Source organism: Desulfotomaculum copahuensis (genome assembly GCF_001655685.1).
Taxonomy (GTDB): Bacteria; Bacillota; Desulfotomaculia; order Desulfotomaculales; family Desulfovirgulaceae; genus Desulfotomaculum_G; species Desulfotomaculum_G copahuensis.
Genome location: NZ_LYVF01000054.1, coordinates 1 through 57671 on the forward strand (window position 1 = coordinate 1; position 57671 = coordinate 57671).

Annotated in this window: 55 protein-coding genes, 1 tRNA gene and 1 pseudogene (1 of these 57 running past the window's edge); 52 read left to right on the plus strand and 5 right to left on the minus strand. The window is 58.1% G+C overall.

What is annotated here, in order from left to right; translation table 11 throughout:
- The 30 genes from A6M21_RS04510 to A6M21_RS04655 all read left to right on the plus strand — a co-directional run.
- The coding region (locus tag A6M21_RS04510) for a Ger(x)C family spore germination protein (RefSeq protein WP_066666699.1) at positions 1–1095 on the plus strand (1095 nt) is incomplete at its 5' end.
- Between the two features lie 300 nt (positions 1096–1395).
- Positions 1396–1626 carry a hypothetical protein gene (locus tag A6M21_RS04515; RefSeq protein ID WP_066666700.1) on the plus strand — a complete coding sequence of 77 codons (231 nt, stop codon included), beginning with the start codon at positions 1396–1398 and terminating at the stop codon, positions 1624–1626.
- 253 nt (positions 1627–1879) lie between these two features.
- On the plus strand, positions 1880–2149 hold the full coding sequence (locus tag A6M21_RS04520) for a DUF4321 domain-containing protein (protein ID WP_242868766.1): 270 nt from the start codon (positions 1880–1882) through the stop codon (positions 2147–2149).
- A 29-nt stretch (positions 2150–2178) separates the two neighbouring features.
- Positions 2179–2808, plus strand: coding sequence for a Maf family protein (locus tag A6M21_RS04525; RefSeq protein WP_066666701.1), 630 nt, complete (start codon positions 2179–2181; stop codon positions 2806–2808).
- Positions 2809–2846: 38 nt separating this feature from the next.
- A complete protein-coding gene (gene radC, locus A6M21_RS04530; RefSeq protein WP_066666749.1) occupies positions 2847–3506 on the plus strand; it encodes a RadC family protein in 660 nt (219 codons plus the stop codon).
- Between the two features lie 24 nt (positions 3507–3530).
- Complete coding sequence (locus tag A6M21_RS04535; RefSeq protein ID WP_066666702.1) at positions 3531–4562, plus strand: rod shape-determining protein; 1032 nt, start codon at positions 3531–3533, stop codon at positions 4560–4562.
- A 139-nt stretch (positions 4563–4701) separates the two neighbouring features.
- The gene (gene mreC / locus A6M21_RS04540) at positions 4702–5667 is read left to right on the plus strand and encodes a rod shape-determining protein MreC (protein ID WP_242868767.1); all 966 of its coding nucleotides are present in this window, start codon (positions 4702–4704) and stop codon (positions 5665–5667) included.
- A gap of 180 nt (positions 5668–5847) precedes the next feature.
- Positions 5848–6345: a rod shape-determining protein MreD gene (gene mreD / locus A6M21_RS04545; RefSeq protein WP_066666751.1), complete on the plus strand. Its 498-nt coding sequence runs from the start codon at positions 5848–5850 to the stop codon at positions 6343–6345.
- Positions 6346–6653: 308 nt separating this feature from the next.
- The gene (gene minC / locus A6M21_RS04550) at positions 6654–7040 is read left to right on the plus strand and encodes a septum site-determining protein MinC (protein ID WP_066666752.1); all 387 of its coding nucleotides are present in this window, start codon (positions 6654–6656) and stop codon (positions 7038–7040) included.
- 52 nt (positions 7041–7092) lie between these two features.
- Positions 7093–7884 carry a septum site-determining protein MinD gene (minD, locus tag A6M21_RS04555; protein WP_066666703.1) on the plus strand — a complete coding sequence of 264 codons (792 nt, stop codon included), beginning with the start codon at positions 7093–7095 and terminating at the stop codon, positions 7882–7884.
- A gap of 21 nt (positions 7885–7905) precedes the next feature.
- A complete protein-coding gene (gene minE / locus A6M21_RS04560) occupies positions 7906–8193 on the plus strand; it encodes a cell division topological specificity factor MinE (RefSeq protein WP_066666753.1) in 288 nt (95 codons plus the stop codon).
- Positions 8194–8392: 199 nt separating this feature from the next.
- Complete coding sequence (gene rodA, locus A6M21_RS04565; RefSeq protein ID WP_066666754.1) at positions 8393–9721, plus strand: rod shape-determining protein RodA; 1329 nt, start codon at positions 8393–8395, stop codon at positions 9719–9721.
- A 69-nt stretch (positions 9722–9790) separates the two neighbouring features.
- Positions 9791–10477 carry a carboxypeptidase-like regulatory domain-containing protein gene (locus tag A6M21_RS04570; RefSeq protein ID WP_161486003.1) on the plus strand — a complete coding sequence of 229 codons (687 nt, stop codon included), beginning with the start codon at positions 9791–9793 and terminating at the stop codon, positions 10475–10477.
- A 302-nt stretch (positions 10478–10779) separates the two neighbouring features.
- Positions 10780–11556 (plus strand): murein hydrolase activator EnvC family protein, encoded by a 777-nt coding sequence (locus tag A6M21_RS04575; RefSeq protein WP_066666705.1) that lies wholly within the window; start codon positions 10780–10782, stop codon positions 11554–11556.
- 11 nt (positions 11557–11567) lie between these two features.
- The gene (locus A6M21_RS04580; protein WP_066666706.1) at positions 11568–12449 is read left to right on the plus strand and encodes a M50 family metallopeptidase; all 882 of its coding nucleotides are present in this window, start codon (positions 11568–11570) and stop codon (positions 12447–12449) included.
- 198 nt (positions 12450–12647) lie between these two features.
- Positions 12648–14522, plus strand: coding sequence for a TIGR03960 family B12-binding radical SAM protein (locus A6M21_RS04585; RefSeq protein ID WP_066666707.1), 1875 nt, complete (start codon positions 12648–12650; stop codon positions 14520–14522).
- Positions 14494–15177 carry a TIGR03936 family radical SAM-associated protein gene (locus A6M21_RS04590; protein WP_066666708.1) on the plus strand — a complete coding sequence of 228 codons (684 nt, stop codon included), beginning with the start codon at positions 14494–14496 and terminating at the stop codon, positions 15175–15177. The genes A6M21_RS04585 and A6M21_RS04590 overlap by 29 nt, the downstream gene beginning before the upstream one ends.
- Before the next feature lie 132 nt (positions 15178–15309).
- Positions 15310–16998, plus strand: coding sequence for an Rne/Rng family ribonuclease (locus A6M21_RS04595; RefSeq protein WP_066666709.1), 1689 nt, complete (start codon positions 15310–15312; stop codon positions 16996–16998).
- Positions 16999–17328: 330 nt separating this feature from the next.
- Positions 17329–17727, plus strand: coding sequence for a hydrogenase maturation nickel metallochaperone HypA (gene hypA, locus A6M21_RS04600; RefSeq protein WP_066666710.1), 399 nt, complete (start codon positions 17329–17331; stop codon positions 17725–17727).
- Entirely contained in the window at positions 17687–18370 is a 684-nt protein-coding gene (gene hypB / locus A6M21_RS04605) for a hydrogenase nickel incorporation protein HypB (protein ID WP_066666711.1), read from the plus strand. Before hypA ends, hypB begins: the two co-directional genes overlap by 41 nt.
- Positions 18370–18636 carry a HypC/HybG/HupF family hydrogenase formation chaperone gene (locus tag A6M21_RS04610; protein WP_066666712.1) on the plus strand — a complete coding sequence of 89 codons (267 nt, stop codon included), beginning with the start codon at positions 18370–18372 and terminating at the stop codon, positions 18634–18636. The genes hypB and A6M21_RS04610 overlap by 1 nt, the downstream gene beginning before the upstream one ends.
- A 2-nt stretch (positions 18637–18638) precedes the next feature.
- Entirely contained in the window at positions 18639–19751 is a 1113-nt protein-coding gene (gene hypD, locus A6M21_RS04615) for a hydrogenase formation protein HypD (protein WP_066666713.1), read from the plus strand.
- An 18-nt stretch (positions 19752–19769) separates the two neighbouring features.
- Positions 19770–20789: a hydrogenase expression/formation protein HypE gene (gene hypE / locus A6M21_RS04620; protein WP_066666714.1), complete on the plus strand. Its 1020-nt coding sequence runs from the start codon at positions 19770–19772 to the stop codon at positions 20787–20789.
- A 16-nt stretch (positions 20790–20805) separates the two neighbouring features.
- Entirely contained in the window at positions 20806–23154 is a 2349-nt protein-coding gene (gene hypF, locus A6M21_RS04625) for a carbamoyltransferase HypF (RefSeq protein WP_066666715.1), read from the plus strand.
- 295 nt (positions 23155–23449) lie between these two features.
- Positions 23450–23761, plus strand: a complete 312-nt coding sequence (rplU, locus tag A6M21_RS04630; RefSeq protein WP_066666755.1) for a 50S ribosomal protein L21 — start codon at positions 23450–23452, stop codon at positions 23759–23761.
- Positions 23762–23774: 13 nt separating this feature from the next.
- Positions 23775–24041 carry a 50S ribosomal protein L27 gene (gene rpmA / locus A6M21_RS04635; RefSeq protein WP_066666716.1) on the plus strand — a complete coding sequence of 89 codons (267 nt, stop codon included), beginning with the start codon at positions 23775–23777 and terminating at the stop codon, positions 24039–24041.
- A gap of 153 nt (positions 24042–24194) precedes the next feature.
- Entirely contained in the window at positions 24195–24779 is a 585-nt protein-coding gene (locus A6M21_RS04640) for a Spo0B domain-containing protein (protein ID WP_066666717.1), read from the plus strand.
- 21 nt (positions 24780–24800) lie between these two features.
- On the plus strand, positions 24801–26075 hold the full coding sequence (obgE, locus tag A6M21_RS04645) for a GTPase ObgE (RefSeq protein WP_066666756.1): 1275 nt from the start codon (positions 24801–24803) through the stop codon (positions 26073–26075).
- 68 nt (positions 26076–26143) lie between these two features.
- Positions 26144–27268, plus strand: coding sequence for a glutamate 5-kinase (gene proB / locus A6M21_RS04650; RefSeq protein WP_066666718.1), 1125 nt, complete (start codon positions 26144–26146; stop codon positions 27266–27268).
- A gap of 75 nt (positions 27269–27343) precedes the next feature.
- Positions 27344–28597, plus strand: a complete 1254-nt coding sequence (locus A6M21_RS04655) for a glutamate-5-semialdehyde dehydrogenase (protein WP_066666757.1) — start codon at positions 27344–27346, stop codon at positions 28595–28597.
- Between the two features lie 202 nt (positions 28598–28799).
- On the opposite strand, the gene A6M21_RS04660 is transcribed toward A6M21_RS04655, so the two are convergent.
- Complete coding sequence (locus A6M21_RS04660; RefSeq protein WP_066666719.1) at positions 28800–29354, minus strand: DUF1847 domain-containing protein; 555 nt, start codon at positions 29352–29354, stop codon at positions 28800–28802.
- Positions 29355–29418: 64 nt separating this feature from the next.
- A complete protein-coding gene (locus tag A6M21_RS04665) occupies positions 29419–30327 on the minus strand; it encodes a selenium metabolism-associated LysR family transcriptional regulator (RefSeq protein ID WP_078060394.1) in 909 nt (302 codons plus the stop codon).
- A 257-nt stretch (positions 30328–30584) separates the two neighbouring features.
- Here A6M21_RS04665 and nadD point away from each other — a divergent pair, with 257 nt between their 5' ends.
- Positions 30585–31187: a nicotinate-nucleotide adenylyltransferase gene (nadD, locus tag A6M21_RS04670; protein WP_078060395.1), complete on the plus strand. Its 603-nt coding sequence runs from the start codon at positions 30585–30587 to the stop codon at positions 31185–31187.
- Positions 31188–31393: 206 nt separating this feature from the next.
- On the opposite strand, the gene A6M21_RS04680 is transcribed toward nadD, so the two are convergent.
- The 3 genes from A6M21_RS04680 to A6M21_RS04690 are packed head-to-tail and all read right to left on the minus strand — an operon-like array spanning position 31394 to position 34634.
- Positions 31394–32137: a fumarate reductase iron-sulfur subunit gene (locus A6M21_RS04680; RefSeq protein ID WP_066666722.1), complete on the minus strand. Its 744-nt coding sequence runs from the start codon at positions 32135–32137 to the stop codon at positions 31394–31396.
- Entirely contained in the window at positions 32137–33999 is a 1863-nt protein-coding gene (locus A6M21_RS04685; protein ID WP_066666723.1) for a fumarate reductase flavoprotein subunit, read from the minus strand. The genes A6M21_RS04680 and A6M21_RS04685 overlap by 1 nt, the downstream gene beginning before the upstream one ends.
- On the minus strand, positions 33996–34634 hold the full coding sequence (locus A6M21_RS04690; protein WP_066666724.1) for a succinate dehydrogenase/fumarate reductase transmembrane subunit: 639 nt from the start codon (positions 34632–34634) through the stop codon (positions 33996–33998). Before A6M21_RS04690 ends, A6M21_RS04685 begins: the two co-directional genes overlap by 4 nt.
- 194 nt (positions 34635–34828) lie before the next feature.
- On the opposite strand from A6M21_RS04690, the gene A6M21_RS04695 reads away from it, so the two are divergent.
- The 21 genes and pseudogenes from A6M21_RS04695 to A6M21_RS04795 all read left to right on the plus strand — a co-directional run.
- A complete protein-coding gene (locus A6M21_RS04695; protein WP_066666725.1) occupies positions 34829–35086 on the plus strand; it encodes a hypothetical protein in 258 nt (85 codons plus the stop codon).
- A gap of 40 nt (positions 35087–35126) precedes the next feature.
- Positions 35127–35390, plus strand: coding sequence for an RNA recognition motif domain-containing protein (locus tag A6M21_RS04700; RefSeq protein WP_427854602.1), 264 nt, complete (start codon positions 35127–35129; stop codon positions 35388–35390).
- Between the two features lie 206 nt (positions 35391–35596).
- Entirely contained in the window at positions 35597–35953 is a 357-nt protein-coding gene (gene rsfS / locus A6M21_RS04705) for a ribosome silencing factor (protein WP_066666726.1), read from the plus strand.
- Between the two features lie 272 nt (positions 35954–36225).
- A tRNA-Ala gene (locus tag A6M21_RS04710) sits at positions 36226–36300 on the plus strand.
- 186 nt (positions 36301–36486) lie between these two features.
- Entirely contained in the window at positions 36487–38145 is a 1659-nt protein-coding gene (locus A6M21_RS04715) for an AMP-binding protein (RefSeq protein WP_066666727.1), read from the plus strand.
- Between the two features lie 369 nt (positions 38146–38514).
- Positions 38515–40998 (plus strand): leucine--tRNA ligase, encoded by a 2484-nt coding sequence (leuS, locus tag A6M21_RS04720; protein ID WP_066666728.1) that lies wholly within the window; start codon positions 38515–38517, stop codon positions 40996–40998.
- 278 nt (positions 40999–41276) lie between these two features.
- Complete coding sequence (locus A6M21_RS04725) at positions 41277–43004, plus strand: sigma-54 interaction domain-containing protein (RefSeq protein WP_066666729.1); 1728 nt, start codon at positions 41277–41279, stop codon at positions 43002–43004.
- A 454-nt stretch (positions 43005–43458) separates the two neighbouring features.
- Positions 43459–45045, plus strand: coding sequence for an acyl CoA:acetate/3-ketoacid CoA transferase (locus A6M21_RS04730; protein ID WP_066666730.1), 1587 nt, complete (start codon positions 43459–43461; stop codon positions 45043–45045).
- Between the two features lie 112 nt (positions 45046–45157).
- Complete coding sequence (locus A6M21_RS04735; protein ID WP_066666731.1) at positions 45158–46525, plus strand: GntP family permease; 1368 nt, start codon at positions 45158–45160, stop codon at positions 46523–46525.
- Positions 46526–46676: 151 nt separating this feature from the next.
- Positions 46677–47417 (plus strand): 3-oxoacyl-ACP reductase FabG, encoded by a 741-nt coding sequence (gene fabG, locus A6M21_RS04740; protein WP_066666732.1) that lies wholly within the window; start codon positions 46677–46679, stop codon positions 47415–47417.
- Between the two features lie 273 nt (positions 47418–47690).
- Positions 47691–49376 (plus strand): sigma 54-interacting transcriptional regulator, encoded by a 1686-nt coding sequence (locus A6M21_RS04745; protein ID WP_078060396.1) that lies wholly within the window; start codon positions 47691–47693, stop codon positions 49374–49376.
- A gap of 308 nt (positions 49377–49684) precedes the next feature.
- Positions 49685–50464, plus strand: coding sequence for a 3-hydroxybutyrate dehydrogenase (locus A6M21_RS04750; protein WP_201721832.1), 780 nt, complete (start codon positions 49685–49687; stop codon positions 50462–50464).
- Positions 50465–50776: 312 nt separating this feature from the next.
- Entirely contained in the window at positions 50777–51238 is a 462-nt protein-coding gene (locus A6M21_RS04755; RefSeq protein WP_066666734.1) for a hypothetical protein, read from the plus strand.
- A gap of 138 nt (positions 51239–51376) precedes the next feature.
- Positions 51377–52876 (plus strand): sodium:solute symporter family protein, encoded by a 1500-nt coding sequence (locus A6M21_RS04760; protein ID WP_066666735.1) that lies wholly within the window; start codon positions 51377–51379, stop codon positions 52874–52876.
- A gap of 341 nt (positions 52877–53217) precedes the next feature.
- Positions 53218–54030, plus strand: coding sequence for an alpha/beta fold hydrolase (locus A6M21_RS04765; RefSeq protein ID WP_066666736.1), 813 nt, complete (start codon positions 53218–53220; stop codon positions 54028–54030).
- Positions 54031–54082: 52 nt separating this feature from the next.
- Positions 54083–54754, plus strand: coding sequence for an AMP-binding protein (locus A6M21_RS04770; RefSeq protein ID WP_161486004.1), 672 nt, complete (start codon positions 54083–54085; stop codon positions 54752–54754).
- Between the two features lie 65 nt (positions 54755–54819).
- Positions 54820–55428: a TetR/AcrR family transcriptional regulator gene (locus tag A6M21_RS04775; protein WP_151191802.1), complete on the plus strand. Its 609-nt coding sequence runs from the start codon at positions 54820–54822 to the stop codon at positions 55426–55428.
- Between the two features lie 20 nt (positions 55429–55448).
- Positions 55449–55715, plus strand: a pseudogene (locus tag A6M21_RS19440) (AMP-binding protein); the annotation flags it as partial.
- Positions 55716–55770: 55 nt separating this feature from the next.
- Positions 55771–56091, plus strand: a complete 321-nt coding sequence (locus tag A6M21_RS19240) for an AMP-binding protein (protein ID WP_066666740.1) — start codon at positions 55771–55773, stop codon at positions 56089–56091.
- A gap of 314 nt (positions 56092–56405) precedes the next feature.
- Positions 56406–57146, plus strand: coding sequence for a 3-oxoacyl-ACP reductase FabG (fabG, locus tag A6M21_RS04790; RefSeq protein ID WP_066666761.1), 741 nt, complete (start codon positions 56406–56408; stop codon positions 57144–57146).
- 208 nt (positions 57147–57354) lie between these two features.
- Positions 57355–57671, plus strand: partial view of an NAD(P)/FAD-dependent oxidoreductase gene (locus tag A6M21_RS04795; RefSeq protein ID WP_066666741.1) — the 5' portion only. 781 nt of this gene lie beyond the right edge of the window; only the first 317 of its 1098 coding nucleotides appear in the window; its start codon is at positions 57355–57357; its stop codon lies off the right edge, out of view.

Consider the following 57671-nt stretch of genomic DNA (forward strand, 5'->3'; position numbering starts at 1 on the left):
GGCGGTGGGGGCGGCGTCGGGGGAACGGGCGGCCGCGGCGGCGGCGGGCGCAAGTCCTACCGCAACCTGGCCGTAGTGGAGAAAACTGTTTTTGATGCCATTCGCCAGCTTTCCATGCTCACGCCGCGGCGGCTCTATTTTGCCCACAATCAGGTGATTGTGCTCTCGGAACAGTTGGTCCGCCACCGGGGAGTCAATGAGATCCTGGACTTTTTCGACCGCAATCCCCAGATCCGGCGGGACAACTGGGTGCTGGTGGCCCGGGGAAAGGTGGGCGATATCATGGATGCACCGCCGGGCATCGAAACGACACCGGCCCAGCGCATTACCGGGGAGATCAACAACCGGGAACAGTCCTCCTTTTTTTCGCCCACCCGGCTGGGCGACTTCATCCAGATGCTGGAGGAGCCGGCCACCGAACCCTATACGGCCATGGTGGGCCTGCTTCCCAACCCCGCTGTCAGCAAGGTGGCCTTTGATCCCGGCGGACCGGGGCCGGAACCGGCACACGATGTGAAACTGGTCGGTACGGCGGTCTTCCGGCGCGACCGGTTGGCCGGCTGGCTGGATGAGCGGGAAACCCGCGGGTTGCTGTGGGTGCGCGGACAGGTGCAGGGTGGTCCGGTCAAGTTTCCCAGCCCGCATGATCCGCATAAAGATGTTGCGGTGGACATTCTGCGCGCCGGCCGGGGCGGTAGTAAGCTGGAGCCGGTACTGCAGGACGGGCGTCCGGGCATGCGCATCAAGATCAAAACCCGGGTCAACCTGGTGGAAACCCAGGATTTACACTTGGATTTGGACAAGCCGGAGGTGATTGAAGAACTGCAAAAGCAACTGGAAAAAACCATCCGCGAGGAGGTGATGGCCGCAGTGACCAGACTGCAGGAGGACTACCACGCCGACTGCTTCGGCTTCGGCAGCGCCTTTCACCGCAAGTATCCGGCCTTCTGGCGGCAGGCTTATTTGCAGTGGCAGGATGTTTTTCCGGCCATTCCGGTGGAGGTGGAGGTGAATGCCGTCATCCGGCGCACCGGTCTGGTCACCCGGCCCATGCGTCCGGGGTCGGGGGAGAAACTGCAGCTGCCGGGGGGTTAGCCTGGCCGGAGAGGGGAACGGAAAAGTAAAAGCCGGCCGGGGGGTAACGCCCGCCGGAAGAAAGCTGTCACAAACAAGAACGGGCTTTATTTGAAAATCTTGGTACTTATTGATGTAGTTTTGCCTGCAGGCAAGACGGGTGTTGGTATGGCTATCCGGTATATTTGGACACGGTTTATATGGCGATGGATTCAAGGCGAAGCCCCGCTCATTCTATGCCCCGGGGCCGCAGCTGCTAAAGGGCTGGTTTCGCTATAACCGGACGCCCGGCGTTCCGGCGTCCCGGACGGGGGGAAAGTGATGGATATTATTTTACTGATCATTGTTTTTGGTCTGATCATCGCCGCCCAGGCGCCGCCGCTGATTAAAAAGAAAATGTGGCGGGAACTGGCCGCCTTCTCTGTTTTGATGCTCATCGGCATGTTTTACAGTTTCGGATTGGCCCTGAACCTGCCACTGCCCAATCCGGCCAAGGCGGTGGAAGCAGTTTTCGCCCCGCTGACCAGGCTGATCCAGAAGGCCTTTATTTGACTGGAATCTTAAACCAGCTGCTCATGCCCGAAGCACCGGTGCAATTGTAGCACGGTCCCGGACAGCATCTCCGGGGTCACTGTTTTTCAGCGTTCGGGCGTGCCTGCCGCCGGCCTGCTGTTCACGCTCCGGGCGCATTTTCGAGCAAAAATTCCATCCGGTGAAATTAATGTAACAGCTTGTCAGGGCATGCACAAAATGATAAACTGTTTAAGGGTATTGCTCTTATCCCCGTGCGGAGAGAATATTTTGGATGGTGAATGCTATGGCCGGCGGGTACAGGCAGTATCAAAGCACATGGGTGCTGGTATTGCTTTTGTTGGTGGGTGCTTTGGTGGGCAACGCCCTGGCCGCCATGCTGGCGCCGGTGGTGCCCTTTCTCAAGGCCAGTTATACGATCGGCCTGCAACCGGCCACCCTGGATTTACAATTGTTCCGGGTGACCTTCGGCTTTAATCTTACCCTGGGGCCGCTGACCGCCCTCGGTCTAATTTTCGGCTACCTGCTTTACCGCAAGCTGTAAACCGTTGTCCGATGGAGGGACGTGGCAAGTTGACACCCATTTTTCTGGCTTCCTCCTCACCCCGCCGCCGGGCGCTGCTGGAGCAGGCGGGCATCCCTTTTACCCTGCTCACCCCGCGGGTGAGTGAGGAGGTAGACGGGGAACCGCCCCCGCCCCACCAACTGGTGGAAAGGCTGGCCCGGCGCAAGGCCGCGGCCGGGGCACGGCTGGTCGACCGCGGATTGATCATCGGTGCGGACACGATTGTAGTGTTCCGGGGACGGGTGCTGGGTAAACCGGCTGATTCCGCCGCCGCGGAAGAAATGCTGCACCTGCTGCAGGGGGCCAGCCATGACGTATTCACCGGCCTGGCTGTGATTGAGCAGCCGGGGGGCAGGACAATGACGGCCTGGGAACGCACCCGGGTAACCTTCCGGACGTTGACGGACGAAGAAATCCGTCTTTATGCAGCCACCGGGGAGCCGGCGGATAAAGCGGGTGCTTACGCCGCGCAGGGACTGGGGGCAATTTTTATTACTTCCATCGAGGGTTGCTATTTCAATGTGGTCGGCCTGCCCCTGGCCCGCCTGGCCGTCATGCTGGCCGGATTCGGCGTGCATGTGCTCGCGCTGGCCGCCGGACGGCCGGCCTTCATCAATAAGGGGCGCCTGGAGGAGTGAGCGTGGATTCCACCGGTTACCATGTAACCATCAAGGACATGCCCGTCGATCTGCGTCCCCGGGAGCGCCTGCTCCAGGAGGGGGCCGGTGTGCTCACCGATATAGAATTGTTGGCCATCATATTACGTACCGGTATCCAAACGGCCAGCGCCGTTCAACTGGCGGCGGCCGTGCTGGGACGTTTTGGCGGCCTGCGCATGCTGGTGCAGGCCAGTGTGGAGGAATTGAGCAGCATGCCCGGCATCGGCCCGGCCAAGGCGGCACAGATCAAGGCGGCGTTGGAAGCCGGGCGGCGGGTGGCCGTCAGTAGCGACTCCTTCCGGCCGGTAATTAAAAGTCCGGAGGATGTAGCCGGCCTGGTCATGGAGGAAATGCGCCACCTGGACCGGGAGCATTTCCGTGCCCTGCTTTTAAATACCCGCCATCAGGTCATTGTCCGGGAAACCATCTCCATCGGCACATTGAATTCTTCCACGGTCCATCCCCGGGAACTTTTCAGAAACGCCATCAAGCGCGGCGCGGCGGCGTTGATTCTGGTGCACAACCACCCCAGCGGGGATCCGTCCCCGAGCAGTGAGGACCTGGATGTCACCAGACGCCTGCAGGAGGCCGGGCGGATAATCGGCATTGACGTGCTGGATCATGTGATCATCGGGGATAACAGGTTTGTCAGTTTGAAGGCGCAAGGACAGATTTGAAAACAATGGAAAGGGGAGGGGAACATGCGCATCGGGCTGTTCTCCAAAGATATGGGTATAGATTTGGGTACGGCCAATTCCCTGGTTTATGTCAAAGCCAAGGGAATTGTGTTGCGTGAACCGTCTGTGGTGGCCATTCAGCGGGATAACGGCCAGGTCCTGGCGGTGGGCGAGGAAGCCAAGCAAATGATCGGCCGCACGCCGGGTAATATTGTGGCCATCAGGCCGATGAAGGACGGTGTGATTGCCGATTTTGACGTCACCCAGAGCATGATCAAGTATTTTATCAATAAATCGCTGCGCAGCCGCACCTTCCTGGTTCGTCCGCGGGTGGTCGTTTCCGTCCCCTCCGGGGTGACGGCGGTGGAAGAGCGTGCCGTGCGCGAAGCGGCACTGCAGGCCGGCGCCCGGGAGGCCTATCTGATTGAGGAACCGATGGCGGCTGCCATCGGCGCCGGTTTGCCCGTACATGAACCCACCGGCAACCTGATTGTGGATATCGGCGGCGGCACCACGGAAGTGGCGGTAATCTCCCTGGGCGGCATTGTGACCAGCCGGTCCATCCGGATTGCCGGTGATGAAATGGACGATGCCATCATTCAGCACGTGAAAAAAGCATATAACCTGGCCATCGGGGAGCGTACCGCCGAGGAGATCAAGATTGAAACCGGTACCGCCTACCCGCAGGAAGATATGGAAACTTATGATGTGCGCGGGCGTGATCTGGTTACCGGTCTGCCCAAAACAGTGCGTATCACTTCGGGTGAAATTTACAAGGCGCTCTCCGAACCGGTGTCGGCCATACTGGAGGCGATCAAGGCCACTCTGGAACAGACGCCGCCGGAACTGGCCGCGGACATCATGGACCGGGGCATAGTCATGGCCGGGGGCGGTTCCCTGCTGCGGGGACTGGACCGGTTGGTCAGCGAGGAAACGGGCATGCCCGTGCATCTGGCGGACGAACCGCTGCTCGCTGTGGCCTACGGCACCGGCCGGGTGCTGGAAAATATCGACGTCCTGCGGCGGGTGCTTATTCAGCCCAAAAAATTGGCCTGAAACAGGCCGCGGGCGGTGTCATCTGCCGTCACCGCCCGCGCATGGATTCGCATTGTATCCCGCCGGCGGGGCGGCTGCATGTATGTGGTTGTATCCCGGGCGGGCGTGCAAGCCGTAAAATCCACGGGCGGCCGCCCGGATGGGCGCAGTTGCCCGGGATTTGACGGGGGTGCGTGCGGCCGGAATTTATGTTTGCAGCATGGCGGAAGGTGTATGTGAGGTGGCTAATTTTTCCGGTAAAAAGATCATCCTGGCGGCCATATTGCTGGTGGCCGTCTTTATGCTTATGCGTGCCACCGCCTTCGGGCGGGTCGGGGTGACACCCCTGGAGGGCGCGCTCAGGGATGCCCTTTCCCCGGTGCAGCAGGTAACCACCAGAGTGGGGCAGGGAATGAGAAACTTTTTTACCGCCCCGTTTTCCCTGGTCGAAGCCGCCCGGCAGGAAAAGCGGCTGTCCCGGGAGATAAAGGATTTACAGGGGCAATTGCGGCAGGCCGGTGAATACCGGCTGGAGAGCCAGCGGCTGCAGAAGTTGCTCGATTTCAAAGAAAACACCGCCGGCAGCGCCGGCTTTCAGACCACGGCGGCAGCGGTGGTGGGACGGGATCCGGGAAACTGGTTTTCCACCATCACTTTGAACAAGGGCACCGCCGACGGGTTGAAGGCCGACATGACCGTGCTGGCGCCGGAGGGCCTGGTGGGCCGGATCATCGCCGTGAGTCCCCATACCGCCCAGGTGCTTTTGCTCACCGACCCGCGTAGCGCTGTGAGCAGCCTGCTCCAGGATACCCGTGCGCCCGGCCTGGTGGAAGGAACCGGCGGCGCCACCGGCGGCCTGCGCATGAAAAACATCCCCACCGATACCCCGGTACATGCCGGTCAGGTGGTGGTCAGTTCCGGCACGGGCAGCCTGTTTCCGAAGGGGGTTCCCATCGGGCAGGTTACCGGCAGCAACCGGGATCCGACCGGTCTTTTTTATGACGCCACGGTGCGCCCCTTTGTCGATTTCAACCGGCTGGAAGAAGTGCTGGTGGTTACCAGTGTACAGCAGCCGGCCAATACGGGGCAAAAAATTTCTGGAAACTGGAGTCAATTTGGCCGCTAGCCGGCCGGACAGCCGGCCCGGCCGGGGGAAGCCCGGGGTTGCCGCCGAAGGGGGCGGCAGCATGAATGAAGCCGGCCGGGCAAACCGGAAGGAACGGCTTTTCGCGGCCGGCGCCCGGCCGGGCGCGGCTTGGAGGCGGGGCGGGTGCCGGGAACCGCGGTTTCGACAGGGGGGGGTTTCTTGCGCGGGTTGGTTCTGCTGGGGCTTCTGGCCCTGGCTTTACTGTTGCAGGGTACAGTGCTGGGAATGCTGCGCATTGGTGGCGTGATGCCCGATCTGGTTCTGATGCTGGTGGTTTTTGTGGCATTTTTAAGCGGTAAAACGGAAGGCGCCTTTTGGGGCTTTGTGGCCGGCCTGATCAAGGATGCGGCCGCCGGCAGTTATTTCGGCCTGAACGCCCTTTCCCTGATGACGGCCGGTTACCTGGTCGGTCTGGCCGAACGCCGGCTGTACAAGGACAGTATTCCGGTGGCCATGTTCGTCACCTGGCTGGCCGCCGTGGTCAGTCAACTGGCTCATTACCTGTTATTGCTCTATTGGGGGATGGATATACCGCCCGGAACGGCGATGCGGGTGATCTTCGGCGTTGCCTTTTATACTGCGGTCCTGGTGCCTTTATTTTACCGTCGCTTCTACCGCTCGCAACTGCATGGCTGGTTGCGGAACCGGCAGTATTAGCCGGACGGAAATGCGAAGACGGTACTTTTTTGCGGCCTTTAATTCCCGCAGATATCCGGAATTGCACCGGTGGCGGCGGCCGGTACGGCGGCCAGGTCATGCCGGCCTTCACCGCACAGGCCGCTAAAAATAGCGGGAAGAGCATCATAATGTCTAAAATATATAGAAAAACAGGGCTGAAAGCCCCGTTTTTTTTTGCGTGTTTTAGCAGGATTTGGTTACAGGCTGTAGAATTTAACATCAGTCGTGTAATAAGGGGAGAGCCTTTGCTCATGGAGATAAAGAAAGCAGCCCCGGGTAAAGGGACAATGGCCTTTTCCCCGGGGGACACCGGGGACTTGATTGACGATAATACTATCCTGGTGCAGCGGACACTTCGTTCCGGTCAAAAAGTGCACTTTGACGGCAATATCGTGGTGCTGGGTGATATAAACCCGGGGGCGGAGGTGGTGGCCACGGGAAATGTAATCGTCATGGGCTCCATCCGTGGGGTGGTGCATGCCGGCGCCGCCGGTGATGAAGAGGCCGTGGTGATGGCTTTCCGTCTGAAACCGACCCAGTTGCGCATTGCCACCCATATTACCCGGCCGCCCGATGAACAGGCCGGTGATCCGGAGCAGCCCGAAGTGGCCCGGATAAAAAACGGGGTGGTCACCATAGAAGCCCTGCTGACCGATCGCCAGGGTGTAATTTGAGGAACACGGAAATGACCGGATGGAAACTGCGAGCAAAGAGGGGGAACTGGCATTGAGCGAGGTAATTGTAGTTACTTCCGGCAAGGGGGGGGTGGGTAAAACCACCACTACGGCCAACCTGGGGGTGGGCCTGGCCAGTCAGGGGCATAAGGTGGCCCTGGTTGACGCGGATATCGGGTTGCGCAACCTGGATGTGGTGCTGGGACTGGAAAACCGGATTGTCTATGACATTACCGATGTTACCGGGGGGCATTGCCGTTTGCGGCAGGCCTTGATTAAGGATAAACGTTTTGAGGGCCTGTTCCTGTTGCCCGCCGCACAGACCAAAGATAAAACCGCGGTCAGTCCGGAGGAGATGAAAGAGCTGTGCGGTGAACTGCGGCAGGAATTTGAATTTGTGATTATCGACTGTCCGGCCGGCATCGAGCAGGGTTTCCGCAACGCCATCGCGGGGGCGGACCGGGCTGTTGTGGTTACTACGCCGGAAGTGTCGGCAGTGCGGGATGCCGACCGGATTATCGGCCTGCTGGAAGCCGCCGAACTGCGGGATCCAAAACTGATTGTCAACCGCCTGCGTTCGCGGATGGTGCGTCAGGGGGATATGATGAGCATTGAAGATATCATCGACATTCTTGCCATTGACCTGTTGGGAGTGGTGCCCGAGGACGACATGGTGGTGATCAGCACAAACCGGGGCGAGGCGGTGGTTCAAGATGACCGTTCCCGATCAGGCCAGGCCTACCGGAACATTGTCCAGCGCATCAAGGGGGAAGCCGTGCCGATGATGAACCTGGATGAGGGCGGCCTGATGTACAGGCTGCGCCGCATGATCGGTTTGAAATAAGCCTGGAAGGGGGGAATGGCCTTGCTTGATTTTTTAAGCCGGATGTTCGGACGGGAAGCCAACGGCAGTAAAAACATCGCCAAGGAAAGGTTGCGTCTGGTGCTGGTGCACGACCGGGCCAGCGTTTCGCCCCAGTTGTTGCAGACCTTGAAAGTGGAGTTGATTCAGGTAATCTCCCATTATATGGACATTGACGAGGAAGCTTTGGAAGTCACGCTGGACAGCAACGAAAATCAGGTCGCCCTGGTGGCCAGCATCCCGGTCAAAGGGATGAAGCGGACAACCAGGAGTCTGGCCGGCAGTATTTAGGAAAGAGTCTCCCGCGGAAAATTGCCAGTACCGCGGGACTTTTTTTATCCGGGCAGGTGTTATATAATTAATATCGTTAAAAAACACCCCGGCACCCGGGCGGTGATCCCGTCCGGTTATTGCTTTGAACCGGGACACGTACCGGGTTTTCGTCGCCCGTGTTCCGGCGGCACAGTCCGGGTTAAGGCGGTGGCAGCAGTTGATTTACCGGCGGTTGTACAGGAGCCTGGATCACACCCTTTTGCTGGCGGCGGCGGCCGTCATTGTGTTCGGCCTGATTGTCATCGGCAGCGCCAAGGTGTCTTTTTCCGACCAGTCTTTCATTCAATTGACCAGACTTGGTTTCTTCATGCGCCTGCTGCATCTGGATTACGGCTATGTGGGCCGGCAGTTTCTCTGGGTGGTGCTGGGCGTTGCCGCCATGGCCGTGACGATGTATATCCCCTATGAAGATATCTGCAAACATTCCCGGGCGTTGTATGTGCTCAACCTGATTATGCTGGCGGCGGTGCTTTTTGCGGGGCACTCGGCAATGGGCGCCCAGCGCTGGATCGGTTTCGGCCCGGTTAAGTTTCAGCCTTCGGAATTTTCCAAGCTGTTGATGATCATCACCCTGGCTAATTTTCTGGCTCTCCGGGAGGGCCGGCTCAACCGTTTGCGGGATTTGCTCCCGGCCTTTGTTTTCGTAGGCGTGCCCATGCTGCTGGTGTTAAAACAACCGGACCTGGGTACTTCCATGGTTTTTGTGGCCATCTTGTTCGGCATGCTGTTTTTCGCCGGCGCCAGGCCGGGGTTGCTGCTGGGCCTGCTTGGAATCGGTACGGTTTTGATCATCGGGTTGTTTATGGTTCACGGCTATCTTTATAATACGGACGCAAATCTCGAAAAACAGCTTATGACCCTGGAACAGCAAAAAAAGGCCGCCACCACGGTAGCAGCCAGGCAGCAGCTGGAAAAACAATATGATCAAACAGCCGGGCAGTACCGGGTGGCGCATCACCGGCTGGATTTATTTTACAAGTATACTCTCAAGGAATATCAGATCAAGCGTCTGACCATTTTCCGCGATCCCCAAACCGATTTGATGGGCGACGGTTATAATATCTGGCAATCGCTGATTGCCGTCGGCTCAGGCGGCATGCTGGGCAAGGGGCTGTTGGAAGGTACCCAGAGTCACCTCACCTTCCTGCCCGAACGGCATACCGACTTTATTTTTTCGGTGGTCGGTGAAGAATTCGGCTTCTTGGGCGCGCTGTTTCTTTTGGTTCTGTTCTTGATTATTCTTTACCGGGGGGTGCAAATTGCCGCGTCGGCCAGGGATTCCCTTGGGCTTTTGCTTGCCACCGGAATCATTTCCATGTTTGCCTTCCATGTTTTTGTCAATGTCGGAATGACCACCGGGATTATGCCGGTGACCGGGATTCCTTTGCCCCTGTTCAGCTACGGCGGCAGCAACATGATTATGAATCTGGCCGCGTTGGGGTTGCTCATGAACGTATACATTCACCGCAAACAAATTCTGTTTTAAACTGATGTATCCCCGGCGGAAAAATGGTGCAAAGTATTAATGTACGTAATTTGCCGGGAGGACGAAACTTTGACGGACAGCGGCGCAGTGCGTCAAAAGGCGCTGAAGGAAATCAACTGGTACGGTTCGGTGACGGCCGGTCTTCCGGTCACCTCCGGGCTGCAGGTATACGCCCGGGTGGAATCGCTGGCCCACCGCTTGCTTGAAAACGGTGTATTACAGGTTAACGCCGTGATTAAACTTTTTGCCGTGCCCGGCTCCGGCAAAAAAAACGGCTGTTTCGGGCAAAACGGGCAGCCGGCCGTGTGCTTTACCGGCCGGGTCGACACCTCCACTTTTATCAAGTTGCGCCCGGTGAAGGGACCGCAGGACATTCTTTCCATCCGGCACCGGATCAAGGTGGAAAAGACCACCGCCCGGCCGGGCCGGATCAGTGTGATCGGCAGTCTGAAAATAGAAGTGGAATACCTTTCACCGGTCAGTTTGAACGGCCGGGTGACGGTGTTTGCCACCGGCCAGCCGCTCAAAGACGCCGCCATCAAGGTGCTGGATATGAATGAAGAGCGCGTGTTGCATGAAACAGCCACCGGAGCCGACGGCACCTACATTTTCGAGGGCATTGAAACCGGTACCTTTCTGGTGCATGCTGAAGCGGAAGGTTTTGAACCTCAGGAGCAAATAGCCGTGATTATGCTTCAGGATACGGTAAATTTCGTTTTGCACCGGCGTGCGTCAGAGCAAAAGGACGCGGTCTGAAAGTGGAGTTTGATCGTCTGGCCGCAGTCTTGCGTTCCGGAACCGATCCGGCGGTTTTGCCTGCGCCTGCGGTTTCAACTTGCCGGAACCCTTGTGCCGCCGGGTGTCCGCTGCCGCGCCGGATTATGCGTATGATTGGCGGTTGCTTTACAGACACGATTTAAATGCGGTTTTCAAACAGGCAAGCCCCGGCCCGGCCGGGGCTTGTCATATTTGTCCCCCTCAATCATATAATAACTTACCAGATGGTTGATCAGGCTGCGGGTAAGGCCGGCAGGCCGGTTTTAAAGGGGGAATGAGTGATGCGCTGGGGCAGGCCGAAAAAGTATTATTCCTTTACGCCCGGCGGGGACAGGGTAAAGGAGACGGACCGGGATCCGTACGGACAGTATTCCCGCCGGCGTCAAGAGGGGGCGGGTCGTCCGGGGGGCGGGTTTATCAACCGGCTGATGGTGGCCGTATTAATACTGGCCTTGTTGCTGATTATCCGCCAGGCGCCGTTTCCGGCCGGTCAACAGGTGCGGGACAACCTGCGTTATATTTTAACCACCGAGTGGAATTTTCAGCCCGTAGTGCAAAAAGTGGTCCAATTGGGATTGCAAATGGTCAACGTGGATCACAACTTTAACGGTGATCTCATTCCCCGCACCAGTCCGGCCATCAGCCCGTCCGCCGGGGGCGGGGAATGGCAGTTGCCGGTGTCGGGCAAGGTGGTGCGCGGATACGGCTGGTCGGTGGACCCCCTGGACAACCTGGAGCGTTTTCATCCCGGCATTGATATTGCCGCCCCGGCCGGGTCGCCTGTCAAGGCCGTGCGGGATGGAAAGGTGAGCAAGGAGGGGAAAGACGCCTCACTGGGCCGTTATGTGCTGCTGGATCACGGCGACGGCTATTATACATTGTATGCCGGGCTGCTGGCGGTCAAGGTGACCACCGGTCAGAAGGTGGATGCCGGGCAGGAACTGGGTACAGCCGGCGGTCCGGGGGATGTGGCCGGCGGGGGGGTGCACTTTGAGTTGCGGGAAAAGGGCCGGTTGGTGGATCCTTTGAGCAAGCTGCCCGTTCCCCGCGCACAATAGGAGGGCGATTGATGCGTGCCGGACGGGTTATGGGCGTGGATCTGTATGTGAATAACTTTTTTTTACTCTTGCTGGCTCTCTTTTTTATTGCCGGCGTACTGGGAAAAGGGTTGATTGCCTTCAGCGTGGTGCTGATCCACGAGTTTGCCCATGTGGCGGCCGCCCGCCGGCTGGGGGTGCCGGTGTCGGATGTGGAACTGCTGCCCTTTGGCGGAGTGACCCGTATGGGCGGCGACCTGGTTATGGATCCGGTGAAAGAAGTATACGTGGCTGCCGCCGGCCCGGCCAGCAACCTGATCATGGCCGCCCTGGGAGTGGCCATGAAAAATTACGGCTTGTGGCACAATGAACTGGGGCCGTTTTTTTTGCAATGCAATTTGTTGATTGCCGCCTTCAACCTGCTGCCGGCATTGCCCCTGGACGGGGGACGGGTCTACCGCGCCCACCTGGCCCGGCAGTCGGGCATCCGGGAGGCTACCTGCCGGGCGGCCGGCCTGGGCCAGTGGTGGGCGGCGGCCATTGCCGTTCTTGGTGCGGCCGGGCTGGTGACGGGCTACAGCGGCCTGGACATTCTGATTACCGGGTTGTTTTTGTTTTATGCCGCCACCCGGGAGCGCAGCATGGCTCCTTACCTGTTCATGGGCCAGCTGGCGCAGAAAAAAAGTGAACTGTTCCGGGCCGGGGTGCTGCCTGCAGAAATAATGGTTTCCCTGGAAGATGTTCTTTTAAAAGAGATCATCAAGCCCTTTTTGCCCCGCAAGTTTCACCTGGTGCTGGTGTTGAACCGGCAGTGGCAGTACCGGGGGATGGTCACGGAAGCGCAGATCATCGACGGCCTGCTGGCCCACGGCCTGGACCTGCCGGTGGGCAAACTGCCGCCGGTGGCGGAGTAATCCGGAATATTGCATTGCAGCCTGAAGGCTGCTTTTTTTGTTTTTTGTCGCCGTCTTCCACGGGCGGGGCGCAGTGCTTTTTGTTTGGCGGTTGCAGGTTTCCATCAAACGGGGTAAAATAATATTATTTGTGAGGAGGAATATTTTACCGCCCGGAGATGGCAATAATAGTGATAGAACTGGAGGATTTTTCGCGGTATGATTAATCTGGAAAAAATCCTGCCCCGGGTGCAAAAGCCGGCCCGCTACGTGGGCGGCGAGTGGAACATGGTGCGCAAGGACTGGGACAAGACGCCGGTAAAAATGGCTTTCGCCTTTCCTGATGTTTACGAGGTGGGTATGTCCCACCTGGGGCTGCAGATCCTTTACCATGTGGTGAACAGCCGTCCGGATACCCTCATGGAGCGTGCTTTCGCCCCCTGGGTGGATATGGAGGCGGAAATGCGTAAAGCCGGCCTGCCCCTGTTTACTTTGGAGTCCCGGCGTCCGGTGAAGGATTTTGATTTGATCGGCTTTACACTGCAGTATGAAATGAGTTTTTCCAATGTCCTGAACATGCTGGATCTGGCCGGCATTCCCCTGCGAGCGGCGGACCGGGGAAACGGTGGTCCCCTGATTTGTGCCGGCGGTCCCTGTGCCTTCAACCCCGAGCCGCTGGCTGATTTTATTGATTTCTTCGTGCTGGGCGAAGGCGAGGAAGTGCTCCATGACCTGCTGGATCTTTACCGGGACTGCGGCGGCCGCACCGCCGGACGGGCGGAATTCCTGCGGCGGGCGGTGCGCATCCCGGGCATTTATGTGCCGTCATTTTACCGGGTCACCTACCGGGAGGACGGGGGGATCGGTTCCATCCACCCGCTGACGGCGGACGTGCCGGAACTGGTCACCAAACGGGTGGTACGCGGGTTTGACCGGGCGCCTTTTCCCACCCGCCCGCTGGTGCCCTCCCTGGGTGTGGTGCATGACCGGGCGATGCTGGAGGTGCAGCGCGGCTGCACCCGGGGTTGCCGCTTCTGCCAGGCCGGCGTGATTTACCGGCCGGTGCGGGAAAAAAGTCCGGCCACCCTGCGGGCACAGGCGGCGGATCTGGTGCGTCAAACCGGTTTTGACGAGATTTCCCTGGTTTCCCTGAGCACGGCGGATTATTCCCGGGTGGACGAACTGGTGCACACCCTGCTGGATCAATTTGCCGGGCTGGGAGTGAGTGTTTCACTGCCCTCATTGCGGGTGGACGCCTTTTCCGTGGCGCTGGCCCGGGAGATACAGCGGGTGCGCCGCTCCAGCCTCACTTTCGCCCCCGAAGCGGGAACACAACGCTTGCGGGACGTGATCAACAAAGGGGTAACTGAAGAAGACCTGATGGCGGCCGTGTCCACCGCTTTTGGCGCCGGCTGGCCGGCAATCAAACTGTATTTTATGATCGGCCTGCCCACGGAAACAGATGACGACCTGGCCGGTATCGCCCGCCTGGCCCGCCGGGTGCTGGCGGAGGGCCGGTGCCAAAAGGTGCCCCGGGGCCGTTTAAAGGTGACGGTGAGCGCCTCTTCCTTCGTGCCCAAGCCGCACACTGCTTTTCAGTGGGAGCCCCAGGACCGCCTGGCGGAACTGCGCGGGAAGCAGGCTTACCTGCGGGATGCGTTGAAGGAAAAAGGGCTGGTGTTTCACTGGCATGAGCCGGAAGTGAGCTTTCTTGAAGCGGCGCTCTCCCGCGGCGACCGCCGCCTGGGCATGGTACTCGAGGAAGCGCAGCGTCTGGGCTGCCGGTTTGACGGCTGGTCCGAATGTTTTAGTTTTGACCGCTGGCGGGAGGCCTTTCGTCGCACCGGCCTGGAGCCGGCCCGGTATGCCTACCGGCGTTATAATTATGACGATATACTGCCCTGGGATCACATCGGCGCCGGCGTGAGCAAGGCCTATTTGATCAAGGAGCACCGGCGCGCCATGTCCGGGCGCCCCACGCCCGATTGCCGTGCCGGTAAATGCCCGGGTTGCGGATTGTGTCCCACGCTGGAAATCAAGCCGGAAATAGACGGGAGGGAAATAAATGCCCCGCTACCGGATCAAGTTCAGTAAACAGGGGGCGGCACGCTTCATTTCCCACCTGGACCTGGTGCGCACCTTCGAGCGGGCTATGCGCCGGGCCGGGCTGCCCCTGGTCTTTTCGCAGGGGTTCAATCCGCATCCGCGGTTCAGTTTTGCCGCCCCCCTGCCGGTGGGGGTGGCCGGGGAGCAGGAATACCTGGATCTGGAACTGGTTGAAGCCTGGCCGGCGGATGCCGTTGCCCGCCGGTTGGCCGCCTGCCTGCCGGAAGGACTGACTGTCGCCGGCGCCTGTCCGGTGCCCGGTCATGCCCCGGCACTGATGGCCTCCGTACAGCGGGCCGATTACCGGGTGCACGTGCAGCTGAAGGAAGCATTGACGCCTGAACAACTGGATGAATGTTTGCACTGCCTTTTGTCCCTGCCGGAAGTGACCGTTATCCGGAAAACCAGGGAGGGAAAAGAAAAATTTTATGACATCCGGCCCGGGATTTTTAACTTGACCGGGCGGATTGACGGGCCGGAAGTTTTGTTGGCAATGACATTGCAGGCCGGCAGCGGCGGCAACGTGCGCCCGGAAGAGGTGATCGCCGCGCTGGCCGGAAAATGCGGCCTGCCGGTGCTCCCCGGTGCGCTGGAGATTGTCCGCACCGGCCTTTTGCTGGCCGGTGACGAAACTATTGCGTAATCCGGTGTCCGGCGCGGATTGAAGGCGGTTTTTGATTTTCCTGAAATTTCTCCCGGTGCCCGGAGGAATGAGTTCATTTCTTTGGTGGCCGCAGGAAAAAGTTTCACTTGTTTGGTTTGAGGGGAAGAAAAAATGTTTAAAGAAATTGTCATTAATGCCGGAGATGAGGAAACCAGGGCGGCCGTACTGGAGGACCGGGTGCTGGTGGAAATGTACATTGAACGTTCCGCCAACCAGCGGCTGGTGGGCAATATTTTCCACGGCCGGGTGGAAAATGTACTGCCCGGCATGCAGGCGGCCTTTGTGGACATCGGCCTGGAGAAAAACGCCTTTTTATATGTTGAGGACGCCCTGCCGCCCCGTTCTCCGGACAACCATCATCACGGCGGCGCTCTGGGCGGGAATATCGGCGACATTTTAAAACGCGGCCAGGAAGTGATTGTGCAGATTGTCAAGGAGCCGATCGGGACCAAGGGCCCCCGGGTGACCACCCATATCACCCTGCCAGGGCGTTATGTGGTGCTCATGCCGACCATGGATTACATCGGCATATCGCGGCGCATCGATTCGGAAAAGGAGCGCGACCGGTTGAAGGAACTGGCCGGCCGGTTCAAACCGCACGGTATGGGCATGATTGTGCGCACTGTGGCGGAAGGGGTGGATGACGAGGAACTGCGCCAGGATATCCAGTTGCTGAGCAAGTTGTGGCGCAAAATCCTGCAGCGGGGCAGCCACGGTCCGGTACCTAACCTGATCCACCGCGACCTGGAATTGATCCAGCGCATATTGCGGGACGTGTTTACCGAAGACGTGGACCGGTTGACGGTGGATTCCCGTTATGAATACGAAAAAATCATGGAATTGCTGGATATCACCGGTCCCCGGCTGAAGTTCAAAGTTTTTCTGGAGGAAAGGGATAACATCTTTCAGGATTACGGTATCGAGCAGGAGCTGGAAAAGGCGCTCAAGCGCAAGGTCTGGCTGAAGTGCGGCGGCTATATGATCATCGATCAGGCCGAGGCGCTGACGGCGGTGGATGTCAATACGGGCAAGTTTGTGGGCAGCACCAACCTGGAGGACACGGTACTGCGCACCAACCTGGACGCGGCGGTGGAAATCGCCCGCCAGCTGCGCCTGCGCAATATCGGCGGCATCATTGTCGTCGACTTTATCGACATGCAGAAGGAGGAGAACCGCCGGCAGGTGCTGCACGTTTTGGAGGAGGAAATTAAAAAGGACAAGACCAAGGCCAACATTCTGGGCATCACCGGCCTCGGGCTGGTGGAGATGACCAGGAAGAAGGTGCGCCCCAGCCTGTCGGAGGTGCTGCAGCGTCCCTGCCCGTATTGCGAGGGGCGTGGCAAGGTGCTGTCCGAAGAGACGGTGGGCATCCACTTTAAAAATCACATTATCGAACTGGCCCGGCGCACCAGTGCCGACACCATCCTGGTCGAGGCCAACCCTCTGGTGGCCGCCCGTTTAATCGGCAGCGGCGGCTCCAATTTGCGTGAACTGGAGCAAAAAACGGGAAAGAATGTCTATATCCGCGGTTCCCAGGGCCAGCACATTGAATCGGTAAATGTCCGTCCGCTGCATGACAGTGAGGAAATCCGCGCCCATACCCTGCCCGTCAAACCCGGGCAGGTGCTGGAGGTCCGGGTGGAGGAGCCGCATGTCTCCAATACCAATGACGGTATCGCCCGGATTGACGGCTTCATTTTGGACATTGAAGGGGCCGGCGCGCTGGTGGGGGAAAAGGTGCCGGTGGAAGTAAGCAAGGTTTTCCGCACCTATGCCCGGGCAAAACTGGTCAAATCGTAAGCGGGGTGCCGCCGGGCAGCGCGGGTTGACGATATCCGCCGTTGCCCGGATGTCCGGCCGGTTTTAACATTAAAATTTTTCCATCCGGAAAAAAAGCGTTACTTATTGTTGAACACAGGTGTATAATAAAGGGACAAATATGTGAAAATTGCGAAAGGAATTTAAAATTGTCAATCCGGTTTTGTTAACGTGCCGGGCCGGCAGGCCGATCCGGGAGGCACCTCCCGGGCACGGCCGCCGGTGAAAGTGTCAGTCAACTGGCTGGCTGTACCGATTCGCTGCCGGGAATGGTATCAATGCAGGCCTTTTTGCCAAAAAGGAAGTGGGAGCATGCATGAGCTGTCCTTGATCCAGAGCCTGGTTGAACTGGTTGCCTACAGTGCCCGGGAAAACGGCATTACACGGGTGACCCTGGTTAAGCTGGTGGTCGGGGAATACCACGGCGCCCTGCCCGGTGCACTGCAATTCGCTTTTTCCTGCCTCACCCCGGATACCCCGCTGGCCGGTGCCGAACTGGAGATTGAAATAAAACCGGTAAAACTGCACTGTCACTCCTGCGGGCTGGTTTTTTCACCGTCCGGATGGTCCGCCGTCTGTCCGGGCTGCGGTTCCTCAACGCCGGATGTTTTGCAGGGGCGGGAACTGTTTGTCGATTATTTCGAAGGTGACGAAAGAGAGGGGGAAGCCGGTGAAAGTGATAGTAGCCCGGCCGCTGCTGCAGGCCAATGATGTGCTCGCCCGGCAAAACGCCGCGCTGTTGGGGGATTACCGCCTGGCCGCGGTGAACCTGCTCAGTTCGCCCGGTTCGGGCAAGACCACCCTGCTGGAGAAAACCATAACCTACCTGCACGATCAGTTGCGGGTGGGGGTGGTGGAAGGCGACATTTATACCGCCCGGGATGCCGAACGCATTGCCGGACTGGGCGCGGCGGTGGTGCAGATCAATACCAGCGGCACCTGCCACCTGAATGCGGGCATGGTGGCCGGTTCTTTGGAAGAATTGCCCCTGGCGGAGCTGGATCTGCTGTTTATAGAGAATGTGGGCAACCTGGTCTGCCCGGCCTCCTTCGATCTGGGCGAGGACTGCAAGGTGGTACTGCTCAGCGTCGCCGAGGGCGGCGACAAGCCGGCCAAGTATCCGCTGGCTTTTCAGGAGGCACGGGCGGCGGTGATTACCAAGGTGGACCTGCTGCCCTACACGGATTTCGATCTGGCCGGCTGCCTGGTTGAATTGCGCTCCATCAATCCCGGGCTGGAAATATTCATCACTTCCGCCCGGAATGGCGAGGGCATAGCCGGTTGGTGCCGGTGGCTGCAATTTCTGGTGTCGTCCAAACGCTCACCGGATGAGCACAAAGGGGGGGCGGTATAATGTGTCTGGGTATTCCGTGCCGGGTGATCGATGTGGAGCCGGACGGACAGCAGGCGCTGATTGAGACCGCGGGTTTGCGGCAAAAAGTGGGCATCCAGCTGGTTGGAGCGGTACAGGCCGGTGAATACCTGATTGTACACGCCGGTTACGCTATTGAAAAGCTGGATCTGGAGGAGGCCGGGGAAAGACTGCGCTTGCTGGAGGAGTTTCTGCGCTGCGAAAATGAAGCGGCGGCGCCGGCCGGCGCTCCCGGGGGGAGTCCGTAAGCATGAAAAGATTGAACCGGTGGCGGGAAGCGGATATAAACCGCAAGCTGCTGGCCCGGGTGATCGTCCTCTCCCGGGCGGTGGCTGAACGGCTGGGGCGCGTACCAGTTTTTATGGAGGTGTGCGGCACCCATACGGTGGCCATTTCCCGTACCGGCCTGCGCAACCTGCTTTCCGGCCACATGGAATTGCGCAGCGGTCCGGGGTGCCCGGTATGTGTCACCGACGCCGGCGATATTGAACAGATGATCATGCTGGCCCGGGTGCCGGAGGTGACGGTAACCACTTTCGGCGATATGATGCGCGTGCCCGGGCATGCCGCTTCCCTGGAGGAGGAACGCGCCCGGGGCGCCCAGGTGCAGGTGGTTTATTCCCCCGCCGATGCGGTGGAGCTGGCTGAAGCACAACCGGACCGGCAGGTGGTGTTTCTGGGCGTGGGTTTCGAAACCACCGCGCCCACTGTGGCCGTGGCCCTGTCCCGGGCGGTGGAAAAAAAACTGCCCAATTTCAGCATCTATTCCGCACACAAGATTGTGCCGCCGGTGATGCGTGTCCTTTTGCAGGATCCGGACCTGGCCGTGGACGGCTTTATTTTACCCGGCCACGTTTGCGCCGTTACCGGACGGGCGCCATTTGATTTTATCGCCGGGGAGTTCGGCCTGCCGGCGGTGATTACCGGCTTTGAACCGCTGGACATATTAAGCTCGGTTTACCGTTTGCTGGAGCAGATTCTTTCCGGGGAACCGCTGGTTACGAACGGCTATACGAGGGTGGTGCGGGAAACCGGCAACCGGGAGGCACGCGCGGTGATGAACAGGTATTTTAAACCCGTGGATGCCTCCTGGCGGGGTTTCGGCACCGTGCCGGGGAGCGGACTGCAATTGCGCGACCGTTTCCGGGATTATGACGCGGCGTGCCGCTTCCATCTGCCCGCGCCGGTTTATACGGTGCGTGCCGGTTGCCGCTGCGGCGACCTGCTGCGGGGTAAAATCACCCCCCGCCAATGCCCGCTTTTTGCCGCCGCCTGCACCCCGGCGCGGCCGGTGGGGCCGTGTATGGTTTCCTCGGAGGGGGCCTGTGCGGCTTACTATCAGTATGAAAGGAACAACAGTTGAGGGCGCGGGAGGTTTAAAATGATCAATCATCCGGACGGGCAGGTCATCTTGTTGGCTCACGGGGACGGTGGCGCGTTGTCCCGGGAACTGGTGGAACAGGTTTTTTTGCGCCATTTCAAGAGCGAGCCGCTTCTGCCGCTGGCCGATGCGGCGCTTTTGGACGATTCCGGCGGACGCCTGGCCCTGACCACTGATTCCTTTGTGGTGGATCCACTTTTTTTTAACGGCGGGGACATCGGAAAGCTGGCCGTCTGCGGGACGGTTAACGATCTGGCGGTGAGCGGGGCCGTACCCCGCTATCTGGCTGCTTCTTTTATGATTGAAGAGGGGCTGCCCCTGGCCACTCTGGAGCGGGTGGCGGCCTCCATGGCCGCTGCCTGTGCAGAAGCCGGAGTGCAGGTGGCGGCCGGGGATACCAAGGTGGTCCAGCGCGGCCATCTGGACAAGCTTTTCATTACCACCACCGGTGTGGGCTGGCTGCCTGCCGGCGTCGAACCGGGCTACCACCGCCTGGCCGCCGGCGATGTGGTTTTAATCAACGGCTTTCTCGGGGATCACGGCCTGGCGGTGCTTTCCCGCCGGCACGGCCTGGAACTGGACGGCCAGATTGTCAGCGACTGCGCCCCCTTGAACGGAATCACCGGCGCCCTGCTGGCGCGCTGCCCGGGGGTGAAGATCATGCGTGATTTGACCCGGGGCGGGCTGGCCACGGCGGTGAAGGAAATCGCCCTGGCCGCCGGCGTGGATTTCCGTTTGGAAGAAGAAGCACTGCCGGTGCGCGATGTGGTCCGCGGAGCGGCTGAAATGCTCGGGCTGGATCCGCTTTACCTGGCCAACGAGGGTAAATTCCTGGCCGTGGTGGACGCCAAAGAAGCTCAGACCGCGCTTGATGTGCTGCGGGAGCACCCCCTGGGCCGCCGGACCTGCGCCATCGGCCGGGTCGAAGCGGGCCGGGGCAATGTTTACCTGCAAACGGTGATGGGGGGCACCCGGCTGCTTGATTTGCTGGCCGGTGAGCCGTTGCCGCGCATATGTTAAAACGGGCGGTGAGTAAATGAGCACACAAACCACCCGTTTACGCATCACAGTCAACGGCACCGTCCAGGGGGTCGGGTTCCGTCCCTTCGTATATAACCTGGCCCGTACCTGTGGTCTGGCCGGTACGGTGTGCAACACTGGTAAAGGAGTGGAGATCGAGGTGGAGGGACCGCCGGAGGCGGTGCGCCGGTTCACCGGTGAATTGCAGGCCCGGCCGCCGGCGCTGGCCCGCATCACCGGTTTACAGTGCCGGGAAATGCCCCCGTTGGGGGATAGAGAATTTATCATCTTGCAAAGCCACGGGCAGGCCGCCGGGCAGGTGCTGGTGCCGCCGGATGTGGCCACCTGCGCCGATTGCCGCCGGGAAATGCTGGACCCGGCGGATCGTCATTTCCGCTATCCTTTTACCAACTGCACCAATTGCGGCCCCCGCTTCACCATTGTGCGCGATCTGCCCTACGACCGGCCGCGTACCGCCATGGCCTCATTTCCCATGTGCCCGGAGTGCGCCCGGGAGTATCACGATCCGGCCGACCGGCGCTTTCACGCCCAGCCGGTGGCCTGCCCGGCCTGTGGGCCGCAGGTGACCCTGGTGGACGCAGCCGGCCGTTCCCCGGACGGATTATCCGGGCCGGCCGGAGTTGACAGCCGGGACCATGACGTGATCACTGCGGCCCAACAGCTGTTGCAGGCGGGCTATATTCTGGCTGTCAAAGGGTTGGGCGGTTTCCATCTGGCCTGCGACGCCCGCAATGCGGCGGCCGTGGATGCCCTGCGCCGGCGCAAGCACCGGCCTTGCCGTCCGCTGGCCGTGATGTGCCGGGACATGTCCGTGGTTGAAGAATATTGTCTGGTGGCGCCGGAAGAAAGGGAGCTGCTCCTTTCCCCGGCCGCACCCATAGTGGTGCTGGCCAGAAAGCCCGGCTGCCCCCTGCCGGCGGTACTGGCGCCGGGCCTGCAAACCCTGGGCGTGATGCTGCCCTATACGCCGCTGCATTACCTGCTTTTTGCCGGCGGTCCGCCGGCGCTGGTGATGACGAGCGGCAACCGCAGCGGACTGCCCCTGGCCATAGACAACGAGCGGGCATTGAGCGAACTGGACGGTATCGCCGATTATTTCCTCCTGCATAACCGGGAGATTGTCAACCGCTGCGATGACTCGGTGACCATGGTGGTGGGCGGGGAGACCCAGTTTTTGCGCCGCTCGCGGGGGTATGTGCCCCGGCCGCTGGCGGTGCCGGTGCCGGCCGGTGCCCCGGTGGTGCTCGGGATGGGCGGGGAGATGAAAAACACCTGCTGCCTGCTCAAGGCGGGAGAGGCTTATTTGAGCCAGCACGTGGGCCGGGTGGACACGCTGGAAGGCCAGGCCAACCTGGCCGGCAGCCGCGCCGCCCTGGCCCGCCTGATCCGCGCCGAACCGGCCGTGGTGGCCTATGATTTGCATCCCGGATACCACTCTTCCCGCCTGGCCCGGGAGATGGCCGTGCCGGTCAAGACCGGGGTGCAGCACCACCATGCCCACCTGGCCGCCTGTATGGCTGAAAATGGATTGACGGCGGAATGCGCCGGCCTGATCCTGGACGGCACCGGTTACGGCCCGGACGGGACCATCCGGGGTTTTGAAGTGCTGCGTGGTGATTACCGGCGCTTTGCCCGCGAATATTACCTGGCGCCGGTGCCCCTGCCGGGCGGTGACGGGGCGGTGCGCAACCCCTGGATCAGCGCCGTGGCCTACCTGTACACCTTCCTGGGACGGGACGGGCTGGATGCGGCCCGGGAGCGCTTTGCCCACCGGGGAAAGGAACTGGCCCTGGTGGAAACCATGCTGCGCGCAGGCCTGAACACACCGCCGGCTTCCAGCTGCGGGCGTATTTTCGATGCCGTGTCGGCCATGCTCGGAATTTGCGAACAAAGTACTTACGAAGCACAGGCGGCCATTGAGCTGGGCGACCTGGTGCCCCGGTTTCCCGCCGGACGGCGGGAAGCGGCGGAGTTCCCGCTTGATTTGCAGCCCTATCCCTGTTCCTTCCGGGGGGCGGTGATCGATCCGGCGCCGGTGCTGGCCGGGGTCTGGCGGGAAATCAAGGAAGGCGTGCCGGCCAGCCGGATTGCCCGCCGTTTTCACGACTGGGTGGCCGCGGTGGTGATTGCAGCCGCTTTACGCCTGCGGGAAAAATACGGTATAAATAATGTTTGTTTGAGCGGCGGCACCTGGCACAATCGCTACCTGTCCGGAGTGGTGCCCCGCCTGCTGGCCCAAAAAGGGTTTGCCGTCTACTCCCATCACCTGGTTCCCGCCGGGGACGGCGGACTCTCCCTGGGGCAGGCGGTGGCGGGCTGTTACCGGGTTAGCGACGGGAATTGACCGTTCAGGTTTTGAGCGGTACTGACAACGTGAACCGCGGACATGATGCCAGGCAAGGCCCCGGGGGGAGGGGGCAATATTTTTAGCCCGTGAACAGCGGCATGTCAGCCGGCGCAAGGATGCAAAGCTTTCAACGCGCGGGCTGCGGTTCTTGCGCCGCTATTGACAAATAAGGCGGGTATGTTAAAATAACATATTGTAGGCAGTTTTGCGCTGCCGTAACCGCCCGGGGCGGGTGCTTAAAAAGGCGCGGCCTTACCTGGCCCCGGCGAGTCCTGAACGGGGAGGTCATATTTTGTACGCGATTGTGGAAACCGGGGGCAAGCAGTACCGGGTGCAGGAGGGAGATACCCTCTTTGTGGAAAAGCTGGCCGTGGAACCGGGGGAGACTGTAGCCCTGGACCGGGTGCTGGCGGTGGAAAAGGACGGCCAGCTGCGCGTGGGCGCACCGTCCGTGGAGGGCGCCCGGGTGACGCTCAAAGTGATCCGCCACGGCAAGGGCCGGAAAATCATTGTATTCAAGTATAAAGCAAAAAAGAATTACCGGCGCAAGAAAGGGCACCGTCAGCCCTTTACCCAGGTTACCGTAGAAAAAATCGAAGCTTAGGGGGTGTTGATGTATGGCTCATAAAAAAGGTGTCGGCAGTTCGCGCAACGGCCGCGATTCACAACCCAAAATGCTGGGAGTCAAACGGGCGGACGGCCAGTTTGTCACGGCCGGTTCCATCCTGGTCCGCCAGCGGGGAACCAGAATTCATCCCGGCCAGAACGTGGGCATCGGCAGCGATGACACCCTGTTTGCCAAAATAGACGGCGTGGTTTCCTTCCAGCATAAAGGACGGGATAAGAAACAGGTGCACGTGATGCCGGCGGCCGCCCAAGTTTAAAGATTGAGCGGGAAAAACAACCGACTTGTGCCATCCAGGCCAGCCTTTGAGGCTGGCCGTTATTTTCCCGGCCGGCTATTTTGCACCGGTCTGAAGGATTTTCCCGTCCGCCTGTCGAAATGAATGGTATTATCTGGCTGGAGGGGGCTTTATATGGAACTGGGGCCGCTGTTAAATGTAATCCGGTCGCAAAGGCACGATTTCCTGAATCATTTACAGGTAGTCTCCGGCCTGATCCAGATGAACAGGGCTGCTCAAGCGCGGGAATATATCCAGGGACTCAACCGGGAGTTTGAACTGTGGGGCCGGATTATGCACCTGCAGTTGCCGGAGGCGGCGGCTGTTTTGCTGGTGGCACTGCATGAAGCAGCCCAACATCAGATCACAGTGGATAACCAAATTGAATGCACTTTGTCCGGCTGTACGGTACCTGGTGAAATAACCGGGCGGCTCCTGGACGGGGCAATGCGGCAGGCGATTGATTTACTGGCGCCGCCGGAGGTGACAAACCGCCGCCTGGCGGTACACCTGTCCGAATTAACAGAACATTACAGCTGCCGCCTGGTCTTTACGCCGCCGGTTGGAATGGACGGCCGGCCGGCGCAAGAACGGTTGGCGAAGATAAATGAACGCCTGGCGGCCTTCGGCGGAGAGGCCGGGATGTCCATAACGCCGGAGGAGGCGGAAATTTTTCTCAACCTGCCCCGCCGGTCTGAACGGGAACAGACCGGTACATAATAATAAACTGGTGATGTGAAAATGTTCTATGATCAGGCGAAGGTGTTCGTCAAGGGCGGCGACGGCGGCAACGGCTGCGTGGCCTTTCGCCGGGAAAAGTATGTGCCGGAGGGTGGTCCGTCGGGTGGTGACGGCGGTGCCGGCGGGGATGTGGTTTTCCGGGTGGATCCCGGTTTGCGCACACTGGTGGATTTCCGCTACCAGCGTCATTTCAAGGCCGGTCGCGGTCAGCACGGCATGGGCAAGAACATGCACGGCAAAAGCGGTGCCGATCTGGTGGTGCGGGTGCCACCCGGCACTGTTGTGCGGGACACCTCCAACGGCGCCCTGATTGCCGATCTGACCCGGGAGGGGCAGCAGGTGGTGGTGGCCCGGGGCGGCCGCGGTGGCCGGGGCAACGCCCGTTTCGCCACCGCCTTCAATAAAGCCCCCCGTATGGCGGAAAAGGGCGAGCCGGGGGAGGAACGCCAGCTCGAGCTGGAATTGAAATTGCTGGCTGACGTCGGACTGGTCGGTTTCCCCAATGCCGGGAAATCCACCTTGATCTCCCGGCTTTCCGCCGCCCGGCCCAAAATAGCGGATTACCCCTTCACCACCGTCACGCCCAACCTGGGCGTGGTCCGGCTGGAACAGGGGCAGAGTTTTGTTATGGCCGACATCCCCGGGCTGATCGAAGGCGCCCATGCCGGCGCCGGGCTGGGCCACCAGTTTTTGCGCCATACCGGACGCACCCGGCTGTTGCTGCATGTGGTGGATGCGGCCGGTACGGAAGGACGGGATCCAGTGGCAGACTTCCGGATCATCAACCGGGAGTTGTCCCTTTATGATCCGGAACTGGCCCGCCGCCCGCAGGTGGTGGCGGCAAACAAGATGGATTTGCCGGGGGCGGCGGATAATTTGCCCCGCCTGCGGGACGCCCTCGACGGCCGGTATGAACTGTTTCCGGTCAGCGCCCTGTCCGGGGAAGGATTGGAGGCCCTGGTTTTCCACTTGGCCCGCAGACTGGCGGAGCTTCCGCCGCCCGAACCGGCCGGGGAGGAACATGAGCGTCTGGTCAGCGTCCGGGAGGAGCCGCGCTTTACCATCAGCCGGCAGGAAGGCGTTTTCGTGGTGCGGGGACGGGAAATCGAGCGCCATGTGGCCATGACCGATCTGGACAACGATGAGGCGGTGGAGCGGCTGCAGCGCATCATTTCCCTTTCCGGGCTGGAAGACGCCCTGCGCGCGGCGGGCATCCGCGAGGGGGATACCGTGCGCATCCGGGACTTCGAGTTTGAATATGTGGATTCACTCTGAATTTGTCTGCTCTGACCGCTCATAATGGCGCAATTAAGGTTCATCACGGACGGGGATGGGGTGGTTTCATGTCCGTGGAGAGGGACTTCAGCCGGGTCGGCCGGGTGGTGGTGAAGGTGGGTTCCAGTTCGCTGATTTATCCCACCGGCCGTCCCAACCTGGCCCAGATGGAAAACCTGGTACGCCAACTGGCTGATCTGCATAACCAGGGCCGGCAAGTGCTGCTGGTCACTTCCGGTGCCATCGGGGTCGGCGTGCACCGGCTTGGTTTCGCCCGGCGGCCCGCAGACCTGCCGGAAACGCAGGCTGCCGCCGCAGTGGGGCAGGGCATGCTGATGCACATGTATGAAAAGTTTTTTGCCGAATACGGGGTGACTACCGGCCAGGTGCTGCTCACCCGCGAGGACCTGGCCGACCGCCGGCGCTTTTTAAACGCCCGCAACACCATGTACGCCCTGATGCGTCTGGGCGTGGTGCCGGTGATCAACGAAAATGACACGGTGGCGGTGGAGGAAATCAAATTCGGTGACAACGACAACCTGGCTGCGCTGGTGGCCGGCCTGGTGGATGCGGATTTGATGATTTTGCTTTCGGATATTGCCGGACTTTATGACGCCGACCCCCGGCATTATGAGCAGGCCTGTCTGATTGACCAGGTGACGGAAATCACTCCCGCCATGGAGGATGCGGCCGGCGGGGCGGGCACCGGTTTGGGTACGGGCGGCATGGCCACCAAGTTACAGGCGGCGCGCATGGCCATGCATTTTGGTTTGGTCACCGTGCTGGCCCGGGCCGGGGAAAAGGACGTGGTGCGCCGGGTGCTGGCCGGTGAAAAGCTGGGCACTGTATTCTGGCCTTCCGGCCGGTTGGAAAATAAGAAGCGCTGGATTGCCTACGGCTCTTGCGTGAGCGGAAATATCCACGTGGACGGGGGGGCCGCCCGGGCATTGCTGCAGAAGGGCAAGAGCTTGTTACCCTCGGGGATTACCAGGGTGGAAGGCGATTTTGAGATGGGTAATACGGTCTGTATCATCGGCCCGGACGGCGTGGAAATCGCCCGGGGCATTGTCAACTATACGGCTGCGGAAGTTGACCGGATCAAAGGCCTGCAGACCGGTGAAATATTCCGGGTGCTCGGCCATAAAGATTATGACGAGGTAGTCCACCGGAACAATATGGTGCTTGACGCATAAACAAATATTGGACAGCCGCCGGGATGACAAATGTGAAACCGTCGCTGGAATGGCGGCTTGAAGGGGGTAAATTTTTTGGTTGAACAGGAAGTAAGGGAAAAAGCGCAAAATGCCAGGGAGGCGGCCCGCCGCCTGGCCTCACTGTCCACGGAAGTCAAAGACCGTGCGCTTTTGGCCATGGCCGACAGTCTGATCAAAAGCACCGGCGCTATTTTGGGCGCCAATGAAGAGGATGTGCGTGCCGGACGGGACAAGGGTCTTTCCCGGTCACTGATCGACCGCTTGCTGCTGACCCCGGAACGCATTGAGGATATGGCCGCCGGGTTGCGGGCGGTGGCCGCCCTGCCCGATCCGGTGGGGGAGACGGAGCATGCCTGGCAGCGGCCCAACGGCTTGCAAATCGGTCGCCGGCGCGTACCCCTGGGGGTGGTGGGCATGATTTATGAAGCCCGGCCCAATGTGACGGTGGACGCGGCCGGCCTTTGTCTGAAGGCCGGCAACGCCGTGGTGTTGCGCGGCGGTTCCGAGGCGATCAATTCCAACCGGACCATTGCCGCCATTATTGCCCTGGCCGCCGAAAAGGCCGGCATTCCCAAAGGGGCGATCAGTATGATCGAAAACACGGACCGGGAAGCGGTCAACGTGATGTTGAAGCTGAACGGCCTGCTGGATGTGCTTATTCCCAGGGGCGGCGCCGGACTGATCCGGATGGTGGTGCAGAACGCCACCGTACCGGTGATTGAAACCGGTGTGGGTAACTGCCATGTTTATGTGGACGAAGGGGCGGATCTGGAAATGGCCCGGGCGATTGTGATCAATGCCAAATGCCAGCGTCCCGGTGTGTGCAACGCCATGGAAACACTGCTGGTGCACCGGTCGGCGGCCGGGGAGTTGCTGCCGGGTTTGCTGGAAAAGTTGAAAGAGGCCGGAGTGGAGGTGCGGGGTTGTGCCGCCACCCGGGAATTGGTTTCCTGGGTGACACCGGCTGCGGAAGAGGACTGGGCCACCGAATACCTGGACCTGATCCTGGCCGTCCGGGTGGTGGATTCCCTGGATGAGGCCATGGATCACATTTACCGTTACGGGACCCGTCATTCGGAAGCCATCGTGACCGGGGACTATGCCCGGGCACAGCGCTTCCTGCGGGAAGTGGATGCGGCCGCCGTTTACGTCAATGCGTCCACCCGTTTTACCGATGGCTACCAATACGGTTTCGGCGCCGAAATCGGCATTTCCACCCAGAAGCTGCATGCCCGCGGGCCGATGGGGCTGAAGGAACTGACCACGTATAAGTATGTAGTATACGGTGAAGGACAGATTAGAAGCTAACGGCCTTATTTTTTGAGCACAACCCATAAATGGAAAAACCTTGTGGCGCCAGCCGCTTTCTCGGTACGACGCCGCTTTCAAGAGCAGCGATGTAAAGGCCGGTGAATGCCGGAGCGCCGGTGTGTCATCCGGTCCGGTGCCGCTAAAACGGCGTACCGGCCGTTTCCATGCATGCCCGCTGCAAATCTGTTCCGCCGGAGCTTCAAACACCCGGCCGCAGGCCGTAAAGATCGAAATAATAACCGCCGTACAGGCCTTCCAGCGGCCGGTGCGCCAGTGCTTGATCCCGTACAGCCAGGGTGGTTACCGGTGCGGTGGAGCATTTTTTCAACAAAATGTCCTGACGCGTGCACAAGCCCAGGGAGATATTCAAATCCACAGCGGAGCGGTTCAGAGCGGTGGACTGGGCCAGCGGGTCGCAAAGGACGGCACAGCGGGGCCGTTTGCAGCCGTTGTGTACAAATGATTCCTGGCTGGAAACGGTCTGCTGACAGGGAACCATTTTTACGTTAAAGTGGTTTTGCATGATTTTCTCAAACAGTCTGGCCTCCGGGGTGAGTTCGGCACAATAGGCCAGGCCGATGCGCCGGCAGCCCGCCGAACGGGCCAGCAGAATTATTTCTTCCAGTCTGGACAGTTCGTTTTCCTGCGGCCGCCGGTTGTGAACAACCGTCATCCAGGTGTCGCCCCGCCGCGGAGCGGGGAAACGCAACCGGGTGGCCGGGGCGGTGGTTTTGGGCGGGCGCGCAAGCTTCATTTTCGATCACTCCTGTTTACAGACAGGACCCGGCGCTTACCTGGTCTATTGCCGGGTCACGGCTTCAGGTCCGGGAGCGTAGGAAATCCTGTATTTTTTCCGAGGTGATAAAGCGGACGAATTCGTCACAGGCCCGGGACTGAAAGCGGGTTTGGTTGCGGATGATGTTGAATTCCCGGGTGATGGACACATCCTTGATGCGCAGCGGTTTGAGCGTCGACAAGGCAACTTCTTTGCGGATGGCCCAGCGGGACATGAATGAGATGCCCAGTCCGGCTTCCACCGCCTGTTTGATGGCCTGGGTGCTGCCCAGTTGAATGACCCGGTGCGGAGTGAGGCCCAGGCGGTGCAGTGCGCTTTCCGCCGCCAACCGGGTGCCGGAGCCTTCCTCGCGCAGGATAAACGTCTGATTAAGCAGATCCTCCGGGTCTACAACTGTCTTTTCCGCCAGCAGGTGGCCCGCCGGCACAACGAGCACCATTTCGTCCTCAAGGAAGGGCTGTACCTGCAGGTGGGCATGCTCCACCGGCCCTTCCACCAATCCGGTGTCAATGGTGCCGTCCAGAGTATGCTCACAAATCACGGCCGTGTTGCCGATAGTCATGGCCAGCTCCACTTCCGGAAACTTTTTCGCATATGCCCCCAGCAGGCGCGGCAGCACGTATTCCCCGACGGTCATGCTTGCCCCGACCACCATTTTGCCGGTGACCAGATCGATCAGGTCGGTCACCGCACGTTCCGCCTTCTGATGCAGCGCCAGAATCTGCCTGGCGTAGGAGTACAATATATGGCCGGCCTGGGTGAGCTCCACTTTTTTGTTCGACCTTTCAAACAGCCGCGCCCGGTAATATTCCTCCAGGGCGTGAATATGCTGACTGATCGCCGGTTGGGTCAGGTTCAGTTCCTCTCCGGCACGGGAAAAATTTTTCTTTTCCGCCACAGTGACAAAAACCAGCAGTTGATAGTCCAGCATGACCTGCCTCCAGTCAGTTGTTGTTCGCACCTCCCGGAAGCAAGACCGGTTGTTTACGTTATCTTACTATACAGGAGGGCCGGATGGAAAATCGCAAGTTTTTATGATTATGATAACAGCCGGTAATCATGACCGGCGGCCGGTTTTAAGCGGCCGCTGTTTCCTTTGCCGCGGTAAAAAACGGTTGCATTTTATTTTTCCGCCTATTACAATTATACTATCATTTTTAAACTTTTGCATGGTTTGGGGCGAATCAATTGCATAGAATCGGAATGATGGGGGGAACCTTCGACCCGATTCATTACGGTCACCTGGTGGCCGCCGAAGGTGCCCGGCACCGCTTTCAACTGGACAAGGTGATCTTTATTCCGGCCGGCCATCCGCCGCACAAGAGCGGGCGGCAAATCACCGGCGCCCACCACCGCTGGATCATGACCGAACTGGCCGTGGCCAGCAATGCTTATTTCGATACATCAACCCTGGAGGTGGACCGGCCGGGGTATTCCTATACCATTGACACAGTCGGGGAGATGCGCCGGCTTTATCCGGGAACAGAGCTTTTTTTCATCACCGGCGCCGATGCGGTGCTGGAGATTCTGGGCTGGAAGCAGGTGGACGAACTGCTTTCCATGTGTCATTTCATTGCCGCCACCCGTCCGGGCTACCCGCTCGGCAACCTGAAAAGAAGACTGGCCGGCATTGCCGCGGATCAGATCCGGCAGATTACTTCCATGGAGGTGCCGGCACTGGCCATTTCATCCACCGATATCCGCCGGCGGGTCGGGGAAGGCCGTCCGATCAAATACCTTCTGCCCGAACCGGTGGAATCATACATACTGAACCGGGGGTTGTACCGCTGAAAGTATATGGTGCCGCCGGCCGGACAAAAAGCGCCGGACCGGTCTGTTTTCCGCAGTATTTTTAACCGCCGGGAATGAAGCACGGTTGTTGGCCTGTGCCGGTTTAAAAGCCGCCCCGTTTTCCCGGCCGCATATTTCCCTCAACAACTGCAAAAATCAAGGCAGCCCGTTTTCCGGACTGCCTTGTTTTCATCCCGGGGGGGTCTTCAAACCGCCTGGGGCTTGTATTTCCAGCCCACGGCGGCCATTTTGCGCCGGACGAAGGCCAGCTGCATCTGCAGGGGCAGCTGCATCGGACAGTTGTCGTCACAGGCCATCAGACCGACACAGCCGAAGGCTCCTTCTTCGGTGCCCATGATCTCGAAGTATTGCTCCCCGGTGCGCTCGTCCCGCGGGTCGACCATGAACCGGGCAATGCGGTTGATGCCGGCCGCCCCCAGGAAGTCTTCCCGGATGTTGGCCGTGGCGCAGCCGGCGATGCAGCAGCCGCATTCAATACAACGCTCGGCCTCGTAAATCTTCAAAGCCGTTTCGTTGTCCATGCGATCCTCCGGTTTGGCCGGGTCGAATTGCTTGTTGCTGTGCACCCAGGCCTCGGTCTTTAAAGACATGTGCCGGAACCAGGTGCCCGTGTCCACCGACAGGTCGCCGATCAACTTGAATACGGGCAGGGGGAACATGGTGATGCGCGCCGGCAGGTCCTTGGCCAGCGTCTTGCAGGCCAGGCGCGGCTTGCCGTTGATCAACATGGCGCAGGAGCCGCAAATGGCCGCCCGGCAGACAAAGTCGAACATCAGGGTGGGGTCCTGCTCCTCCCGGATTTTGTTCAAAGCCACGAACATGGTCATGCCCGGCAGTTCCTCCAGCCGGTATTCCTGCATGCGGGGCTTGATTTCCGGCGTATGCGGATTATAACGGAATATGCTGAACGTTAATTGACGGTTGGCCATCATTTACCTCCTTTTTTGCCCTGCGGCGCTGGTTTTTCCGGCTGTTTGGGCGCGTTGGCGCCGCTGGATTCCCCGTACCCGCGGTCTCCCGGAGGCAACTCGGTAATGGTTACCGGTTCGTACTTCAACACCGGCAGCTCCGCTCCTTCCGGCCAGTAGGCCAGAGTGCGCTTGAGCCAGTTCACATCATCCCGTTTGGGAAAGTCTTCCCGGGCGTGGCTGCCCCGGCTTTCCTGGCGCTGCAGGGCGCCGTAGGAAATGCACAGGGCCAGGCGGATCATGCCAGGCAGGCGCAGGGCGGAAGCCAGTTCCGGGTTGGCCCCTTTGCCGTTGGACTGCAGCCCCAGCTTTTGCGCCCGCCGGTGCAGTTCCTGCAATTTGTCCACGGCCTTTTGCAGCCCTTCGCCGGTGCGGAAGATGCCCACGTTTTCCATCAATGCGTTCTGCATCTCATCCCGGAGCTGGTAGACGTTTTCCTTGCCCCGGCGGCCGGAGACCAGGTCTTCGATCCGTTCCGCCTGTTTGGCCACGCAGTCCTTGACCAGTTTTTCGGAATATTCCAGAGCGGCGCCCCGGGTGTATTCAGTCACTTTATCCCCGACAATCATGCCCATGGTGATGGTCTCGGCCAGTGAGTTGCCGCCCAGCCGGTTGAACCCGTGCAGATCCCAGCAGGACGCCTCACCCACGGCAAATAGCCCTTTCAGCCCGTAGGCGTAGCCGTCCTTGTTGGTTCTCACGCCGCCCATGCTGTAGTGCTGGGTGGGACGGACCGGGATCAGGTCCTTCACCGGATCGATGCCGTTGAAGTTGCGGCAGATGTTGGCGATTTCGCGCAGGTTGGTGTTGATGTGTTTGGCCCCCAGGTGGCGGATGTCCAGCCAGAGGTGCGGCCCATAGGGGCTGTCCACGCCGAAGCCCTTGCGGATGTGCTGGATCATGCGCCGGGCGACCACGTCCCGGGAGGCCAGTTCTTTTTTCTTCGGTTCATAGTCGGGCATGAAACGGTACAGGTTTTTATCCAGCAGGTAGCCGCCGTCGCCCCGGGCGCCCTCCGTGATCAGAATCCACACCGGCACCATGCCCGTGGGGTGGAACTGCACCGCTTCCATGTTGCCCAGGGGGACGACCCCGGTATCAAGAGCCAGGAACATGCCGCTGCCCTCGTTGATCACCGCGTTGGTGGAGGCGCTGTACAGGCGTCCGTAGCCGCCGGTGGCAATGACCGTGGAACGGGCCAGGTAGACGTGCAGGTCACCCGTGCGCAGGCAGCGGGCCACCACACCGAAGCAGCTTTCCCCGTTATGAATGATGGAGATGGCTTCCATGCGGTCGTGCACGGTGATATTCAGTTTGATCACAATGCTGTCCAGGGTGTACTGGACGGAGTGGCCGGTGCCGTCGGAAGTGTAGCAGGTGCGCCACTTGGCGGTGCCGCCGAAATCCCGGGCGGTGATCAGCCCTTCGTTTTCTTTTAATTCCTCCAACTCCCGGCCGTCCGGCAGTGTCCGCTTGCCGGCCTGCACCCGGTTCCAGGGTACGCCCCAGAAGGCCATCTGCTTCATGGCGACGGGGGCGGTATTGACGAAAAGACGGGCCACATCCTGTTCACAACCCCAGTCGGAGCCTTTCACCGTATCCTGGAAGTGCACATCCGGGCTGTCGCCCCGCCCCATCGCACTGTTTCCCAGCGCAGCCTGCATGCCGCCCTGGGCGGCGGTGCTGTGCGAACGGCGGGGAGGCACCAGACTCAGGAGGATTACGTTCAAGCCGCTGGAAGCGGCTTCAATGGCCACCCGCTCCCCGGCCAGGCCCGCGCCGGCGATCAAAACATCTGTGACATGAGTTTGATAAGTGCTCATCGTGCACCTCCCAACCGGAGCAGTACCCACATAATACCTACACCAATCAGCACAATAATCACGCTGATTGTTTTCAGTACCGCCCCCACGGAATGACGGTTGAACCAGCCCCATTTGACGAACTGGCGGTAAAGGCCGAAGCCGGCGTGATATTCCGAAATGATTAAAAGCAGGGCGTAAAACCACAGGAAGTGGGTCATCCGGCCGGCGCTGATCATCGCCCGGATCGGCCAGCCGCTGGTTACGGCCCAGACGTGGATGCTGCCCAGAATTAAAATGGCCATGCCGGTGATGGTTTGAAACACCCAGATCCAGGTGTCCGTGTGCCCGATCATTCTGGCGTGCCGCCAAACAATTTTTTGCTCCCGGTACCGGTTGGGTATGCGGCGGCCGGCCACCACCAGGTGGGTCAGGAAGACAAGGATTACGGCCGCAATGCCGATGTAAGAAAGATAATATTTATCCAGAAAGATGGAAAAGCGGTCGAAAATATTGGCCCCGAAATAAATTACACCGACAAAGAACATGTGTGTCCATAAAAAACCGACCAGAAACAGGCCGCTGAACAGTTCCAACAAATCCACCAGCATGTCCGCCCGCGGATTGCGCGTCAGAAGTTTTTGTTGCGTTGCCATATTACTCTCCTTTCCTTATGGAAAATTATGTGCAGGGGGATCGGGCCGCAGCCTGCTGTTTGTAAAATTGTTTTTGCGGTGGAATCCCCCCTTCATAAAAATACGATTTTAAAAATTCTGTTTACTCGGAGATATTTATGCAAAAAATATGCCGGTCGGAGAAGCAGGGCATACCGTAAATCTACGCTCGAAAAATGGCTTCCGGTATCGTTGAAAACGTTTATAAACAATATATCCTTCTAAAAATTAAAATTAAAAATAAGAAACCGGTGGCCATTTTTAATTCTACAGACCACAAAAGGCCTCCTGCTGTAAAATATTTACTTGCTTTATTGGCCGTCCTGACGGATAATAATGCAAACGGGCTGCCGCGGGCGTATCAATTAAAAAATAAAAATGGAAAAATTTTTGCCGCCCGGTTTTGCATTAAGGGCAGTTCTTTTGGCCAATAATAATTTACACAGGCAGAAAAATGCAGTGAGGAAAGAGGTGATGTGTGTGGTGAGGACCCTGTATGTGGGTAACCTGCCGTGGGCTACCAGGGCGGAGGAATTGCAGGAAGTATTCGGCCGGCACGGAGAAGTGATCAGTGCCCGCGTAATAACCGACCGGGAAACCGGACGCTCCCGCGGGTTTGGATTTGTAGAGGTGGCGGACGACGATGTTGAGAACATGATTGCCGCCATGAACGGTACTGAGCTGGACGGGCGTGTAATTACCGTCAATGAAGCAAAAGCCAGGGAAGAACGGGCCTGAAAATCAAGGCGACCTCCAGATCCTGCGGGACCGGGAGGTTTTTTCTATATATCGCCTTCCAAGCAATAATCCGCACTGTTGTATTTTCCGGCAGGAACTTTGACTGCGGGAGCGAATATAAATATAATAATAAATGTTATCGTCTTGATTCCGGGCGGCCGTCCGGACGGGCGGTAACTGAAAAAACCTTCGGGGAGGCATGCTGTTTGATATTTGAACCACGGGCGTTGGTCAAGGTTGCCGTCAATGCGGCGGAGGGCAAAAAAGCCACGGACATCACTGTACTGGATATTCGTAAGCTTTCTATAATCGCCGACTATTTCGTGATCTGCAGCGGACGTTCTTCTGTGCATGTGCAGGCTGTAGCCAGGGAGATTATGGAGGCGGTCGAAAAGGAAACGGCTTTGCAACCCCGCCGGGAAGGAATGCGGGAAGGCCGCTGGGTGCTGCTGGATTATGGTGATGTGGTCGTTCATGTCTTCCAGGAGCCGGAACGGCAATTTTATAACCTGGAACGCCTGTGGGGCGATGCCCCGGTGGTGGGCATGCCGGTAAATCTTTAATTTGTCCGGCGCCGGCCGCCCGTTTTGCGGCGGCCGGTTAAAAATATATAGAATACCGTTGACAATGGCCGGTGCATATTCTATAATAGGCTATGTCAATAGCGCAAAGGCAATGACGGGGAGCAGTAAGCGGCCGCGGTTTCTGCAGAGAGCCACCGGTGGGTGCAAGGTGGTGGACCGGTTGCCGAATCTCGCCCCGGAGCTGTCCGGAGGAAGGAAAGTACTCCGGACCGGAGGGTGACCGTTAACACCGTCGAGTGGGTGATGTTCATGGGGCTGTGGCGCAGAGGGAGCGCGCTTCCTTGGCATGGAAGAGGCCGCGGGTTCGATTCCCGCCAGCTCCACCATTACCAATGAGGGTGGTACCGCGAGACAACCTCTCGTCCCTTTGGGGATGAGAGGTTTTCAGTTTTTATACGGGTAGCCGGGAGCGTTGCCCAGGGGTGGTTCAGCAACAAGGAAGTTGTATACCCCCTTTGCTTTAAGGTTCTAACTTATTAAAATAATAAAGGGCAGGGAGGCGTACGTTTTTTATGAACTTTCGCATTACTATCGGGGATTTGCTGGATCAAACAGCCGCCCGTTATCCGGAACACGATGCCCTGGTTTATGCGGACCGGAATGTGCGTTATACTTACCGGCAGTTCCGTGACGCTTGCAACCGCGTCGCCCGCGGTTTGATGGCCCTGGGGATTAAACGCGGCGAGCACGTGGCCATTTGGGCCACCAATGTGCCCGAGTGGGTGCTTACCCAGTTTGCCGCCCCGAAGGCGGGTGCGGTGCTGGTGACGGTTAACACCGGCTACAAACTGTTTGAACTGGAATACCTGTTGCGCCAGTCCGACGCCACCACACTGTTGATGCTCGGCGGCACCAGGGATTCCAATTACATAGAGATGATTTACGGACTCTGTCCCGAGCTGCGCCATTCACTGCCCGGCCGTTTGAACAGCAAGAAACTGCCCATGCTGCGCAACGTGGTCCTGATCGGCGACCGGGAATACCCTGGCATGTACACCTGGGAACAAATGCTTGCCCTGGGCGGGTCCATTTCCGGGCGGGAGTTGCAGGCGCGGCAGGATTCACTGGATCCCGGAGACGTGGCCAACATGCAGTACACTTCCGGCACTACCGGCTTTCCCAAGGGGGTGATGCTTACTCACACCAATCTGGTGGGTAACGCCGGCAGTATTGCCGAATGCCTCAATTTCAGCGCCCGGGACCGGTTGTGCATTCCGGTGCCGCTGTTCCACTGCTTCGGTTGCGTGCTTTCCACCATGACCTGCGTGGTCTCCGGGGCGGCCATGGTGCCGGTGGAAACCTTCAACCCGGTGCGTGTGCTGGAAACGGTGGAAAAGGAGCGCTGCACGGCGCTGCACGGCGTGCCGACCATGTTCATCACCGAACTGGCGGTGCTGGAGCAACAGCACTTTGACGTATCCTCCCTGCGTACAGGGATTATGGCCGGTTCCCCCTGCCCGGTTGAAGTGATGAAAGCGGTCATTGACCGGTTGGGTATGGAGGAAATTGTGATTACCTACGGCCAGACCGAAGCCTCGCCGGGGATCACCATGACCAGAACACATGACCCGCTCGAGGTGCGGGTAAATACCGTGGGACAGCCGCTGCCCGGCGTCCAGGTCAGGGTCGTGGATCCGGCCACCGGCGAGGAAGTGCCCCGGGGGTTCCAGGGGGAGATATGTGCCCGCGGCTATAATATTATGAAAGGTTATTACAAGATGCCCGGAGCCACGGCGGCGGCCATCGACGCCGAAGAGTGGCTGCATACCGGCGACTTGGGCACGATGGACGAAAACGGCTACTGCCGCATTACCGGACGCTTGAAGGATATGATCATCCGGGGCGGGGAAAATATCTACCCCCGTGAAATAGAAGAATTTCTTTACACCCATCCCAAGGTGAAGGATGTGCAGGTGGTGGGTGTGCCCAGCGTCAAATACGGCGAGGAAGTGATGGCCTTCATCCAGCTCAAAGAAGACTGTCAGGCCACAGGGGAGGAAATCAGGGAATATTGCCGGGGCAATATCGCCCGTTATAAAATACCGCAGTATATCCAGTTTGTACCGGGTTACCCGACCACCGCCAACGGGAAGGTGCAAAAGTTCAAGCTCCGGGAGCAGGCCATCTGTACTCTGGGCCTGCAGGAGGCGGCCCGGGTGGAAACAGCTTAGCGGCAAACCGGTGGGACATGAACTTTGACGGCACCGGTTTGTCATCCCGGAGGTTTGGAATCTCAATCTAAAGTTGCCTGTTGCCCCCGGGGTGGTGGATGGGTAAATACCATCCGCTACCCCGATTTTTTCTGTTGAACCGCACGCCGTACGTTGCCCTCCGGCCGGTCGCGCAAACGGTGATTGTTGAGGGGCGGAAACTGTGCACGTTATACATCCGGTCTGTTTCACCCCGAATCAGTCCCGGTGTTTTGCCGGGCCGGGGCAAATGAATGACGGACGGGTCGTCAATTTTTGTGCAATTCTTGTCTATATGCTGCAAATTGTGATAAAATGCCTGTGGGTTTTTGAAGACAGGAGGAATTATGCGTGCAAGACCGTTACGACTTCAAAGCAATTGAAACAAAGTGGCAGGACCGCTGGGCAAAGGAAAAACTGTACGAGGTGCCTGATTTCAGTGACCGGCCCAACTACTACTGCCTGGAGATGTTTCCCTACCCGTCGGGGAAGCTGCACATGGGCCACGTGCGCAACTATTCCATCGGCGACGTGGTGGCCCGGTTCAAAACCATGCAGGGATACAACGTCCTGCACCCGATGGGCTGGGACGCCTTCGGGCTGCCGGCGGAAAACGCCGCCATCAAACACGGTGACATCCATCCGGCGGACTGGACCATGAACAACATCGCCGCCATGCGCGAGCAGCTGAAACAATTAGGCATCAGTTATGACTGGCGCCGCGAGGTGGCCACCTGTCATCCGGGCTACTATAAATGGACGCAGTGGCTTTTCCTGCAGCTCTATCATAAAGGTCTGGCCTACAAGAAAAAGTCGGCCGTCAACTGGTGTCCCTCCTGCGCCACCGTGCTGGCCAACGAGCAGGTCAAGGAGGGCGTCTGCGAACGCTGCAAGACAGAAGTGGAAAAGCGGGAACTGGAGCAGTGGTTTTTCAAAATAACCGGTTATGCCGAACGTTTGTTAAAAGATATCAACCTGCTGGCCGGCTGGCCGGACAAGGTCAAGATCATGCAGGAACACTGGATCGGCCGCAGTGAGGGAGCCGAGATCCATTTTCCGGTGGACGGATTGGATGAAGAGTTCGTTGTTTTCACCACCCGTCCGGATACCGTTTTCGGGGTTACTTACATGGTTATCGCACCGGAGCATCCGCTGGTGGAAAAACTGATCGCCGGGCGGGAGCAGGCGGAAGAAGTACGCGCCTTCGTGCACCGGGTGCGCAACCTGAGTGAACTGGCACGCACGGCCACCAATGTGGAAAAGGAAGGGCTGTTTACCGGCGCCTGCTGCATCAACCCCCTGACCGGGGAGAAGGTGCCCATTCTGGTGGCCAACTACGTGCTGCTGGAATACGGTACCGGCTGCGTGATGGGCGTACCGGCGCACGACCAGCGGGACTTTGAGTTCGCCCGCAAATATCATCTGCCTGTGCGGGTGGTGATCCAGCCGCCGGGGCGGGAACTGGATCCGGAAACCATGACCGAAGCGTACGCCGGGGAGGGGGTAATGGTCAACTCCGGCCGCTTCAACGGTTTGCCCAAAGAAGAAGGCATCCGGGCGGTGATCGCCCATCTGGAGGAAAAGGGTCTGGGCAAGGGTCAGGTGAACTACCGGTTGCGGGACTGGCTGATTTCCCGGCAGCGTTACTGGGGTGCGCCCATTCCCATTATCTACTGTGATCATTGCGGCACATTGCCCGTACCGGAAGAGAACCTGCCGGTGCTGCTGCCGCGCAACGTGGCCTTTAAGCCCACCGGCCAGTCGCCCCTGGCCGAGTGCCCGGAATTTGTGCATACCACCTGTCCCTCCTGCGGCGGTCCGGCCCGGCGGGAAACCGATACCATGGATACTTTCATGTGCTCATCCTGGTATTATTACCGCTATACCAGCCCGCGGGACGAAGCGGCGGCCTGGGACCGGGCCAGGGTGGACCGCTGGCTGCCGGTGGATCAGTACATCGGCGGGGTGGAGCACGCCATTTTGCACCTGCTTTATTCACGTTTCTTCACCAAGGTGCTCTACGACCTGGACCTGGTGAGTAATGTAGAACCCTTCACCAACCTGCTCACCCAGGGCATGGTGCTCAAGGAAGGAAGCAAGATGTCCAAATCCAGGGGCAACGTGGTCAGCCCGGAGGACATCGTGGCCAAATACGGTGCCGATACCGCTCGGTTGTTCATCCTTTTTGCCGCTCCGCCCGAACGGGATCTGGAGTGGAGCGACCAGGGCGTGGAGGGATGCTACCGTTTCCTGCACCGGGTGTGGCGGCTGGTGGCCCCGCTGGGCGGGGAGTTGCTGCACGCACCGGCCGTGCCGTCCGGTAAACTGGTGGGCATCAACCGGGAAATGCGCCGCCTGACCCACCAGACGATTAAGAAAGTGAGCGAAGACATCGGCCAGCGCTTCAATTTCAACACGGCCGTCAGCGCGATCATGGAACTGGTCAACGGGCTCTACCAGTACCGGGAACTGCCGGAAACGGATCGCGATCCGGCGGTGATGCGAGAAGCGGTGGAGCATTTGTTGATTCTGCTCGCCCCCTTTGCGCCCCACATCACTGAGGAACTGTGGGCCGGCACCGGCCACTCGGACAGTATTCACAGGCAGCCCTGGCCATCTTATGATCCACGGGCCGTGGCGGAAGATGAAATCACCGTTGTGGTGCAGATCAACGGCCGGGTGCGCGAGCGCGTGCTGTTGCCCGCCGGCACCGGCGCGGCCGAAATGCAGGCGCAGGTGCTGGCCCAACCCCGGGTGCAGCAATTGGTGGCCGGGAAGCAGATTGTCAAGATCATTCCCGTACCGGGGAAGCTGGTCAATATCGTGGTGAAGTAAAAAGCGCAGCATGAATCAATGGACCACACCGGGAAGGCAAACCGGTGTGGTTTTTGATATTTGATAGAAACCCGCCCTTTTTCCCCGCCCCGGGAACCGGCGGCTGAACCGGGAGGGGGGGGCCGGACCCGGAGCAAGCGTGTCCGGAAGAAGGTAACAGCAGCCTGTACCGGCGGCCTGTGCAAGGGGGATGCCCTGTGCTATAATTAAGCTGGATGATTGATTTATTTAACTGTTAATGGCATTTTATGATCCCATTTAAGCGGGGTGTAATTTAAATGACGGTTGCCGGTACGGATATCTTAAACCGGCTGCGGGCGGTGCTGGATGCGACCTATAACGGTATTATCGAGGTGGACGGGGAGGGCCTGGTAACCACGGTCAACCGGGCCATGGAACGCATCCTCGGCCAGCCGGCGGAGCAATTGACCGGCCGCCACATTCAAGAACTGGTGCCCGGCACCGGGCTGATGGAAGTTTTGCAGACGGGGCAGCCCCAAATCGGCTGCCGCACTGTCATCGGCGGGCGCAGTTATGTGTCCAACCGCACGCCGATCATCCTGGACGGCCGGGTGGCCGGGGCGGTGGCCGTGCTGCAGGACGAAACCGAATTGCAGCACATGCTTGAGGAGTTGGAGTCCACGCGCAATCTCAAGGAACTGCTGGAGACCGTCCTGGACAGTGCTTACGATGGCATTGTGGTGGTGGATGACGAGGCGCGCATTACCATGTTCAACCGGGCCTACTGCGAGTTCCTGGGGGTTAAACAGGAAGACGTATTGGGCCGCAGGGTGCAGGATGTGATTGAAAACACCCGTATGCATGTGGTGCTGCAGACGGGCCGTCCGGAAGTGGGCGAAGTGCAGCGCATCAACGGCCACGATATGGTCTGCTCGCGTATTCCCTTGAAGCGGGACGGCCGGGTCTGGGCCGCCGTGGGCAAGGTGATGTTCCGTGATGTTTCCGACCTGCGCACGCTGGTCAAACGGGTGGACCGCCTGCAAACGGAGCTGGAGTATTATAAGGGCGAACTGCAACGCCACCAGGGAACCCGTTATTGCCTGGACAATATCACCGGCGCTAGCCCCCGCATGCGCGAACTGAAAGCGCTGGTACCCAGGGTGGCCCGCAGCGACTCCACGGTGTTGATCCGGGGGGAAAGCGGCACCGGCAAGGAACTCTTTGCCCATGCCCTGCACAACGCCAGCCCGCGCGCGCACCGCCCTTTTGTCAAGGTAAACTGCGCGGCCCTGCCGGAAAACCTGCTCGAGTCGGAGCTCTTTGGTTATGCGGAGGGTGCTTTTACCGGCGCGCGCAAGGGTGGAAAGATCGGTAAATTTGAACTGGCCGACGGGGGCACCATATTTCTGGATGAAATCGGCGATATGCCGGTAAACATGCAGGTTAAACTTTTGCGGGTATTGCAGGAAAAAGAGATCGAAAGGCTGGGGGAGAACCGGCCGCTCAAGGTGGATGTACGTGTGGTGGCCGCCACCAACCGCAACCTGGAGGAAATGGTACAACTAAACTTGTTCCGGGAGGATTTGTTTTACCGGTTGAATGTAGTGGTGCTGGACGTTCCTCCGCTACGGGACAGGCGGGAGGACATACCCGCCCTGGTGGATTCCCTGCTGAAAAAGCTGGCCCACCGGCTGGGCTGTCCGCGCAAATCACTTGCCCCGGCAGCCCTGGAATGCCTGCTCGACCACCATTGGCCGGGAAACATCCGCGAACTGGAAAACGTTCTGGAACGGGTGTTGAACATAGTTGATGAAGAAATAATCACCATCAACCACCTGCCTTTTTACCTGCGCCGGGAAGAAATGGAGCCGGTGGCGGAAGGGGTGCGGCCGCTCAAGGAATCTGTGGAGAACCTGGAGCGGATCATGATCGTGCGGGCGCTGGAGGCCACGGCAGGTGACTGCCTGGCCGCGGCCAGATTGCTGCAGGTTGGCAAGTCCACTTTTTATGAAAAGCTGGCGCGATATGGGATACCGAAAAAGTAGCCGGTCAGGGACCATATGTCCGCAGTGCGTAGTCTGGCGGTAAACCCTGCTTACCTGCTGTTGCCCGGGGGCAATGGAAACCCTTTTGCATTTACGGCAAGATAATAGCTACCGGGCGAGGCTGACCCTGTAAACAATGCACCGCTCCTTTTGCAGAATATTTTGCCTTTAACTCCTCATATGAGGAGTTTTTTTGTTAATTCACCTGCCGGTATTGACTCCGTATTGGGTTCTAATGTAAGGATTACTTTTATTCCGGAAATCCGGAAATATTTCCGGATTTCCGGAAAGTATCAAATTTATCTTAAATTCTGATTTTCGGGATCGTTAAACCGGCCTTATCATTCCGGAATTCCGGAAAATAGGGGCGAAAAAGCTCGAAAAAGCGTTGGTACGTGCCTTGCTATAATTAACGTAACCTTTTAACCCACGCCGCAAGTTGAGGAGGATAACCATGACTGTGCAGTTCCTTGCTCCGGAGGAAGCCGTGGCGCTAATCGAAGACGGTGATACTCTGGCGATAAACGGTTTCGTCAGCTGCGCCCATGCCGAAGCGTTGACCACGGCGCTGGAGGGACGGTTCCTGGCCACCGGCGCCCCGCGCGGCCTGACTCTTGTTTACGCTGCCGGCCAGGGCGACGGCCGGGACCGGGGGATGAACCACCTGGCTCATGAGGGGCTGATCAAACGGGTAATCGGCGGACACTGGGGACTGGCCCCGAAACTGGGGGCGCTGGCGGTGCAGAACAAAATTGAAGGCTACAACCTGCCCCAGGGGGTGATCTGCCATCTCTTCCGGGATATTGCAGCCGGCAAGCCGGGAACCGTCACCCATGTGGGCCTGGGTACCTTTGTGGACCCGCGCCTGGAAGGAGGCCGGGTTAATGCGGTAACCAGGGAAGACCTGGTGGAAGTAGTTGACCTCTTTGGAGCGGAAAAGTTGTTCTACCGCGCTTTTCCCGTGACGGCGGCCTTTATTCGGGGCACCACCGCCGATGAGCGGGGCAATGTAACCATGGAAAAAGAATCGATGCCCCTGGAAGCCCTGGCCATAGCCCAGGCCGTAAAAAATTGCGGTGGGAAAGTGATCGTTCAGGTGGAGCGGGTGGCTGCGGCGGGGACGCTTGATCCCAAGCTGGTCAAGATTCCCGGCATTCTGGTGGATGCGGTGGCGGTGGCGCCGCCGGAGCAGCACTGGCAGACCTACAGCGAGCAGTATAATCCAGCGTATACCGGCGAGATCAAGGCGCCCGCCGGGTCGGTGCAGCCGCTGCCCCTGGACGGGCGCAAGGTGATCGGCCGCCGGGCGGCCATGGAACTGTTGCCGGATACGGTGGTCAATCTGGGCATCGGTATTCCCGAAGCGGTAGCCGCAGTGGCTGCGGAGGAGGGAATCGCGTCCTACATGACCCTGACGGTGGAGGCGGGTCCGATCGGCGGCATTCCCGCCGGCGGCAAAAGCTTTGGTTCGGCCACCAATCCCGAGGCCATCGTGGATCAACCCAGCCAGTTCGATTTTTACGACGGCGGAGGCATCGATCTGGCCTTTTTGGGCATGGCTCAGGCCGACGCCCGGGGCAATGTCAATGTGAGCAAATTCGGCTCCCGGTTGGTGGGCTGCGGTGGTTTTATCAACATCAGCCAGAACGCCAGGAAAGTAATCTTTTGCGGCACTTTCACCGCCGGCGGGTTGGTGGCGGCGGTGGAAGGGGGACGGATAAAAATCATCCGGGAAGGACGCAGCAACAAATTCATGTCCCGGGTTGAACAGATAACTTTCAGCGGCGATTACGCCCTGTCCAAAAACAGGCCGGTGCTGTATATCACCGAGCGGGCGGTTTTCCGTCTTGGTCCCCGGGGCCTGGAGCTGGTTGAGATCGCCCCCGGTATTGACCTGGAACGGGATATTCTGTCCCAAATGAATTTCAAGCCGGTTATTTCCCCCCACCTCAAACTGATGGACAGCTGCATATTCCGTACCACTGCCATGGGGTTGGGGATGAATAAACAAAATCCGGAAAGAAGGGAGGAGATAGCTTAGCTGGTCAGACCCGGCCGGTTATTGTTTTCACATTGCTCCGGGGCCGGAATATGTTTTCGGGCTTTCTGGCGCCGGAGCAATAAGCATTTTTTCTTTGGGAGGTGTCAGAATTATGGAAGTTATCGGCATTTTATTGAGCCTGGGCCTGCTCATGTTTTTTGCCTACCGTGGTTTTTCGGTCATTCTTTTTGCCCCTGTTTTTGCCCTGCTGGCGGCCTTTTTCTCTGGTGCTCCCCTGCTGCCTAGCTACACCGAACTGTTTCTGGTCAAAGCGGCCGGCTATTTCAAGAGCTTCTTCCCCATTTTCCTGCTCGGAGCTGTATTCGGCAAAGTGATGGAAGACACCGGAGCGGCTTCTTCCATTGCCCGGTCGATTATTAAAGCCATCGGCAGGGAGAGGGCCATCCTGGCCGTGGTGCTGGCCTGCATGGTGCTGACCTACGGCGGGGTGAGCCTTTTTGTAGTAGCCTTTGCGGTTTACCCTTTCGCGGCGGCCCTGTTCAAAGAAGCCGGCATTCCCAAGCGGCTTATTCCAGGCGTGATTGCTCTCGGTTCCTTCACTGTGACCATGGACGCCCTGCCGGGTACGCCCCAGATTCAAAACGTGATTCCGACCAAATATTTCGGCACCAATCTCTATGCGGCGCCAGTTACCGGAGTTATCGGGTCGGTGATCATCCTGGCCCTTGGTTTGCTCTGGATGGAATACCGGCGTAAAAAGGCCCGGGCCGGCGGGGAGGGCTATGGGCAGCACACACTGAACGAACCGGAGCCGGTCAACGGGGACAATCTTCCCCATCCGCTGCTTTCCGCCCTGCCCCTGCTGGCCGTACTGGCGGGCAATCTTTTCTTCACCCGCTGGATCAGCGGCTGGGATGGCGGTTTCCTCAAACCATACGGGGTTACCCTGGCCAGCGTGCAGAGCACCTGGAGCCTGATCCTGGCCCTGGTCCTGGGCGTCCTGCTGGCCATCGGCATCAATTACGGGCGCATCAAGGGCCAGGTGGCCAAGAGCCTGAACGCCGGGACCATTGGTTCCTTGCTGGCTATACTGAACACATCCTCCGAGGTGGGATTCGGCAGTGTAATCGCCTCCCTGTCCGGGTTCAAGGCCATTTCCGCAGCCATGCTGGGTATCAAGGGCAGTCCCCTGCTGTCCGAAGCATTGACGGTAAACGTGCTCGCCGGGGTGACCGGTTCGGCTTCCGGCGGCATGAGCATTGCCCTGGAAATCGCCGGCAAACAGTATCTGGAGTGGGCGCAGCGCCTGCACATCAGCCCCGATGTCCTGCACCGGATTGCCTCCATGGCTTCCGGCGGTATGGATACCCTGCCCCACAACGGTGCGGTGATCACCCTGCTGGCCATCTGTGGTCTGACGCACAAGGACGCTTATAAAGACATCTTTGCCGTCACGGTGATTAAAACCCTGACTGTATTCCTGCTGGTATTGCTGCACAGCATGTTCGTTTTCAGTTAAAAGCTGCGGCTCGTCCACCCTTCAAAACAGCTTAAACAGGGACTGGAGTGGCCGTGTACGGACCCGGGGAATATTAGCGAGGTAATTATGTGGTAAATTATTTAGTAAAGAATAAATACGGAGCCATAAAAAACCTGGGGGTGGTTTGAACATGCGGTTAAAAGACAAAGTGGCCATCATCACCGGCGGCGCCCGGGGGATTGGCAAAGAAACGGCCCTGGTATTCATACGGGAAGGAGCCAAAGTGGTGCTGGGGGATTTCGACGCGGCGGCCGGGGAAGCCGCGGTGCAAGAAATCCGTGCCCTGGGCGGGGAAGCCCTGTTCTTTCCGGTAAACGTGGCCGATCCGGTCCAGGTGCGGGCCATGGTGGACGGCACGGTGGAAAAATCCGGCCGCATCGACATCTTGGTGAACAACGCGGGTATCACCCGGGACGCCCTGCTGACGAAAATGACCCCGGAGCAATGGGAGCAGGTGATTGCCGTCAATCTGACCGGCGTATTCAACTGCACCCGGGCGGTGGTCCCGGTGATGATCAGTCAGGGCGGCGGACGGATAATAAACGCCGCCTCGGTGGCCGGTCTGTACGGCAACGTCGGCCAGACCAACTATGCGGCCACCAAGGCGGGGGTGATCGGCATGACCCGCTCCTGGGCAAAAGAGCTGGGACGCAAGGGAATCACCGTCAACGCCGTGGCGCCTGGCTTCATCGTCACTGATATGACGGCCAAAGTGCCGGAAAAGGTGCTGGACATGATGAAGGAGAAGACGCCTCTGGGCCGGCTCGGCCAGCCGCGGGACGTGGCCAACGCCTATCTCTTCCTGGCCTCGGACGAGGCGGCCTATATCAACGGGGTGGTGCTGAGCGTGGACGGCGGGCTGGTGCTTTGATGTGAAAAATATGGGGTGGCGGGATTCGTTTTAGCAAGAAACAAAATAACTTTTAATAAAAATACGTGCCGTTTCCGCATCACTGGCACGTATTTTTTATTTCCGCTCAACGGCGAAACAATCATACCCGGAACCCGGTTTGAACCGGCGCAAAATGTTATTCATCATATACTCCGGTTTGTAAAGTATGGACGGATGACAGGAAAATTAAGCTGGATGGCGAAATTAATTGCCAGAAGATTTCGATTAGTTCCGGGCGGGAGGTGATCGGGGTTGCGCCGGCCCGAAGAAGGTGAAATGTTAAATGTCGTGTGGAAGTCCTGCCCTCATGGCCTGATTGAAATTGACCGGCAAGGGGTCGTGGTTTCACTGAATCCGGCCATGGAAAGAATTTTAGGCCTTGTTGCCGCCCGGGCAACCGGCCGTCCGCTTCAGGAAGTGATTGCTCACCGGGAGTTGGTTGCCGCTTTGACCGAAGTGCTGCGGACCGGCCGGAGAATATCAGATTCGTCAATTACAAATGCACATCATGAATATGTTTTCAATTGTGTCCCGGTCATTCAGTGTGGATCCGTGGCCGGCGCCGTGGGCGAGCTCCGGGATATTACCCGTTTAAAAAGAGCCAGGCAGGAAACAGCCGCTGCCCGGAACAAAATTGCCTTGCTTGAGGCAGCGTTGGAGGGCATCTATAACGGGGTTATAGTGGTCGACGGGGACGCCCGGGTGGTTATGTTTAACCGGGCTTACTGCGACTTTCTGGGGCTTGCGCCTGAAGATGTGTTGGGCCGGCCGGTTTGGGAAGTAATTGAAAACACCCGCATGCATGTGGTGCTTGAAACGGGCCGGGCGGAAATCGGGGAAGTGCAGCGGATCAAAGGGCATGATATGATCTGCTCCCGGATCCCCTTGCACCGGGACGGCCGGGTCTGGGCCGCTGTGGGCATGGTGATATTCCGTGACGTGGAGGAACTGCGCCTGCTGATGCGGCGGGTGGACCGGCTGCAGTCGGAAGTGGAACATTACAAAGGCGAGCTGATGCGCCAGCAAGGAGCCCGTTATACCCTGGAGCAGATTACCGGCAACAGTCCCCGCATGCTTGAACTGAAGAAGCTGGTGCAAAAAGTGGCCCGGAATGATTCAACAGTATTAATCCGCGGGGAGAGCGGCACGGGCAAGGAATTGTTCGCCCATGCCCTGCACAACGCCAGTCCCCGCTGTGCGCGGCCATTTGTACGGGTGAACTGTGCCGCCCTGCCGGAAAACCTCCTTGAATCGGAACTTTTCGGCTACCGGGAAGGTGCTTTTACCGGTGCCCGCAAGGGGGGCAAGCCTGGCAAATTCGAGCAGGCCAATGGAGGAAGCCTGTTTCTCGATGAGATTGGCGAAATGTCTTTGAATATGCAGGCCAAACTGTTGCGAGTACTGCAGGAAAAGGAAATCGAACGGCTGGGAGATGCCCGGCCCGTCGTAGTGGATGTGCGTCTGGTGGCGGCCTCCAGCCGCAATCTGGAGGAGATGGTGCGCCGGGGCGCCTTCCGGGAGGATTTGTTCTACCGCCTTAATGTGGTGGTTCTGGATATCCCGCCCCTGCGGGAAAGAAGCGGAGATATTCCCCTGCTGGTTGACGACCTTTTGCAAAGGCTTTCCCGCCGCCTGGGCACCATCCATAAATCCATCCACCCGGCGGCCATGGAATACCTGCTCAATTACCACTGGCCGGGAAATGTCCGTGAATTGGAGAATGTTCTGGAACGTGTGCTGAATATTTCTGCCGGGGAAATGATCACGATACATGACCTGCCGGTAAGACCGCTGAAAAAAGCGGTGGAGGAACTGGAAAAGACTGTGCTCCGTCGTGCCCTGAAGGTTGCCGGAGGCAACCGGATGGAGGCGGCCAGAATGCTGGGTATCGGCAGGACTACCTTTTACGAAAAACTGGCCCGTTACAACATCTGTTAACCCGGGACATTTATAAGTATCATTTATGGAAAAGGTGTTCGCCTTTTCTTTTTTTTTTGTGTACAGCATATTTTCCTCGCCGAATGTCCTCCGCCACCCCTTATATTCCGGAGCACCGGAATTGTACGGAAATCCGGAATAGTACATAGATTAGTGCAGTTCATGAAATTAAGCCCGTATGGTCCCTGCTCTTGTACGGAATTCCGGAAAAAAGCCGGCTTGGAACCTGCCAAAATAGTGGAAATATTCTGGCATAGACTTTGCTTCATAAATCCTGCTAAATACTTGTTGAAATCGGGGGTAGGAGCATGGGAGAACGAAGGGAGCAGGTTAACTTTACAGTTGATTTGAGCGGCCGGACGGCACTGGTGACCGGGGCCGGATCCGGCATCGGTTACGGCGTGGCTGAGACCCTGGCCGCGGCCGGAGCCGGCGTACTGGTCAACGACATTTTGCCGGAGCGGGCCGCAGAGGCCGCTCGCAAGCTTGGTCAGGAGCCATTTCCAGGTGATATTACACAACCGGATTTTATTCAGCAGGTAAAGGAAAAACAGGTCGATATACTGGTTAATAACGCCGGATTTCAGCATGTAGCGCCCCTGGAGGATTTTGCGCCGGAGGTTTTCCGCCGTTTGCTGGAAGTGATGCTGGTGGGACCCTTCCTGTTGTCCCGGGCCGTGCTGCCGGGCATGAAAGCCAGAAACTTCGGCCGGATCATCAACGTTGCCTCGGTGCACGCCAAAATCGCTTCCGCCTACAAAGCCGGCTATGTTTCCGCCAAACACGGCCTGCTCGGCTTGACCCGGGTGACCGCCCTGGAAACGGCTACCTTCGGCGTCACCGCCAATGCCATCTGTCCCGGATATGTGGATACGCCGCTGGTGCGCAATCAGTTGAAGGATCTGGCGGCCAGCCACAACCTCACGCCGGAGCAGGCCTTGGAACAGGTCATCCTGCGCCCGGTGCCGCAAAAGCGCCTGCTCACCCCGGCCGAGATCGGCTACCTGGCCCTGTTCCTGTGTTCCGATGCCGCTGCCTCCATAACCGCCCAGGGGTACACCATTGACGGGGGGTGGAGCCAGGTGTGAACCAAACCCGGAGAAGACCGGGGACTGTTTCGTGATCGTTTCCCACAGAGTGCCGGACCGAGTTAATCGCCTGCCCTTGATCTACCCGCGAACCACCTCCCGGTATTGGCCGGGAGGCCCTGTACCTGGCGTCTACCACTTGGCGTCTACAGGAACGGTGTGGCATCAAATGATTTATTTTGCTCTTGCCCGGGGCTCTAGCATTTTGCGTATATCGGAACCGGCGTTTAGGTTTTATCTGTCCGCTACACCGGATTCTGTGTCCGGCGGCAGCGCCACGAGTAATTCCGAGTTGTAAGGAGGGAACGAAAAATGATTAAAGGAAATATTAAAAATTATCTTTGGATACTGCAGGGACTGCTTGTATTATGGATCGGAATCGCCTTTTGGACGAAACATCCGATCGCCGCCGTTTTCCCGACTATTATCTTTTTGGCGAATTTTATGCTAATCGGGGCCGGCTCCAGGGCGGACAAAATGTTTTTCCTGTATCCGTACGGGGCGTTTATTCTTCTTTACGGGGCGGGGTTTTACCTCTTGTTTTATTATTGGAAGTTGTATCATGGTATAGCGCCAAAAACTCTCTGGTTCGGGATGCATCCGGGCAGCGCCATCATTTGGGCAGGTTTTGGATTGATCGGGGGTATTTTAATTACTATTCTTTCTTATACCATATTGTTTGAAAAGAATGTTTTGTCGCAAGAAGACTGGGAAAAATTTATTGAGGATGTGCAACAATTTAAAGCACAGAATAAAGAAGAAATAACTATGTAAGTAAATCACAAGGTCACGTCAAAGTTCCTCCGCAGTGCCATATACTGTGGTAATAGATAAAATGTACTCTATGCATTGTGAATAAATGCAATGTTTATGTAACCGTGAAGTAAAATTTAAGAAAAGGGGGTTATTTTAATGATCAAAGAAATTGAAATTGTAGTAGCCATATTATATGCAGCTGTCATTCTTTGGTGGAGTATAAGTGCGAAAAAGGAAGCTGACAAAGGCGGGACAGAATTTTTTGCTTCCTCAAAGCTGTTTGGCGCTACTGTTGCCGGCCTGGCCGCCGCAACCACAGGGATGAGCGGTTTTGGATTTGTAGGTGGACCAGGTCTAAACTATAAGACGGGGAGCACAGTCTGGTATATGCCTATTTTCTTCACTGTGAGTTATGGGCTGATGATGTGGCTTAACGGTAAGCCCATGCGGATGATGGGTGAGATAACAAATGTCGAGACTTATGCCGATCTTGGTGATGTGAGATTCAAGAGCAAGGCCGTAAGGTTTTTGATTGGAATTAATTTAATCATTTGTGTTTGGGCATATATGGGGGCGCAAATACTGGCAGGGGGATATATACTTAATTCTATATTTGGCGTGTCTGTAAAAGCAGGCGGCATTATTTTGCTGCTTTTCACATTGATATATACGATTTATGGGGGCATGGTCGGCAGTATACGTGTTGATTTCTTACAGGGGATTTTAAAACTGATTAGTATTATAGGTATCGTTATTGGCTTTTTCTATATAACCGGAGGCGTGACAAATGCCACTTTGACAATTGCGTCCAGTAAATTGTTTGGACCAACATTTGTTGATCCGATTGGTAACCCGAGTAATGCCGCTTTACCGCTGGCTTTATCATGGGCTTTTGTGCTTGCGCTGGGCGTTACCGGGCAGCCGCATGTGAATACAAAACTTTATTCACTGAATAATTATAAAAGTTTAAAAACTTTTGGTTTGGTGGGTGGTATCGGTTATGCGATCATGGGTCTTTTGTATTTACTGCCCGGTACTTCTGTGCAATATTTGGTTGCTTCGGGAAAATCTTCCCCGTTAAAAGTGCCTGATGAAACGATATTCCACTTCTTCAATCATTTGCCTCCCACACTGGAAATATTGCTCTTTGTCGGTTTGCTTGCTGCCACAATGTCCACCTCAAGTTCTTTTCTGGTGATTGGATCATCAATTATTACACGTGACCTTACACACTCATTCAATAAAATATTAAGTCAGCAGGAAGAAGTGGTTTGGGGAAGATGGGCCTTGCTGATTTTAACCGTCGGTGCAGCAATATTTGGCCTCTATGGCGGATATATGGTTGGTTTGCTGGGCGTCCTGGGACTGGGTACATTTATCGGTACATCACTGCCGGTAATTATTGGTTATCAATGGCGGAAGGCCTCCCGGGAAGCCGCCATTATCTCGGAGATTATAGTGCTTATAATGAGTATCGGTGTTTCGGTTATTTACGAGCAGGCGCTTAAGGGCCATATGCCGGGCGGTATTCCGGGGTATGCCTATATGATTATACTGGTATTCCTGGTTATGGTTTTTGTGCCCCTGTTTACCAGGGGGGCGGCGGAAGATAGTTTGCCCGCTCAAATGAAACTATATTTTAAGCATATGGAATAAAGCTGAAGGTTCAGCGGGAACATTGACGAAAAATAACCGGTAAATTCATCTTACTGTTGATACCGTGATCATATTGCCGTTATCCAATGCTGAAGAGAACAGGGCGCAAGCCCTGTTTCTTTATGGAGATACCTGATTGTGGCCGGAAAGTTGTTCCGGTGTTCCGTCGGAAGAGGTGCAGGGCCTGAGATGGCGGGGGTGCCCGGCAAAACCGTTGAGGGAAAATTGCGACCATTCAGAATTAAATATCAGCCATTGGCCGGAGAATTATAGACGTTTCGCAAGTAAAATTTTAAAATCAAATTGAAAACTGAATCACATGTCAACTTGGGGGTGGCCGGATGGGACGGACTTCGATTAACGGTGTGAGTATTTACTACGAAGTATATGGTACGGGGGAGCCGTTGCTGCTGATCGAAGGGCTGGGTTACGCCTCCTGGATGTGGTTTAAACAGATCCCTTCGTTTTCCCGTCATTTTCAAACCATTATTTTCGACAACCGCGGGGCGGGGCGGAGCGACAAGCCCGATCTTCCTTATACGGCCGCTATGATGGCCGGTGACGCGGCCGGCCTGCTCGACAATCTTGGTATTGCCCGGGCGCATGTGCTGGGCGTTTCCATGGGCGGCTTTATCGCCCAGGAACTGGCTTTGAGTCACCCGGAGATGGTGGCAAGCCTGATTCTATGCTGTACTTCTTTCGGCGGACCGGACAGCGTGCCCATGACGGCGCAGGCACTGGACAGTATGCTCAAAGTGGATGGACTGAGCGCCGGGCAGGCCATCCGGCAGGGGCTGGCGGTGGCTTTCAGTCCCGGTTACATGGAGGAGCATCCAGACGAGGTGGAACAAATCACTGCCTGGCGGTTGGCCCGGCCCACCCCCCCCCGTTACGCCTGGGAACGCCAGTTTTCGGCTGCCAGGGAATTTTGCAGTAAGAACAGGTTATCAAACATACGTATACCCACTCTGGTGCTGGCCGGTGACCGGGATGTGGTCTTACCGCCGGAAAACGCCCGCCTGCTGGCCGGGCGCATAACGGGAGCCAAACTACGGATGTTTTCAGGTGGCGGGCACCTCTTCTTTATTGAACAGGCGGAAGAGTTCAACCGGTCCGTAATAAATTTTTTAGCCGGGCTCAAGGATAAGAGCTGACCTAATTTGCATTTATGGAGGGAGTGTGCTCATGAATACGGGATGGCCCTGGGTGGTGGATCTCCTGGCCGGACGCAGCTCATTGACACCAGGGTTGCGTGCTGTTTATGACCGTTCTTCCCGGGTTTGGTATACCTTTAAAGACCTGAATTTCCGGGCCAACAAACTGGCCAACTACCTCAAAGATGAACTCGGCCTCGTTCAAGGTGATCGGGTAGCCATCCTGGCGCATAACCGGATTGAGTGTTTTGATCTATTTTTCGCTACTCAGAAAACTAATATTATATCCTTTCCCCTCAATGTTCGTCTGTCATCCACGGAAATGGACGAACTCCTGGCGCAAGCAGAGCCCAGAGTGCTCTGCTTTGAAAATGCCCTTGAGGAAAAAGCCGCTTCTCTTACCTTTCCATTTGAGACGAAAGTCCGCGTCGGCACTGCCAAGCACAAAATACTGGAGACCGAAGATTATGAAGCAATTCTGCAGTCATCAAGCGCATGCGCACCGCAGGCAAACCACTTTTCTTTCCACGACACTCACTTATTATTATCCACCGGAGGCACTACCGGTTTACCAAAATTGGCGATGAGTCCCCACCGGATGGTCTATATGAACATTATCAATGAAATAATGAGCTGGAATATTACCGGCGGGGATTCCGCTACGATTGTTCTGCCCCTTTTCCATACCGGTGGATGGCACTTGTGGAAAACATGGATAAGGTGATCAGGTCCCTGAGGACGTAAGATGTCTTTATACGATAGAGGGTAAAGGGGTGAGTTGTTTTGGAAGTGCAATCTGCCGGTAAGGAAACTTACCGGGCCAAAACCAGTAAAGGCGAAGCCACCCGCCAGAAACTGCTTGATGTGGCGGAAGAAATATTCGGCGCTAAAGGGTATTTCCACACTTCGGTGGTGGACATCACCCAGCGGGCCGGGGTGGCCCAGGGCACCTTTTATGTCTATTTCCCGGGCAAGCAGCATATTTTCCGGGAACTGGTGGAAGAGCTGAGCCATAACCTGCGCCGGGAAATTCAGATCGCCGTGAACGGGGCGGCCGGCCGGAAAGAAAAAGAGATCCGCGGTTTTGCCGCTTTCTTCGACTATGTGCGCAAGCACCGCAATCTGTACCGTATTGTCCAGGAAGCGGAATTTGTAGACCCCGCCCTGTATAAATGGTACTATCGCCGTCTGGCCGAAGGATACGTCAAAGGCCTGCAGGAAGCCATGGACCGGGGGGAATTCCGCCGGCTTGATCCGGAGGCGGTGGCCTACTGTCTGATGGGGATGGGCGAATTTCTGGGTATGCGCTGGGTGCTGTGGGAGAAGAAAGACGTGCCGGAAGAGGCTTTCCGGGCGGCCATGGAACTGATCATGGGCGGACTGGAAAAACGGGATTGACTGGTGGAGGTAGAAAGAGCATGTTTGCAGCCCACTGGCTAAAAAAACGGGAGGAACTGACTCCGGACAAGGTGGCGGTTGTCGACACGGTCGCCGGGGCGCGCCACACCTACCGGGACATGCAGGCCCGGGCATTGCGCCTGGCCGCCTTCCTGCAGCGCGAGGCGGGAGTAAAAAAAGGCGACCGGGTGGCCGTCCTGGCGGTCAACCGGATCGAACACCTGGATGCCCTTTTTGCGGCGCAAAAAACAGGCGCCGTCCTGGTCCCCTTGAACCACCGCCTGGCTCCGGGTGAATTGGCCCATATAGTACAGGATTGCCGGCCCGAGGTATTGATTTACGATGCGTGGGAACGCGAAAGCGGCGGCTCAATTAAGAAAAACGGCAGCCGTCAGAGTCTGTGTTTCCCTGGAAGAAAACCGTCCGGGGGGCGAAGATGTGTCGTACCGGGAGATCATGTCCGTTCAGGCCGGGGTATTGGCGCCGGTGGAGGCGGAACTGGAGGACCCCTGGTTGATCTTATACACCGGCGGGACCACCGGTTTTCCCAAGGGGGCGGTTTTATCCCGCCGTATGATCACCTGGAACGCAGTGAATACCGCCGTCAGCTGGCACCTGACCCATGCGGACGTGGCGCCCATTTTTACTCCTTTTTTCTGGTGACAGCGGGCCGGACGCGCCGCCGCGAAACGGCGGTCCGTGGGAACAAAAACGGCTCAAACGCCGGTAAGCGCCCGGGAAGCGGCGGTGGTCGTCGGCAAAGATGACCGGTAACCCCGGATGGCAGGTATCCCGGCCTGACATCCGATCGTGCCCGTCAATGGGTAGGCCATGCCAAAAGGGGTCTACCCATTTACTAATGTTACCAGCTTTCTGTGCCGGATAATATAAGACGGCGTTTGTGCGCACCCGCTACTGGAGACGGTAAGCGCAACAGGATAACACCTTTTAATACTAAAAACGGGAGTGGTTTGAACATGCGGTTAAAAGATAAAGTGGCCATCATCACCGGCGGTGCCCGGGGGATTGGCAAAGAAACGGCCCTGGTATTCGTACGGGAAGGAGCCAGAGTGGTGCTGGGGGATTTCGACGCGGCGGCCGGGGAGGCTGTAATGCAAGAAATCCGTGCCCAGGGCGGGGAAGCCCTGTTCTTTCCGGTGAACGTGGCCGATCCGGTCCAGGTGCGGACAATGGTAGAAGGCGTGGTGGAAAAATTCGGCCGCATCGACATCTTGGTGAACAACGCGGGCATCACCCGGGACGCCCTGCTGACGAAAATGACCCCGGAACAATGGGAGCAGGTGATCGCCGTCAATCTGACCGGCGTATTCAACTGCACCCGGGCGGCGGTCCCGGTGATGATCAGTCAGGGCGGCGGGCGGATAATAAACGCCGCCTCGGTGGCCGGCCTGTACGGCAACGTCGGCCAGACCAACTATGCGGCCACCAAGGCGGGGGTGATCGCCATGACCCGCTCCTGGGCCAGGGAACTGGGGCGCAAGGGGATCACTGTCAACGCCGTGGCGCCGGGTTTCATCGTCACCGGTATGACGGCCAGAGTACCGGAAAAGGTGCTGGACATGATGAAGGAGAAGACGCCCCTGGGCCGGCTCGGCCAGCCGCGGGACGTGGCCAACGCCTATCTCTTCCTGGCCCCGGACGAGGCAGCCTATATCAACGGAGTGGTGCTGAGCGTGGACGGCGGTCTGGTGCTTTGATCTATTGATGCCTGCTTTTGAAGGTGGCGGCCGTACCGGATGAACGGGATAGGAGCAGCGCTACAACCGCAGGATGGCATGCAGACAAGCAATAAAACCCTTACCGTTGATGGTAAGGGTTGTTTCTTGCGGCTGAAAAGGAGACTGTTCCCGCATAAGTGGAGTGAAAGCAGCAAAAAGTAAAGTTATTCCGTAAGACGGAATTCATGTGGAACAGGAGGCGAACAAAATTTCCTTAAAACCCGGGGTGGCCATTATCGGTGCCGGCATTTCCGGCCTGTCCTGCGCGCACGAATTGGAGCGTCTTGGCTGTCGTCCGGTGCTCTTTGATATTTCCCGTTCGGTGGGGCATCCCTTTGCCCATTGCGGAGCGGTGCTGGAAATACTTTACCGTTCCGTCTCCACCAGGGATTTGCTGGAATTGACCCGGGAAGATTACAATATTTCTCTCATCCCCCTCAATCCGGTGAAGAATATCATCATGGTGACAGCCAACCAGCAGGTTGCGGTAGATGGAAAACTGGG

What these genes read in the sequence shown, in the direction of transcription:
- A6M21_RS04515 (WP_066666700.1), top strand. Translation starts at nt 1,396, where the DNA reads ATGGATATTATTTTACTGATCATTGTTTTTGGTCTGATCATCGCCGCC.
- A6M21_RS04520 (WP_242868766.1), top strand. Translation starts at nt 1,880, where the DNA reads ATGGTGAATGCTATGGCCGGCGGGTACAGGCAGTATCAAAGCACATGG.
- radC (WP_066666749.1), top strand. Translation starts at nt 2,847, where the DNA reads ATGCCCGTCGATCTGCGTCCCCGGGAGCGCCTGCTCCAGGAGGGGGCC.
- A6M21_RS04535 (WP_066666702.1), top strand. Translation starts at nt 3,531, where the DNA reads ATGCGCATCGGGCTGTTCTCCAAAGATATGGGTATAGATTTGGGTACG.
- mreC (WP_242868767.1), top strand. Translation starts at nt 4,702, where the DNA reads ATGGGCGCAGTTGCCCGGGATTTGACGGGGGTGCGTGCGGCCGGAATT.
- minC (WP_066666752.1), top strand. Translation starts at nt 6,654, where the DNA reads ATGGCCTTTTCCCCGGGGGACACCGGGGACTTGATTGACGATAATACT.
- A6M21_RS04575 (WP_066666705.1), top strand. Translation starts at nt 10,780, where the DNA reads ATGCGCTGGGGCAGGCCGAAAAAGTATTATTCCTTTACGCCCGGCGGG.
- A6M21_RS04580 (WP_066666706.1), top strand. Translation starts at nt 11,568, where the DNA reads ATGCGTGCCGGACGGGTTATGGGCGTGGATCTGTATGTGAATAACTTT.
- A6M21_RS04585 (WP_066666707.1), top strand. Translation starts at nt 12,648, where the DNA reads ATGATTAATCTGGAAAAAATCCTGCCCCGGGTGCAAAAGCCGGCCCGC.
- A6M21_RS04590 (WP_066666708.1), top strand. Translation starts at nt 14,494, where the DNA reads ATGCCCCGCTACCGGATCAAGTTCAGTAAACAGGGGGCGGCACGCTTC.
- A6M21_RS04595 (WP_066666709.1), top strand. Translation starts at nt 15,310, where the DNA reads ATGTTTAAAGAAATTGTCATTAATGCCGGAGATGAGGAAACCAGGGCG.
- hypA (WP_066666710.1), top strand. Translation starts at nt 17,329, where the DNA reads ATGCATGAGCTGTCCTTGATCCAGAGCCTGGTTGAACTGGTTGCCTAC.
- A6M21_RS04610 (WP_066666712.1), top strand. Translation starts at nt 18,370, where the DNA reads ATGTGTCTGGGTATTCCGTGCCGGGTGATCGATGTGGAGCCGGACGGA.
- hypD (WP_066666713.1), top strand. Translation starts at nt 18,639, where the DNA reads ATGAAAAGATTGAACCGGTGGCGGGAAGCGGATATAAACCGCAAGCTG.
- hypE (WP_066666714.1), top strand. Translation starts at nt 19,770, where the DNA reads ATGATCAATCATCCGGACGGGCAGGTCATCTTGTTGGCTCACGGGGAC.
- hypF (WP_066666715.1), top strand. Translation starts at nt 20,806, where the DNA reads ATGAGCACACAAACCACCCGTTTACGCATCACAGTCAACGGCACCGTC.
- rpmA (WP_066666716.1), top strand. Translation starts at nt 23,775, where the DNA reads ATGGCTCATAAAAAAGGTGTCGGCAGTTCGCGCAACGGCCGCGATTCA.
- A6M21_RS04640 (WP_066666717.1), top strand. Translation starts at nt 24,195, where the DNA reads ATGGAACTGGGGCCGCTGTTAAATGTAATCCGGTCGCAAAGGCACGAT.
- obgE (WP_066666756.1), top strand. Translation starts at nt 24,801, where the DNA reads ATGTTCTATGATCAGGCGAAGGTGTTCGTCAAGGGCGGCGACGGCGGC.
- proB (WP_066666718.1), top strand. Translation starts at nt 26,144, where the DNA reads ATGTCCGTGGAGAGGGACTTCAGCCGGGTCGGCCGGGTGGTGGTGAAG.
- A6M21_RS04660 (WP_066666719.1), bottom strand. Translation starts at nt 29,354, where the DNA reads ATGAAGCTTGCGCGCCCGCCCAAAACCACCGCCCCGGCCACCCGGTTG.
- A6M21_RS04665 (WP_078060394.1), bottom strand. Translation starts at nt 30,327, where the DNA reads ATGCTGGACTATCAACTGCTGGTTTTTGTCACTGTGGCGGAAAAGAAA.
- A6M21_RS04680 (WP_066666722.1), bottom strand. Translation starts at nt 32,137, where the DNA reads ATGGCCAACCGTCAATTAACGTTCAGCATATTCCGTTATAATCCGCAT.
- A6M21_RS04685 (WP_066666723.1), bottom strand. Translation starts at nt 33,999, where the DNA reads ATGAGCACTTATCAAACTCATGTCACAGATGTTTTGATCGCCGGCGCG.
- A6M21_RS04690 (WP_066666724.1), bottom strand. Translation starts at nt 34,634, where the DNA reads ATGGCAACGCAACAAAAACTTCTGACGCGCAATCCGCGGGCGGACATG.
- A6M21_RS04695 (WP_066666725.1), top strand. Translation starts at nt 34,829, where the DNA reads ATGGCTTCCGGTATCGTTGAAAACGTTTATAAACAATATATCCTTCTA.
- A6M21_RS04700 (WP_427854602.1), top strand. Translation starts at nt 35,127, where the DNA reads ATGTGTGTGGTGAGGACCCTGTATGTGGGTAACCTGCCGTGGGCTACC.
- A6M21_RS04715 (WP_066666727.1), top strand. Translation starts at nt 36,487, where the DNA reads ATGAACTTTCGCATTACTATCGGGGATTTGCTGGATCAAACAGCCGCC.
- A6M21_RS04725 (WP_066666729.1), top strand. Translation starts at nt 41,277, where the DNA reads ATGACGGTTGCCGGTACGGATATCTTAAACCGGCTGCGGGCGGTGCTG.
- A6M21_RS04730 (WP_066666730.1), top strand. Translation starts at nt 43,459, where the DNA reads ATGACTGTGCAGTTCCTTGCTCCGGAGGAAGCCGTGGCGCTAATCGAA.
- A6M21_RS04735 (WP_066666731.1), top strand. Translation starts at nt 45,158, where the DNA reads ATGGAAGTTATCGGCATTTTATTGAGCCTGGGCCTGCTCATGTTTTTT.
- fabG (WP_066666732.1), top strand. Translation starts at nt 46,677, where the DNA reads ATGCGGTTAAAAGACAAAGTGGCCATCATCACCGGCGGCGCCCGGGGG.
- A6M21_RS04750 (WP_201721832.1), top strand. Translation starts at nt 49,685, where the DNA reads ATGGGAGAACGAAGGGAGCAGGTTAACTTTACAGTTGATTTGAGCGGC.
- A6M21_RS04755 (WP_066666734.1), top strand. Translation starts at nt 50,777, where the DNA reads ATGATTAAAGGAAATATTAAAAATTATCTTTGGATACTGCAGGGACTG.
- A6M21_RS04760 (WP_066666735.1), top strand. Translation starts at nt 51,377, where the DNA reads ATGATCAAAGAAATTGAAATTGTAGTAGCCATATTATATGCAGCTGTC.
- A6M21_RS04765 (WP_066666736.1), top strand. Translation starts at nt 53,218, where the DNA reads ATGGGACGGACTTCGATTAACGGTGTGAGTATTTACTACGAAGTATAT.
- A6M21_RS19240 (WP_066666740.1), top strand. Translation starts at nt 55,771, where the DNA reads ATGCGTGGGAACGCGAAAGCGGCGGCTCAATTAAGAAAAACGGCAGCC.
- fabG (WP_066666761.1), top strand. Translation starts at nt 56,406, where the DNA reads ATGCGGTTAAAAGATAAAGTGGCCATCATCACCGGCGGTGCCCGGGGG.